At 34.6% G+C, this 57,671-nt stretch carries 41 protein-coding genes and 1 other RNA gene; 27 read left to right on the top strand and 15 right to left on the bottom strand.

Features of this window, described 5'->3' with window-relative positions; all coding sequences use genetic code 11:
- Positions 1–577 precede the first annotated feature (577 nt).
- The 4 genes from pfkA to ACHRV5_RS13470 all read left to right on the top strand — a co-directional run bounded on the left by pfkA (position 578) and on the right by ACHRV5_RS13470 (position 4,017).
- Positions 578–1,564, top strand: a complete 987-nt coding sequence (pfkA, locus tag ACHRV5_RS13485) for a 6-phosphofructokinase (protein WP_047773389.1) — start codon at positions 578–580, stop codon at positions 1,562–1,564.
- 83 nt (positions 1,565–1,647) lie between these two features.
- On the top strand, positions 1,648–2,652 hold the full coding sequence (gene gap, locus ACHRV5_RS13480) for a type I glyceraldehyde-3-phosphate dehydrogenase (RefSeq protein WP_395427094.1): 1,005 nt from the start codon (positions 1,648–1,650) through the stop codon (positions 2,650–2,652).
- 131 nt (positions 2,653–2,783) lie between these two features.
- Positions 2,784–3,635, top strand: coding sequence for an N-acetylglucosamine kinase (locus tag ACHRV5_RS13475; protein ID WP_230002462.1), 852 nt, complete (start codon positions 2,784–2,786; stop codon positions 3,633–3,635).
- A gap of 10 nt (positions 3,636–3,645) precedes the next feature.
- Positions 3,646–4,017: a methylglyoxal synthase gene (locus ACHRV5_RS13470; protein WP_047773384.1), complete on the top strand. Its 372-nt coding sequence runs from the start codon at positions 3,646–3,648 to the stop codon at positions 4,015–4,017.
- A gap of 449 nt (positions 4,018–4,466) precedes the next feature.
- Here ACHRV5_RS13470 and ACHRV5_RS13465 read toward each other — a convergent pair whose 3' ends face one another.
- Both ACHRV5_RS13465 and ACHRV5_RS13460 read right to left on the bottom strand, forming a co-directional pair.
- Entirely contained in the window at positions 4,467–4,847 is a 381-nt protein-coding gene (locus tag ACHRV5_RS13465; protein WP_047773382.1) for a RidA family protein, read from the bottom strand.
- Between the two features lie 86 nt (positions 4,848–4,933).
- A complete protein-coding gene (locus ACHRV5_RS13460; protein WP_395427093.1) occupies positions 4,934–7,651 on the bottom strand; it encodes a putative LPS assembly protein LptD in 2,718 nt (905 codons plus the stop codon).
- An 82-nt stretch (positions 7,652–7,733) separates the two neighbouring features.
- Between ACHRV5_RS13460 and ACHRV5_RS13455 the strand changes: the two genes are divergently transcribed.
- From ACHRV5_RS13455 to ACHRV5_RS13435, 5 genes are all read left to right on the top strand, one after another.
- On the top strand, positions 7,734–8,861 hold the full coding sequence (locus ACHRV5_RS13455; RefSeq protein WP_230002461.1) for an N-acetylmuramoyl-L-alanine amidase: 1,128 nt from the start codon (positions 7,734–7,736) through the stop codon (positions 8,859–8,861).
- A gap of 50 nt (positions 8,862–8,911) precedes the next feature.
- Positions 8,912–9,877 (top strand): MlaD family protein, encoded by a 966-nt coding sequence (locus ACHRV5_RS13450; RefSeq protein ID WP_395427092.1) that lies wholly within the window; start codon positions 8,912–8,914, stop codon positions 9,875–9,877.
- Positions 9,878–9,882: 5 nt separating this feature from the next.
- The gene (locus tag ACHRV5_RS13445; RefSeq protein ID WP_230002459.1) at positions 9,883–11,220 is read left to right on the top strand and encodes a (Fe-S)-binding protein; all 1,338 of its coding nucleotides are present in this window, start codon (positions 9,883–9,885) and stop codon (positions 11,218–11,220) included.
- Between the two features lie 98 nt (positions 11,221–11,318).
- Positions 11,319–12,110: a (Fe-S)-binding protein gene (locus ACHRV5_RS13440; RefSeq protein WP_395427091.1), complete on the top strand. Its 792-nt coding sequence runs from the start codon at positions 11,319–11,321 to the stop codon at positions 12,108–12,110.
- A 205-nt stretch (positions 12,111–12,315) separates the two neighbouring features.
- Complete coding sequence (locus ACHRV5_RS13435) at positions 12,316–12,798, top strand: hypothetical protein (RefSeq protein ID WP_047773374.1); 483 nt, start codon at positions 12,316–12,318, stop codon at positions 12,796–12,798.
- A gap of 59 nt (positions 12,799–12,857) precedes the next feature.
- Here the strand turns inward: ACHRV5_RS13435 and ACHRV5_RS13430 are convergent, their stop codons facing one another.
- Positions 12,858–15,239: a TonB-dependent siderophore receptor gene (locus tag ACHRV5_RS13430; protein ID WP_395427090.1), complete on the bottom strand. Its 2,382-nt coding sequence runs from the start codon at positions 15,237–15,239 to the stop codon at positions 12,858–12,860.
- Positions 15,240–15,315: 76 nt separating this feature from the next.
- Between ACHRV5_RS13430 and ACHRV5_RS13425 the strand changes: the two genes are divergently transcribed.
- The 3 genes from ACHRV5_RS13425 to ACHRV5_RS13415 all read left to right on the top strand — a co-directional run bounded on the left by ACHRV5_RS13425 (position 15,316) and on the right by ACHRV5_RS13415 (position 18,027).
- Positions 15,316–16,362, top strand: coding sequence for a helix-turn-helix domain-containing protein (locus tag ACHRV5_RS13425; RefSeq protein ID WP_395427089.1), 1,047 nt, complete (start codon positions 15,316–15,318; stop codon positions 16,360–16,362).
- 78 nt (positions 16,363–16,440) lie between these two features.
- The gene (gene bshA, locus ACHRV5_RS13420) at positions 16,441–17,577 is read left to right on the top strand and encodes an N-acetyl-alpha-D-glucosaminyl L-malate synthase BshA (protein WP_047773371.1); all 1,137 of its coding nucleotides are present in this window, start codon (positions 16,441–16,443) and stop codon (positions 17,575–17,577) included.
- A gap of 27 nt (positions 17,578–17,604) precedes the next feature.
- A complete protein-coding gene (locus ACHRV5_RS13415; protein ID WP_395427088.1) occupies positions 17,605–18,027 on the top strand; it encodes a protease complex subunit PrcB family protein in 423 nt (140 codons plus the stop codon).
- Positions 18,028–18,280: 253 nt separating this feature from the next.
- On the opposite strand, the gene ACHRV5_RS13410 is transcribed toward ACHRV5_RS13415, so the two are convergent.
- Both ACHRV5_RS13410 and ACHRV5_RS13405 read right to left on the bottom strand, forming a co-directional pair.
- Positions 18,281–18,778 (bottom strand): hypothetical protein, encoded by a 498-nt coding sequence (locus ACHRV5_RS13410; RefSeq protein ID WP_047773368.1) that lies wholly within the window; start codon positions 18,776–18,778, stop codon positions 18,281–18,283.
- A 342-nt stretch (positions 18,779–19,120) separates the two neighbouring features.
- Entirely contained in the window at positions 19,121–19,945 is an 825-nt protein-coding gene (locus ACHRV5_RS13405; RefSeq protein WP_047773365.1) for a UDP-2,3-diacylglucosamine diphosphatase, read from the bottom strand.
- 188 nt (positions 19,946–20,133) lie between these two features.
- On the opposite strand from ACHRV5_RS13405, the gene aroC reads away from it, so the two are divergent.
- On the top strand, positions 20,134–21,192 hold the full coding sequence (gene aroC, locus ACHRV5_RS13400; protein WP_395427087.1) for a chorismate synthase: 1,059 nt from the start codon (positions 20,134–20,136) through the stop codon (positions 21,190–21,192).
- A 55-nt stretch (positions 21,193–21,247) separates the two neighbouring features.
- Positions 21,248–22,528, top strand: coding sequence for a dicarboxylate/amino acid:cation symporter (locus tag ACHRV5_RS13395; RefSeq protein ID WP_047773362.1), 1,281 nt, complete (start codon positions 21,248–21,250; stop codon positions 22,526–22,528).
- 126 nt (positions 22,529–22,654) lie between these two features.
- Here the strand turns inward: ACHRV5_RS13395 and ACHRV5_RS13390 are convergent, their stop codons facing one another.
- Complete coding sequence (locus tag ACHRV5_RS13390; RefSeq protein WP_255663336.1) at positions 22,655–22,777, bottom strand: hypothetical protein; 123 nt, start codon at positions 22,775–22,777, stop codon at positions 22,655–22,657.
- A gap of 418 nt (positions 22,778–23,195) precedes the next feature.
- Here ACHRV5_RS13390 and ACHRV5_RS13385 point away from each other — a divergent pair, with 418 nt between their 5' ends.
- Positions 23,196–25,319, top strand: coding sequence for a response regulator (locus ACHRV5_RS13385; protein ID WP_395427086.1), 2,124 nt, complete (start codon positions 23,196–23,198; stop codon positions 25,317–25,319).
- Here the strand turns inward: ACHRV5_RS13385 and ACHRV5_RS13380 are convergent.
- Together ACHRV5_RS13380 and ACHRV5_RS13375 are read right to left on the bottom strand one after the other, a co-directional pair.
- On the bottom strand, positions 25,316–26,566 hold the full coding sequence (locus ACHRV5_RS13380; RefSeq protein ID WP_395427085.1) for a DEAD/DEAH box helicase: 1,251 nt from the start codon (positions 26,564–26,566) through the stop codon (positions 25,316–25,318). The genes ACHRV5_RS13385 and ACHRV5_RS13380 overlap by 4 nt on opposite strands.
- 133 nt (positions 26,567–26,699) lie before the next feature.
- Entirely contained in the window at positions 26,700–27,737 is a 1,038-nt protein-coding gene (locus ACHRV5_RS13375) for a formimidoylglutamase (RefSeq protein WP_047773355.1), read from the bottom strand.
- Positions 27,738–27,833: 96 nt separating this feature from the next.
- Between ACHRV5_RS13375 and ACHRV5_RS13370 the strand changes: the two genes are divergently transcribed.
- On the top strand, positions 27,834–28,712 hold the full coding sequence (locus tag ACHRV5_RS13370; protein ID WP_395427084.1) for a hypothetical protein: 879 nt from the start codon (positions 27,834–27,836) through the stop codon (positions 28,710–28,712).
- Between the two features lie 71 nt (positions 28,713–28,783).
- Here the strand turns inward: ACHRV5_RS13370 and hutI are convergent, their stop codons facing one another.
- Together hutI and ACHRV5_RS13360 are read right to left on the bottom strand one after the other, a co-directional pair.
- Positions 28,784–30,022, bottom strand: coding sequence for an imidazolonepropionase (gene hutI / locus ACHRV5_RS13365; protein ID WP_047773351.1), 1,239 nt, complete (start codon positions 30,020–30,022; stop codon positions 28,784–28,786).
- A gap of 6 nt (positions 30,023–30,028) precedes the next feature.
- Positions 30,029–31,078 carry a glutaminyl-peptide cyclotransferase gene (locus tag ACHRV5_RS13360; protein ID WP_395427083.1) on the bottom strand — a complete coding sequence of 350 codons (1,050 nt, stop codon included), beginning with the start codon at positions 31,076–31,078 and terminating at the stop codon, positions 30,029–30,031.
- 88 nt (positions 31,079–31,166) lie between these two features.
- On the opposite strand from ACHRV5_RS13360, the gene ffs reads away from it, so the two are divergent.
- Positions 31,167–31,264: signal recognition particle sRNA small type (gene ffs, locus ACHRV5_RS13355), an RNA gene on the top strand.
- A gap of 276 nt (positions 31,265–31,540) precedes the next feature.
- The gene (locus tag ACHRV5_RS13350; protein ID WP_395427082.1) at positions 31,541–32,344 is read left to right on the top strand and encodes an SDR family oxidoreductase; all 804 of its coding nucleotides are present in this window, start codon (positions 31,541–31,543) and stop codon (positions 32,342–32,344) included.
- 319 nt (positions 32,345–32,663) lie between these two features.
- Here the strand turns inward: ACHRV5_RS13350 and ACHRV5_RS13345 are convergent, their stop codons facing one another.
- Positions 32,664–33,173 carry a hypothetical protein gene (locus ACHRV5_RS13345; RefSeq protein WP_395427081.1) on the bottom strand — a complete coding sequence of 170 codons (510 nt, stop codon included), beginning with the start codon at positions 33,171–33,173 and terminating at the stop codon, positions 32,664–32,666.
- Between the two features lie 43 nt (positions 33,174–33,216).
- Positions 33,217–33,732 carry a hypothetical protein gene (locus tag ACHRV5_RS13340; protein WP_395427080.1) on the bottom strand — a complete coding sequence of 172 codons (516 nt, stop codon included), beginning with the start codon at positions 33,730–33,732 and terminating at the stop codon, positions 33,217–33,219.
- Positions 33,733–34,083: 351 nt separating this feature from the next.
- Between ACHRV5_RS13340 and fsa the strand changes: the two genes are divergently transcribed.
- On the top strand, positions 34,084–34,740 hold the full coding sequence (gene fsa, locus ACHRV5_RS13335; RefSeq protein ID WP_047773337.1) for a fructose-6-phosphate aldolase: 657 nt from the start codon (positions 34,084–34,086) through the stop codon (positions 34,738–34,740).
- An 89-nt stretch (positions 34,741–34,829) separates the two neighbouring features.
- Positions 34,830–35,324 carry a hypothetical protein gene (locus tag ACHRV5_RS13330; protein WP_395427079.1) on the top strand — a complete coding sequence of 165 codons (495 nt, stop codon included), beginning with the start codon at positions 34,830–34,832 and terminating at the stop codon, positions 35,322–35,324.
- 76 nt (positions 35,325–35,400) lie between these two features.
- Here the strand turns inward: ACHRV5_RS13330 and ACHRV5_RS13325 are convergent, their stop codons facing one another.
- The 3 genes from ACHRV5_RS13325 to ACHRV5_RS13315 all read right to left on the bottom strand — a co-directional run bounded on the left by ACHRV5_RS13325 (position 35,401) and on the right by ACHRV5_RS13315 (position 38,799).
- Positions 35,401–36,876, bottom strand: coding sequence for an MFS transporter (locus ACHRV5_RS13325; RefSeq protein WP_047773332.1), 1,476 nt, complete (start codon positions 36,874–36,876; stop codon positions 35,401–35,403).
- Between the two features lie 179 nt (positions 36,877–37,055).
- The gene (locus ACHRV5_RS13320; protein WP_047773330.1) at positions 37,056–37,757 is read right to left on the bottom strand and encodes a LytTR family DNA-binding domain-containing protein; all 702 of its coding nucleotides are present in this window, start codon (positions 37,755–37,757) and stop codon (positions 37,056–37,058) included.
- On the bottom strand, positions 37,747–38,799 hold the full coding sequence (locus ACHRV5_RS13315) for a sensor histidine kinase (RefSeq protein WP_395427078.1): 1,053 nt from the start codon (positions 38,797–38,799) through the stop codon (positions 37,747–37,749). The genes ACHRV5_RS13320 and ACHRV5_RS13315 overlap by 11 nt, the downstream gene beginning before the upstream one ends.
- Positions 38,800–39,757: 958 nt before the next feature.
- Here ACHRV5_RS13315 and ACHRV5_RS13310 point away from each other — a divergent pair.
- The 7 genes from ACHRV5_RS13310 to ACHRV5_RS13280 form a co-directional block, all read left to right on the top strand.
- The gene (locus ACHRV5_RS13310; protein ID WP_395427077.1) at positions 39,758–42,790 is read left to right on the top strand and encodes a SusC/RagA family TonB-linked outer membrane protein; all 3,033 of its coding nucleotides are present in this window, start codon (positions 39,758–39,760) and stop codon (positions 42,788–42,790) included.
- A 12-nt stretch (positions 42,791–42,802) separates the two neighbouring features.
- The gene (locus ACHRV5_RS13305) at positions 42,803–44,383 is read left to right on the top strand and encodes a RagB/SusD family nutrient uptake outer membrane protein (RefSeq protein ID WP_395427076.1); all 1,581 of its coding nucleotides are present in this window, start codon (positions 42,803–42,805) and stop codon (positions 44,381–44,383) included.
- Between the two features lie 113 nt (positions 44,384–44,496).
- On the top strand, positions 44,497–46,434 hold the full coding sequence (nagB, locus tag ACHRV5_RS13300) for a glucosamine-6-phosphate deaminase (protein WP_395427199.1): 1,938 nt from the start codon (positions 44,497–44,499) through the stop codon (positions 46,432–46,434).
- 157 nt (positions 46,435–46,591) lie between these two features.
- The gene (locus ACHRV5_RS13295) at positions 46,592–48,676 is read left to right on the top strand and encodes a beta-N-acetylhexosaminidase (RefSeq protein ID WP_395427075.1); all 2,085 of its coding nucleotides are present in this window, start codon (positions 46,592–46,594) and stop codon (positions 48,674–48,676) included.
- Positions 48,677–49,146: 470 nt separating this feature from the next.
- The gene (locus ACHRV5_RS13290) at positions 49,147–54,141 is read left to right on the top strand and encodes a glycosyl hydrolase family 18 protein (protein ID WP_395427074.1); all 4,995 of its coding nucleotides are present in this window, start codon (positions 49,147–49,149) and stop codon (positions 54,139–54,141) included.
- A gap of 301 nt (positions 54,142–54,442) precedes the next feature.
- Positions 54,443–54,802, top strand: a complete 360-nt coding sequence (locus ACHRV5_RS13285; RefSeq protein ID WP_395427073.1) for a helix-turn-helix domain-containing protein — start codon at positions 54,443–54,445, stop codon at positions 54,800–54,802.
- 430 nt (positions 54,803–55,232) lie between these two features.
- A partial coding sequence (locus ACHRV5_RS13280) for a glycosyl hydrolase family 18 protein (RefSeq protein ID WP_395427072.1) occupies positions 55,233–57,671 on the top strand: 2,439 nt, incomplete at its 3' end.

Genomic DNA, 57,671 nt, shown 5'->3' with positions numbered 1-57,671 from the left:
TTATTTCTCGCAAAGACGCAAGGTCGCCAAGTTTCTATTCTGATTTTTTAACTTTGCGACTCTGCGTCTTTGCGAGATTTTTTTAAAGGGAAGTTGCAAAGGTGCAGAGGGACAAAGGAACAAAGGTTGGAAAAAGGGAGCAAAACAACTTTGCGGTTTTGTGGTTAGTATATTTAGCTAAATACCGATTTTCTATTATATGAAATTTCTATTTTGTACGGCTGTCATCCTGAGCGAAGTCGAAGGCTGGTCAAGTTAATAAGGGCTTCGACTTCGCTCAGCCAGACAAATGGAAAACCATCATGTCATTTAATGGTTTTTTTATGCTTAAAATTAGAGATAAAACCTTTTTTGAAGCTATTTCTTAAAATCGACAGTTTTGTAACAGTTCATTATTGTATTGTTAATTTTAGAGATTTAATTAAAAAAAGAGACTTTTATTATTTTTAATGAATTTTTTCATATCAAAAAACTTATTAACGAAAACGTTTGAATTTAACATATTTTATTAATTTATTACAATCATAACCCGAAAAGTGGTGAATGTTTGCTAATTTTACACTTTAATACTTAAATAATGCCAAAAACAATAAAAAAAGTAGGTGTTCTAACCTCAGGAGGTGACTCACCAGGAATGAATGCCGCAATACGATCAGTTGTTCGAACATGTGCTTATCATAATATAGAATGCATAGGAATTTATAGAGGGTATCAAGGAATGATCGAAGGAGATTTCAAAGAAATGGGCCCTCGAAGTGTAAATAATATTGTAAACAAGGGAGGAACGATCTTAAAATCGGCTCGTTCTGTGGATTTTAGAACGCCGGAAGGCAGAAAAAAAGCACACGAAAATCTTGTAAAATCCGGAGTTGATGCTTTGGTTGTCATAGGTGGCGATGGAAGTTTTACCGGAGCATTACTTTTTAATACAGAATTTGGTTTTCCTGTAATGGGAATTCCGGGTACAATTGATAACGATATTTTTGGAACCAGTTTTACTTTAGGGTACGACACGGCTTTAAATACAGTTGTGGATTGTATTGATAAAATTAGAGATACTGCCAGTTCACATAACCGATTGTTTTTTGTAGAGGTTATGGGTAGAGATGCAGGTCATATTGCTCTTAATGCCGGAATTGGAGCCGGTGCAGAAGAAATTCTTATTCCTGAAGAAGATTTAGGTCTAGAGCGACTACTTGATTCTCTTCAAAAAAGTAAAGCTTCAGGAAAATCATCCAGTATAGTAGTTATTGCGGAAGGCGATAAAATTGGTAAAAACGTATTCGAATTAAAAGATTACGTTGAAGCTAATTTACCTGAATATGATGTAAGAGTATCCGTTTTAGGGCATATGCAACGTGGTGGTTCTCCATCTTGTTTTGACAGGGTTTTAGCAAGCCGCTTGGGAGTAAAAGCGGTGGAGTCTTTAATCGAAGGAAAATCAAATTACATGGTTGGATTGCAACATGACAAGGTTACTTTGACACCTCTGGAACAAGCAATTAAAGGGAAATCTGAAATTGATAGAGAGTTACTGAGAGTGTCTGATATCATGTCGACATAAAAAAATAAGTGAGAAAGAAATGAAGTTTATTGTGAGGAAATTAGACTTTAAATTAGCGTAATAAAAAACAAAAATTAAGTAAAATGTCAAAAGTAAAATTAGGAATAAACGGATTTGGACGTATTGGAAGAATCGTTTTCAGAGAATCTTTCAACAGAGATAATGTAGAAGTAGTTGCAATCAATGACTTATTAGATGTAGATCATTTAGCTTATTTATTGAAATATGATTCAGTTCACGGTCGTTTCAACGGAACTGTAGAAGTAAAAGAAGGAAAACTATACGTAAACGGAAGAAATATCCGTATTACTGCCGAAAGAGAACCAGCAAACCTGAAATGGAATGAGGTTGATGTAGATGTAGTGGCAGAATGTACCGGTTTCTTTACAACTCTTGAAACAGCAAATGCACATATCACAGGTGGTGCTAAAAAAGTAATCATTTCTGCTCCGTCTGCAGATGCTCCGATGTTTGTAATGGGAGTAAATCACGAAACGGCAAAAGCATCTGATACAGTTGTTTCGAATGCATCTTGTACGACAAACTGTTTAGCTCCTTTAGCTAAAGTTATTCACGATAATTTCGAAATTGTTGAAGGTTTAATGACTACGGTTCACGCAACAACTTCAACTCAAATGACTGCAGATGGTCCGTCAAGAAAAGACTGGAGAGGTGGACGTGCAGCTTCAATAAATATCATCCCTTCTTCTACCGGTGCAGCAAAAGCAGTAGGAAAAGTAATTCCTGCTTTGAACGGAAAATTAACTGGTATGTCTTTCCGTGTTCCAACGGCTGACGTTTCTGTAGTTGATTTAACGGTAAAAGTAGCTAAAGAAACTACTTACGAAGAAATTATGGCTGTTTTGAAAAAAGCATCTGAAACTACTATGAAAGGTATTTTAGGTTATACAGAAGATGCAGTTGTGTCTCAGGATTTTATTTCTGATTCAAGAACATCTATCGTTGATGCTACTGCCGGAATTGGTTTGAATTCAAGCTTCTTCAAATTGGTATCTTGGTACGATAATGAGTACGGATATTCTAGTAAATTAATTGATTTATCTGTGCATATTGCAGGTTTAAAATAATAAATCCTATTTTTGCAAAATCCCGTTATGTCAAAGTAACGGGATTTTGTTATATTGTTATTTCTTTAATTAATGTAGAAAGCACACTTTTTTAATTGTTTGAAGAAAAACTAATCCAAAAACTAAATAAAATGAAATTAATAGTTGATAGTGGATCTACTAAAGCCGATTGGATTGCAATTGATGATAATGGAAAAGTATTATTCACAACACAAACCCTGGGGTTAAACCCTGAAATTCTTGACGGTCCGGAAGTTATTGCCAGAATAAGCGATCGTTTTGATATTTTGCAAAACAAAAAAAATGCTACACATTTGTTCTTCTATGGAGCAGGTTGTGGAACGGAAAGAATGCAATCAGAATTATCGCGAATTTTTCGTGAGTTTTTTGAAAATGCAATTGTTGAAGTTCACGAAGATACCTATGCAGCGGTTTATGCAACTACTCCAAAAGGAGAATCTGCTATTGTAAGTATTCTGGGAACAGGTTCTAACTGCAGCTATTTTGATGGAAAAGTATTGCATCAGAAAGTACAATCTCTAGGGTATATTGCTATGGATGATTGTAGTGGAAATGTTTTCGGAAAAGAACTGATCAGGAAATATTATTTTAATAAAATGCCTAAAGATTTGGCGATTGAATTTGAAAAAGAATATAATTTGGAACCTGATTTTATCAAAAATAAATTATACAAAGAACCTAATCCAAACGCGTATTTAGCGACTTTTGCTAAGTTCTTAATCAAACATAAAGACACTGAGTTTTGCAGAAAAATCATTTTTAAAGGAATGAAATCGTTTGTTAAAAACTATATTAAACAATTCGATAACTGTAAAGAAGTGCCGGTACACTTTGTTGGTTCAATAGCTTTTTACTTAAAAGACGAATTGCAGGAAACATTTAATAAATATGAACTTCAGCTAGGTAACGTATTAAGAAGACCAATCGACGGATTGATTGCGTATCACGTTGCTAACCAATAGTTCTGTATTTATGGAGATCGCAATAATTGCACACGATGGAAAAAAAGCAGACATGGTTCAGTTTTTAAATAAAAATAAGAATCTTTTGCTTCGGGAAAATATAAAACTAATTGCAACCGGAACAACGGGAGGCAAAGCAGAAAAGGCTGGATTTAAAGTCCGAAAAATGCTTTCAGGTCCAATGGGAGGTGATGCCCAGATCGCAGCGAGAGTTGCCGAGGGTAAAACGCAGCTTGTTTTCTTTTTTAAAGACCCATTAGCAAGTCATGCACATGAAGTGGATATTAATATGTTGATTCGGGTTTGTGATGTACATAACGTGCCATTGGCGACAAATGAAGCTACAGCGCAATTGTTGTTAAATGCGGTTACATTGCTATAGTTTCTCTAACATAAAAGAATAGTGCAAAATTTATTTGCCATAGGAACCGTTTCATTTGTGAGGCGGTTTTTTTATGCTTTGACTTGTAATAAATCAAGTCCAAAAGATGCGGGGATGTAAATTTCGCAGAGTCGCAAAATCGCAAATTTTTAAGGAAAAAGCAGCAAAAAAGGCTTTGATACTGCGTTCCATTTAGAGTAACCCAAAGTAATAAAGCAGAAAAGACAAGGATAAAGCTTAAAAGTAACAAGAAAAAACTTTGCGGCTTGGCGTCTTTGCGAGATTATCAAAGCGAGGAGCTGGAAAATAGGAACTTAAAAAGCTGTGATAAAAAAGTATAAGACCTGCTACTTCTGAAAAAAGAGAATAGAAAAAACAACTATTTCTGGTTGGAGTATACCATGTGCCGCTGGTTATAAATAAAGCAACGGCACAATTGTTATTGATTGTTATTGCACAGCAATTATAGAAATTTCTACATTAACATTTTTTGGCAAACAAGCTACCTGAACTGTTTCACGAGCCGGAGCGGTTTTTTCGTTGAAATAAGAACCGTAAACCGTATTTATTGCAGCAAAATTATTCATGTCCATAATAAAGATAGTAGCTTTCACTACGTTCTCGAAAGTCATGTCAGCTGCTTCTAAAATAGCGGCAATGTTTTGCATAACCTGCTCAGTCTCGTCATTGATATTCGCAGTAATCAGTTCTCCTGAAGCAGGATTGATTGCGATCTGACCAGAAGCATAAAGAGTGTTTCCTGATAATACGGCCTGATTGTAAGGACCGATTGGAGCTGGTGCTTTTTCAGTAAAAATTATTTTTTTCATAGTAGTTGATTTTAAATGCTGAAAAGAGATTTTTTGAGAAAGCTATTCCTGAGTAATAGTCTTGCAGCGTCTCTTTAAATATGATTTTATCGGGTCGAAACGCTTCGTTTGTTCCATTTGATATCACTAAGAACACCTGATTTAATTCCGATGAAGAAATTCCAGTTTGCATTATCTCCAAGTGGATTCCAGTTGAATGCCATTCTCCAGCTTAATAAATCTCTTTCAAAACGGAATTGAGTAAACGTAACTCCTTTTTGTACAAAATCGTAACCCGTAGAAACTCCACCTTTCCATTTAGGGGTAATGTCCATATTGGCAGAAATCATGATAGAGTTTCCGCTAATTTTGTTTTCACGATTGGCATTCGTATAGGTTAAGGAGTACGCTAGTGTCATGTCCCACGGAATTTTCGACTTAAAAAATTCGGTAATTACATTTTCTCCATCGTCTTTTTCGTTTGCAAATTGGCTGTTTCTACTATCATTTAGATCCGTATTGGTACCAAATAAATTATCTTTACGACCACCATTCCGTTCACTTTGCTGGTTTTCTTCTTTTCCACCCTTGTTACTGAACGAATAATTCATCGTTACATTTGCACTGGTCATTCTGAATAAGCTTCCGCCATTGTCAATATTAAAAGTGTTTATTTTGGTTCCGGAGTTGTCTATAGCATAAGGATCAAGAGTAGCTCCAAAATTGACATTCATTTTATTATCAAAAAATTGTGTTCCACCACTTACAAGTACTGGTTGCCAAGCCAAAACCTGTTTTCCGTCGGCATTAAAGTTGTAACTGGTGCTGAAGTTTAAGTTGTTTAACAGCATGATTTTTTTAGCTTCTGTCTTCGTGCTGTCTTTGTCTCTTACTTTGGCTTCAAAAGTATTGCTTAAAGAGAATCCTACTATATTAGAATTGTCTTTAGATGGCGCACCGTAAACACCATTGTCAAATCGGCTGTATTGAGTGGTAATAAGACCGGAAGCATCAACAGCATAACTGTCATAGTATTTTTCGAAACTTGGGGTGTAAGCGTAAGTTATCGAAGGACGCATGACGTGACGAATCGATTGAATTTTTTTATCTGCACCAAAGTTAAATGTTCCGTAAATGGTTGTTCCTAAGTTTGTACTGAAATTATAAGTTCTGAATGAGTCAAAACCATTAACGGTTTTATCTACAACTTTACTTTGGCTTGTATCGTAACTTTTATCAATTGTTTTGGTTACCCAAGTTTCCTGATAGTTGGTAGAGGCACCGGCACTAAAATATTTAAATAACTTAAAGTTAGTGCTTAAAGGGATGCTATGTTGCATACCGATCTTGGCATCTCTGAACATTTGCGGTTTAAAAAACAAAGAATCCGTTGTTACGATTTCATTTTTACCACTTAAGTTGTATTGTAAATTGATGTTTTTAATGAATCCTTTTTTCACGCCATCTTTTCCAACAAAAGGATATACACGATCCACACTTGCCTGTAAAGTAGGTAATGTCATGTTGATTTGTTCCGTTTGAGTATTCTGAGAGTGTGTAGCTGTCAACGAAAGACGAGCTTGCGGAATCGTATTAAAGGTTTTGTTGTAGGAGATCGATGAACTTAAGGTATTGTTCAGATTCGATCCAACGTTGGCCTGATTTATCGATTGTTTGAAGTATTTACTACTTCCCATGTTTACAGAAGCAGAAAATGTTGAATTTGGGTTTGATTTAGTGTCTTTTGAATGGGACCACTGAATGTTGTAAATGTTTTGTTTCGAATAATCAGGGTAACCTCTCTCGCTGTTTATTAAATTTTCAAAACGTACATTTATATTTCCTCTGTACTTGTATCTTGTGGCATATGCCGATTCGAAACGCATAGCATAACTCCCGTTGGTGTAATAATCTCCTAAAACCGTTAAGTCGTAATTATCGCTTAAAGCAAAATAATACCCCATGTTTTGGAGCGAAAATCCACGAGTATTGGAATCATTGTAACTTGGTATAATAATCCCCGAAACACTTTTTTCCTGACTCATCGGGAAATAGGCAAAAGGTAAGGCCAATGGAGTAGGTACGTCAGCAATAACCATATTGGTTAAACCTGTAATTACTTTTTTACCCGGAATAAACTTTACTTTACTGGTTTGGAAATAATACTCTGGGTTATCGATGTCTTTAGAAGTTGTAAAACGAGCTTTTTTCAAGAAATAAACAGAATCATTTTCTTTTTTGGTAATGGCCGCTTTTACTTTAAACTCTCCTTGTTCTGTTCTGGAATTGAAGATTAAAGCCTTTTTAGTTTTAAAATTAAATCGGATTGAATCGGGCTGTACTTCACTTGCGCCTTGTTTGAAGTTCGGATATTGTGTCAAAACTCCCGCAGAATCTTTTATTCTTCCGGCATATACTTCATCCTTATCGTAATTCAGTACAATTATACCGGCTTTCAGTTCAACATCTTTGTAGTATAATTCGGCTTCGTTAAAAAGCGTAATGGTTTTCTTTTTTTGGTCAATCTTGGCATAATCCTTAGCAACATACCTTACTTTGCCATCTAAAAAAGCCTTTTTAGGTTTTACAGTATCTAATTTAATAGTGTCTGTAACGACTGCATTAGGTTTTTCTGTTTTTTTCTCGGTTTTAGTTGCTTGTTTTACAGCTGGTAACGAGTTTTTTTTTGATTTTATCTCTTGGGAATATAGATTACCACATCCTAATGTTAGGAAAAATGATATTAAAACGATATTAAATAAGTTTGTATGCAAAGGTTTAAATGCTATTTTTGTAAAAGTATGGCTTGTTTTTTGACGTGTCAAACTTACATATAATTTTTTGTCAAAAATAATCAATTATAAAAATTATAGCAGTTGCATTTTATTAAAATTAACTTTTAGATTTATGAATATATTTAACAAAACTAGACTAATATTTAGTTTTTTTCTAACGATAATTACTTTTTGTTCTTACAGTCAGTCGAATGTGTTTAAAGTAACACTGGATGCCGGACATGGAGATCACGATTTTGGGGCGGTTTATAGCGGGAGAATAGAAAAAAATATTGCTTTGGCGATTGTGTTAAAAGTTGGAAAAATATTAGAACTTAATCCAAATGTTAATGTTATCTACACCCGTAAAACCGATGTTTTCATAGATCTTGTCGAAAGAGCCAATATCGCGAACCGTGCAAATTCCAATATTTTTGTTTCTATACATTGTAATGCAAACAAAAATACAGCAGCAGACGGAACAGAAACGTATGTAATGGGTTTGAGTAAAGTAGCATCAAATCTGGAAGCGGCGAAGAAAGAGAACTCGGTAATTACGCTGGAGAAAGACTATAAACGTAAATACGAAGGTTTTGATCCGAATTCTCCGGAATCAATGATCGGAATGACATTAATGCAGGAAGAATACTTGGACAACAGTATCTCATTGGCCAGTAAAATCGAAGATAATTTTGATAAACTTGGAAAAAAACTGCGTCAGGGAGGTGTAAAACAAGCGCCTTTTATGGTACTTCATAAAGCATATATGCCAAGAGTATTAGTAGAAACCGGTTTCGTGTCTAATCCGACAGAAGGGAATATTTTAAATTCGGAGGAAGGACAAAATGATATCGCCAGAGCTATTGCGGAAGCTATTTTAAGTTATAAAAGAGAATATTTTGGTTCAGGAGTACCTGAAATGTCAGATGTAAGACCTGCAAAAGATACGTCCAGCGCAACAAAACAAAAGGCAGTTGAAACTCCGGTTGCGAAAAAAAACGCACCAAAAGGGACTTTCTTTAAGGTACAACTTATAGCAAGTATCAAAAATACACCGTTGGAGCCTAAAAACTTTAAAGGACTGAAAAATGTAACAATGTTATTTGAAAACAATATATATAAGTACTACTATCAAGAGACTTTAAGTTATGACGCAGCGCAAAAATATCTGCAAGAAGCTAAAGATAAAGGATATGGAGCTGCTTTTTTGATTGCATATAAGGACGGAGAAAAAATCAGTATCCAGGACGCAATTAAATAATAGTCGCAAGTTCGAATATTTATATTAATTTTGTACAAACACTTAGAATTTTGAAACTAACAAGAGAAATTAAAACGGCTATTTTAGTCATCGCGTCAATTTTATTATTTATTTGGGGCTACAGTTTTTTAAAAGGTAAAGATCTTTTTACGAATTATAAAACACTATACGCAGAATACGATAATGTTGAAGATTTATCAGCTTCGGCACCTGTTACTTTAAACGGGCTTATAATTGGTAAAGTAAGTAAGATTACAATTAATGAAACCACAGGTAAATTATTAGTTGAACTTCAGTTAAAAACAGATTTTCCTATTTCTAAAACCAGTAAAATATTTTTATATTCTCCAAGTTTAATTGGAGGAAAACAGATTAAAATTGTACCCAATTTTGCTGATAAAGAACTTGCTGAAGACGGTCAGACCTTATCTTCATCTGTTGAATTAGGATTAACAGATTCTTTAGGAGGTAAAATAGAGCCAATTCAGCAAAAGCTGGAAAAAATGTTGGTCAATATTGATGTTTTAGTTTCAGGACTAAACAATGTATTGGATAAAAAAGGACAAGAAGACATCAAGAAAACGTTGGCAGAATTAAGCCAAACTATGGAGCAGTTTCATAAAGCGGCCGGAAGTATGAATTCTATTTTAGATACCAATAAAGGACAAATTAATGGAGTTGTAACTAACTTTAATAAAATGTCAAGCAACTTTGTTAAGATATCAGATTCTTTAAATAAAGCAGATTTAGGAAAAACGGTTAAAAATCTGAACCAGACTTTAGCTAAAGTTGATGGTTTAATGAGTAATCTGAATTCCGGTAAAGGGACAGCAGGTAAATTATTAAATGACGATGCGTTATACAATAATCTGGCTAAAACTTCAAAGGAATTAGAACTATTACTTCAGGATGTACGTCTTTATCCAACTCGTTATGTAAATGTTTCTCTTTTTGGAAAGAAAAACAAACCTTATGTAGCGCCTACAGAGGAGACTAATTCAACCACTAAAAAATAATAAGAATGAGTTATTTAGATAATATTTTATTCGCCATACTTCTTATAGTTGGTTTCGGTTTTTTTGCAAGGAGTGTAAAAAAGATCATCCGAAATATTAATTTGGGAGTAGATGTAGATCGAAAAGATAATTCTAAAGCACGCTGGAAAAACATGGCTATGATTGCTCTTGGGCAATCAAAAATGGTGAGACGCCCTGTTGCCGGAATACTTCATATTTTTGTATATGTAGGTTTTATAATTATTAATATCGAGTTACTCGAAATCATTATAGACGGATTATTTGGAACACATAGAATTTTTGCTCCTTATTTAGGGGTGGTTTATGATGTTTTGATTGCTTCTTTTGAAATACTGGCACTTTTGGTTTTAGTAGCCGTAATCGTATTCTGGATCAGAAGAAATATAGTAAGACTGAAACGTTTTATCAATCCGGATTTAAAAGGATTTCCTAAAAGTGATGCCAATTACATCTTGTATTTTGAGATGGTATTAATGACCTTATTTTTATTGATGAATGCGACTGATTTGCATTTGCAAAATGTTCCGGGAGGATTTTCGCACTTTCATAAAGCAGGAAGTTTTCCGGTAAGTCAGTTTATCGCGCCGATTTTCAACGGTATGTCGAATGAATTGGTGATGTTATTGTGTGAAGCTTTTTGGTGGTTGCACATTGTAGGGATTTTGATTTTTATGAACTATTTGTATTTCTCAAAACATTTACACATTCTTTTAGCATTCCCAAATACGTATTTTGCGAACCTGAACCCTGAAGGGCAATTTGATAATTTAGAGTCGGTTACCAAAGAAGTAAAGTTAATGATGGATCCCAATGCAGATCCGTTTGCTGCTGCTCCTGTGGATGAAAATGCTGCTCCGGCTAAGTTTGGTGCAAGTGATGTTCAGGACTTAAACTGGGTGCAATTGTTAAACGCCTACACTTGTACAGAATGTGGTCGTTGTACTTCTTCATGTCCGGCAAATCAAACCGGTAAAAAATTGTCTCCTCGTAAAATTATGATGGATACAAGAGACCGTTTGCAGGAAGTAGGAAACAATATTGATGCAAATAAAGGTGTTTTTGTACCGGATAATAAAACATTGTTAAACGATTATATTACAGCAGAGGAATTATGGGCCTGTACTTCTTGTAATGCCTGTGTAGAAGAATGTCCTGTAAATATTAGTCCGTTATCTATTATTATGGACATGCGTCGTTATTTGGTGATGGAACAAAGTGCTGCTCCAATGTCGTTAAACGCGATGATGACCAATATTGAAAATAACGGAGCACCTTGGCAATACAGCCAACAAGACAGATTGAATTGGAAGAATGAGAATTAATTTAGGAAACTAAAAAGACTCAGGAATAAATTAAGAATTCAGATTTCAGAGTAATAAATGAAACTTTGAACTTTAAACTTTAAACAAAAGAGAGAGAAATGTCAGAAAGTTTAGTAGTGCCAACAATGGCAGAAATGCTAGCCGAAGGAAAACAGCCGGAAGTGTTGTTTTGGGTAGGTTGTGCAGGAAGTTTTGATGATAGAGCAAAGAAAATAACAAAAGCATTTGTACGTATTTTAAACCGTACCAATGTGTCTTTTGCAGTACTGGGTACAGAAGAGAGTTGTACCGGAGATCCTGCGAAGCGTGCCGGTAATGAATTTTTGTTTCAGATGCAGGCCATGATGAATATTGAGGTTTTAAATGCCTATGAAGCTAAGAAAATAGTTACCGCTTGTCCGCATTGTTTTAATACGTTGAAAAATGAATATCCTGAATTGGGTGGTCAATACGATGTAATTCATCATACGGAATTCTTAAAAGGGTTAATTGACGATGGAAGATTGACCGTTGAAGGAGGGCAATTTAAAGGAAAACGTATTACTTTTCACGATCCTTGTTATTTAGGAAGAGCCAATAAAGTATACGAAGCTCCAAGAGAGTTAATTCAGAAGTTAGACGTTGAATTGGTCGAAATGAAACGTTCTAAAGCCAATGGATTATGTTGTGGAGCAGGTGGAGCGCAAATGTTTAAAGATGCCGAACCGGGAGACAAAGAAATCAACGTAGAAAGAACAGAAGATGCTTTGGAAGTTAAGCCTGATATCATTGCAGCCGGTTGTCCGTTTTGTAATACGATGTTGACTGACGGTATCAAACATCAGGAAAAAGAAGCTTCTGTAAAAGTAATGGATATTGCAGAGCTAATTGCTAATGCACAGGATCTGTAGGATAAGATTCTAAGTTTCTGAGGTACTGAGGGGCTAAGTTTTTTGAACTTGGAGCTTTTTTCTTAAGGAACAAAGGTTTGACGTTACAGAAGTTCAAAGGTTTTGGAAACGGGGATTGAAAGTTGAAATTTTAAAAAATCTAAAATCAGCAATCTAAAATCAGTAATCTAAAATCTACAGTCTAAAATCTAAAATAATAATAAAAATGTATATCCCTTTTGAAAATTTACCTGGTGAGTCCAGAATTTGGATTTATCAATCAAACAGAAAATTTTCTGATGAGGAATTTTCTGAAATAGAGTCTGATCTGAAAACGTTTGTTGAAGGTTGGGCCGCACACGGAACAAGCTTGGAAGCTTCGTATGAGATGAAATACAACCGATTTATAATCTTGGCTGTAAATCAGGACGTACAAGCAGCAACTGGATGTTCTATTGATAGCTCAGTTGAGTTTATCCAAAGTTTAGAGAAAAAGTACAATGTTGATTTGTTAGATAAAATGAACGTTACTTTTAAATTGGGTGAGCATATTGCGCACAAACCATTAATTGATTTTAAGAAGATGGTTAAAGATAAATCGGTATCAGAGAATACGATTGTGTTTAATAATCTTGTAAATAATATAGAAGAATACAACGAGTCCTGGGAAGTTCCGGCAGCAGACAGCTGGCACAGTCGTTTTTTCTAAAAGTATTTTAAATAAGAAACAAACCCGACAGGTTTTTAAAACCTGTCGGGTTTATTTTTTTATAAATTGTAAACAAGATTCAATCTAAACCCTTGAGGATTTACAACTCTCCATCCATAATGTTTGTACCCCCAAGCTCCTGGGTAGTAACCAACATAATTGTATCTGTTTGTTACGTTGTTTACCAATAGAGATATTTGGTATTTACTTCTCTTATAAGATATTCCGGAGTCTAGTGAAAACAAATTATCCGGTAAGTACTTTTCTTTGGTTACCGGCCATGCAGCTCTTTTGGCTTGGTATTCGTACCCTAAAGTAAAACCTAAACCTTCTAACGATCCTTTTGTAATCGTGTATTTAATCCAAGCATTGCTGATGTGTTTAGCTGTACCGTACAACATCATTCCTACTTTACTACGATCATTGTCTTCAGTTACTTTTGCATCAGTAAAAGCATAGTTAAACATCACGTTCCAGTTGTTACCGATTGTTCCATTCAAATCAAACTCAATACCTTTTGATAAACTCTCACCTGTTTGTTCAGATAATCCCGGATTTTCAGGACCGGCAGAAGTCAACATATTGGTTTTTGTTAAATGATAGAATGTTAACCCTGTCATTAATTTGCTGTTGAACCATGTTTTTTTGGTTCCGATTTCAGTGTTTTTTCCATAAGAAGGATCAGCGTTTCCACCACCCACTAGCATTCCGGTTTGTTCCTGAAAACTTTCGTCGTATAAGGCATAAGCTGTCCAACTCGGAGATAGTACTCCCGTTACACTGAATCGTGGTGTAATGGCATCATTTTTTACACGTTTGCCATTGTCAGCACCACTCGTTTTGACCGTATTGGTGTATCTTAAACCTCCAGCAATTCGTAATTTATCATCCAAGAAACGTGCTTCGTCCTGAATGTGAAGTGACGTATAGCTGTAATTGGTAAGGTAGTTTGCGCCACGCTCACGTAATGATCTTGATCGGTCATAACTAGGCAAGTCAGACTTTCTTAATTTACCATAAACAGGATTGTAAATATTAAATACCGGACCAACGGGGTGATTTATAACAGTCCAATCGGCAACGTAGAATTTTTCTCCCATATCCAATCCTCCTAAAACAGCATGATTGACACTTCCGGTAGTGAATTTACCTCTCGTAAAAACCTGTCCTACTGTTGAAGTATTTAAGGCATCATTTACACTGATTCCTCTTTGCACATCCCCTTTTTTCTTGTTGTTGGCAAGATCATCCACCAAAACAATGTTATTATACATTCCGTACAAAGATTCCCCTTCCATTTCCGATTTTACATAACCAAATTGCCCGACAAGTAACCAATCTTCGTTGAAGTTATGGTTGATTGTTCCGAAAATATTCGTTTCTGCAGACTTTGTAGGGTCTACAATAGGATCAGCAAAGTTAAATTCTTTTGGAACATCTTTAAATCCGTCTATTCCGTAAGAGTATTTTGCAAACCCACCAACAAATGAATTTTGAGATAAAATATACTCTAAAGTAACATTTGTGTTTTCAGAGAGATCATATTTTAAACTAGGATTAAAAACATATTGTTCATGCTCAACATATTGTTGAAAGGATTGTTTTTTGGTTCCCATTACGTTTAGCCTTCCGGTTAATTTCCCGTCTTTGCTTAGTATTTCATCAATATCTGCTGAAGCTCTGTACAAATTGTAACTGCCTAAAGTCATTTGGAATACTTTTTTCTGAGTACCCATTGGTTTTTTTGTTACAATATTGTAAAAACCTCCGGGTTGTGTATTTCCCATCATGAATCCTGCAGGGCCTTTTACAAACTCGATACGCTCAACAAAAGAAATGTCTTCGCGAAGTGGTCCGAAGCTTCCGCTTACGTCCATTCCGTTTCTTAAATTAGAAGCTGCAAATCCGCGAACGGCAAGTCCAACGCTACCTTCTTCCTGATGTGTAATGGTTCTTACACCACTGATATTTCGGCTAATACCGTCGGCTGTGGTTAGAATTTGTTGGTCGCTTAAAACTTGTCGGTCAATTACCTGTATGTTTTGCGGTGTAAGCAATAAATTTTCACCGATTCGCAAAGTAGAGGATGGAATGGTCCTGCGGTTTGCCGACACATTCACAGTTTCTAATTCATATAAATAGGAGGACTGTGATAGGTTATAGACTAAATGTTGGTCGGTTTCTATAGTAACCGTATATGTTTTTACAAAAACCGGATTTTCTACTTGTATTTCGTATTTCCCCTTTGGTAAATTGTCAAAAATGTAGATTCCTTGTGGGTTAGTGTATGTGGTTTGTTGGCCCTGATTCAGAATTACTTTTAAGGCATCTAGTGGTTTTTCGTCAAAATCTGTGATTTTACCTTTTATTTGTCCGGAATTTTGTGCCCAAGTCATCATTGGAAAGATGATTAGGCTAAATAAAAATATTTTAACACGCATGTTTTCTTATTTAGAATTAGTATAATTAAATTTGTTCGGCAAAAGTAGCCTTTGACTTCATTAATTAATTTTGCAATTGGCACAAAAACTATTGAATTTGGGAGTAAATAAAACAGTAGAAGTATTAGAAAAAGAGATTGTAGCTTTCTTTAAAAAAGAATCTGATGTCACCAAAAAAGACTTTTTAGAGAATGCTTTGGGGCGTTTCAAAATCAATAATATTTATGATAGCAAGGAATTTATTATCAAGGAATATTCCTGTACTTATTTTAGAGACTACGATTTAAAATTCAAAACAGAAGCATCTAATTTTATCCAGATTGCATTTTTCCTCAATGACAAAGTGTTGAAAGACAGGATTAATAATCAGATTAATGAATATTTGCCGTATCATAACTATATCTATTATACGGAGGAGGATGCTGATGTTGACATTTATTTTAAAAAAGATGTAGAATATCGGAACCTTGATATCTATGTAGCCGAAGATTATTTTCATCACCTCGTTAATACTTCAAACGAGTTTGTTAAAAAGTTTATTCTTTTAATCAATCAGAAAAAATCCTGTAGTTTATTTGAAAATGGTATCCCGGTAAATTCGCAAATGATGAGTGCTTTAGCAGAAATAAAAAGATACCCTAAAAAAGGTATTGCTAAAGATTATTATGTAAAAAGCCGTATCATGACACTTTTGCAACTAATTTTTGAGGAAGAAGAAAACAGAAAAAGCATTATTGGCGACAAAAAACACCAAACAGTAAAGGAGCAGGAAATTGAAAAAATACATGATATCAAGGATTTTATAAATAAAAATCTGCATGAGTTTTATACTATTGAAAACCTGTCAACTCTTTTTGAAATTAACGATTTTAAAATTAAAAAGGGATTTAAAGAACTTTTTAATATGGGCGTTTTTGAGTACAGTACTAAAATGAGGATGAAGTATGCTCAGAATATATTAAAGACCACTAAGTTGTCTATTAAAGAAATAGCTTATAAAATTGGGTACGGATCTCCTTCTTCGTTTTCGGCAGCCTTTAAAAAAGAGTGCTTTGTAAGCCCAAATGTTTATCGGGAAAAAAGGAACTTAGCTTCTACAGACATAGTGACTGCTCCAGTTTAAGTTTAGTTGCTTTTTAACTTAATTTTCACTTCTACTAAAGGCTATTTTTGAGTACTTTCGTAATACTAAATTTAATACATGAAAATAGCTATAGTTTGTTATCCGACCTTTGGCGGTAGTGGTGTAGTAGCCACTGAGTTAGGTCTTGAATTAGCCAGACGCGGACACGAAATACATTTTATCACTTATAGTCAGCCCGTTAGACTGGCACTTTTGAACCCAAATGTGCATTATCACGAAGTGAACGTTCCGGAGTATCCTCTTTTTCACTATCAGCCTTATGAATTGGCTTTATCAAGCAAATTGGTTGATATGGTGAAATTATACAAGATTGAAGTACTGCACGTGCATTACGCCATTCCACATGCTTATGCGGGCTATATGGCGAAACAAATGCTGAAAAACGAAGGGATTAATCTTCCAATGATTACGACGCTTCACGGTACCGATATTACCTTAGTTGGAAATCATCCGTTTTACAAGCCGGCCGTGACTTTTAGTATCGATAAATCCGATTATGTGACTTCGGTTTCCCAAAGTTTGAAAGACGATACCTTAAAATTATTCAAAATCAAGAATAAAATAAAGGTGATTCCGAATTTTATTGAGTTGGATAAAATGATAAAAGATCCTCAAGCGCCTTGTCATCGTTATGTTATGGCGAAGGAAGACGAACGAATCATTACCCATATCAGTAACTTCAGAAAGGTAAAACGCATTCCGGATATCATTAAGATTTTCTATAACATTCAGAAAGAAATCCCTGCTAAACTAATGATGGTTGGTGATGGACCGGAAAAAGAAAAAGCCGAAATTTTGTGTCAGGAATTAGGAATTCTGGACAAAGTAATCTTCTTTGGAAACAGTAATGAAATTGATAAGATTTTGTGCATGACCGATTTGTTTTTGCTTCCATCTGAAACAGAAAGTTTCGGTTTGGCAGCGCTAGAAGCAATGTCTTGCGGAGTTCCTGTAATTTCAAGTAATTCAGGAGGTTTGCCGGAGGTGAATTTTGATGGCGTTTCAGGTTATTTGAGCAATGTAGGTAATGTAGAAGAAATGGCTGCCAATGCGCTGAAAATTCTAAAAGATGATGCAACTTTGAATCAGTTTAAAGCAAATGCTTTAGAGGTGGCAAAAAAGTTTGATATCAAAAATATATTACCAGTATATGAAGCGTTGTATCAAAAAGCGATAAACGATTATAAAAATTAGAGACACTAATCTTAAAAGTAACCTTAGATGAAAAAAGTAATTTCAATTGTAACCGTTTTTGTTCTGATTTCGTGTGGAACAACAAAAACAACAGATTCGAAAGCGCTATTTGAAATTTTGACAGCGCAATCTGACGGTGGTGGAAATATTAAATTCTTTGAAATTTTGACGGAGCCCAACGAAATCAAAATGCTTGAAAATGATCCGCTTTTGAAAGATAAAATGAAACAGGATGATATTAATACTTCTAATTATATTATTTTGAATATGGGTGAAAAAAATACAGGAGGTTACTCTATTGGAGTTGAAAAAGTAGAAGAAACCGATAAAAATATTATTATAACTGTAAAAGAAAATAGCCCGGCTCCGGATGCTATGACCACGCAAGTGATTACGTATCCGTATACAGTGGTTAAAATTCATTCGAAGAAAGAAATTATCATCAAATAAATTCCTTTTTTGATTGCCATAAAAAAACCTGTCCTTTTGAAGAGACAGGTTTTGTTTTTTACAATTTTTTTTAGGGGCTCAAATAAAAGTTTGAGCGATGTTTTTAGGGGATTTTATTGTACCCTCTAAAAATATTTTTGCCACAGATTAAAGGATTAAAAGGATTGGATAATCTGTGAAAATCAATTTAATCTGTGGCGTTTTTTTTAAATTAGGCCTCATAGCCTTTTAGTCTGGAAAAATTTCGTTTTTATTAAAACTTAAATTTAACTGCTAAACCTACGTCAAAACCAAAGTTATCATCGTCATAATATCCTGAACCAATTTCCGGTCTTACATCTAAAGACAGTAAAATAGGCACTTTATCAAAACCATATTCTATACCAACATCTCCGGCTGCAAAAACATAAGTACCACTATCGTTGTATCTAGAATTGTAATAACGGTAATCATATTCCCAGGCAGCTAAACCACCACCAACACCAGCATACCAGTTAAAACCACCCTCAATGTTCCAAACCCATTGATAAAGAGCTACGGCCTTAACAGCATCTACGTTGTCGCTGTTTCTCCAACCTAAATCAAATTCTAATCTGTTGTTTTTAAATAAACCGCGTTGGTAAGATACTTCTCCTCCAAATCCGTTGTTATCTCCTAAACGAACACCAATTGCATTTTTGGCGATTTCCTGAGATTGAGCCGTAAATGCTAAGCCTAATAGCATAATGGCTGATAAAATAATTTTTTTCATAAAAAGGTTATTAATTTTTTCAAACTTACAAGTATTGTTTAGCTGAAGAAGTATAAGATTATTGCGAATTGTTATATAATTCACATTTGGGATGTTTTTTTGAGGTTCAGAGATACAGAGGGGTAGAGGGATAAAAGTTTGAAAAGCTGGAAAAAAGTTGCAAAACTTTTTTCTAGCTAAATAGTAGACTTTGGTAAGTGTTCGTGCTGTCTTTATAGATTTTCTATTTTGTACTATTGTCACCCTGAGCGAAGTCGAAGGGAGGGCTTCGACTTCGCTCAGCCTGACATTATGGTGGGGCTTTGCACCTTATAGTAGGAAAAAATATTTCCAGAGGGCTGTTTATTTGGTTTTTAGAATTGAAGTAATCAAATGATTACTTAAGTTATCTTCCATTTCAAAAAGGTTTTCCTCTTCTGCAAAATTGCTTTCGGAGTAGGAGAATAATTTCCAGCGTTTTTTATGGTATTCTAAAGCCGTTAAATTTTCGACCCAGTCCCCGGAATTCAGGTATAAAGTAGAGCCGTGTTTGTTTTCTTTTTCAATTATTTTGGGCTCGTGAATATGCCCGCAGATGACATAATCGTATTTTTTTTCGATGGCCAAATCAGTGGCTGTTGTTTCGAAATCCGAAATAAATTTTACCGCTTTTTTGACACTGGCTTTTATTTTTTTAGAAAAAGAATAAGGTTCTTTTCCGAGTTTAGATAAAAACCAATTGACAAAACGGTTCATGAGAATGAGGTAATCATATCCTAAACCACCTAGTTTTGCGATCCATTTAGAGTGTTGTACAGAAGCATCAAAAACATCTCCATGGAAAATCCAGGCCTTTTTACCGTCAAGTTCTAAAATTAATTTATCGACCAAGGCAAAATTCCCCATGTTCATGTCGCTGAATTTTCTGAGAATTTCATCGTGGTTTCCGGTAATGTAATACACCTTAGTACCTTTAGAAGCCATTCCGATTATTCTTTGGATAACCCTTAAATGATTTTTTGGAAAATAAGATTTTCTAAATTGCCAAGCGTCTATAATGTCACCATTTAAGACTAATATTTTGGGCTTTATGCTTGATAAATAGTTGTTTAGTTCTTTGGCGTGGCTACCGTATGTTCCTAAGTGGACATCTGAAATAATGACCAATTCAACATTTCTTTTTTTCAATTTTTCTTGATTTGAAGTTTTACAAATGAAGCAAACTCAAACCGATTTTGTTTTATGGAAAGGTTATCAATTCGACCTCAATTTTAACAAATTGTGATTTTTAAACAACTTAGTCTTTATTTAATATTACCAATTTTAAATTTTTTAATTTAATTCTTAAAACTTACATTTGCTCAAAACTAATTACAATGGCAGGAAATAGCTACGGCACCTTATATAAAGTTACCACTTTTGGGGAATCCCATGGTGAAGCTTTAGGTGGAATTATCGACGGTTGTCCATCTGGAATAGAACTTGATCTGGAAGCAATTGAAGTTGAAATGTCCCGCAGAAAACCAGGACAGTCCGCAATCGTAACACAAAGAAAAGAACCGGATAGCGTTCAGTTTTTATCCGGAATATTTGAAGGTAAAACAACCGGGACTCCGATTGGTTTTATTATTCCGAACACCAACCAAAAATCAGACGATTACTCTCATATAAAAGACAACTACAGACCGAGCCATGCTGATTACGTATACGATCAGAAGTATGGTTTTCGCGATTATCGCGGAGGAGGAAGAAGTTCTGCTCGTGAAACAGCTAGCAGGGTAGTAGCCGGAGCAATTGCAAAACAAATGTTGCCGGAAATTAAAATTAATGCTTACGTTTCTTCTGTAGGACCAATTCACTTAGATACTCCTTATCAGGAATTGGATTTTTCGAAAACAGAAAGTAATCCCGTACGTTGTCCTGATGAAAAAGCAGCGGCAATTATGGAAGAATACATTCGTGATATTCGCAAGCAAGGAGATACCGTAGGAGGTATTGTTTCCTGCGTAATTCAGAATGTACCGGTTGGTCTGGGAGAACCTGTTTTTGATAAACTACACGCAGAATTAGGGAAAGCAATGCTTTCTATCAATGCTGTAAAAGGTTTTGAATATGGAAGTGGTTTTTCAGGATCAGAAATGAAAGGTAGTGCACATAATGATTTATACAATCCCGACGGAACTACCCAGACAAATCGTTCAGGTGGTATTCAGGGTGGGATCAGTAACGGAATGGATATTTACTTCAGAGTAGCTTTCAAACCTGTTGCGACTATCATGCAGACTCAGGACTCATTAGATAATAAAGGAAACATTACACCAATGAACGGAAAAGGACGTCATGATCCGTGTGTAGTACCTCGCGCAGTGCCAATTGTGGAAGCAATGGCGGCGATTGTTTTGGCTGATTTTTATTTAATCAACAAAACATATTAATAAATTGTAAGGCAGTGAGGGCCTTATGTTTTAATTATAAACAAAAAATAAATTAATGCAAAGTACAGAAACCAAAAAAAAATCATTTCTTTCAGGATTAACAGGGCAGATTTTAATTGCAATGATTCTTGGAGCAGTTTTAGGGATTATTTTACACAATTATATTTCGCCTGAGGCCGCGAAATCATTTAGTGTGAAAATAAATATGCTTGCAACCATTTTTATCCGTTTGGTGCAAATGATTATTTCTCCTTTAGTTTTTACAACACTTGTGGTTGGAATTGCTAAATTGGGTGATATAAAAGCAGTTGGAAGAATTGGAGGAAAAGCTTTAGGCTGGTTTTTTACAGCTTCTTTTATTTCTCTGTTAATTGGATTGTTTTATGTGAATCTTTTAGAGCCTGGATTGGGTTTGAATTTGGGACATGTTGATTTAGCAACTGCTCACGAGGTAACAGATAAAACGCAATCGATTACTTTTGAGAATTTTATCGTACATATCGTTCCTAAAAGTGTTGTGGAAGCAATGGCAACCAATGAAATTTTACAGATTGTGATCTTTTCTATTTTCTTCGGTTTGGCTGCTGCATCATTAGGAGATACGGTAAAGCCGGTTGTAAACGCTTTGGATAAGATTTCTCATATTGTTTTAAAAATGGTTAACTATGTAATGAACTTTGCACCAATAGGAGTTTTTGGAGCTATTGCGGGAGTTTTTGCTGTGAAAGATTTTCAGGAATTAGCCGTTTTCTATTTCAAATTCTTCGGATCATTTCTAATTGGAATCAGCACCTTATGGGTTGTATTGATTGTTGTGGGGTATATTTTCTTAAAAGGAAGAATGAACGAGTTGTTAAAACGCATTATTGGGCCATTAGTAATTGCTTTTGGAACAACTAGTAGTGAAGCAGTTTTTCCTAAGTTAACAGAAGAATTAGAGAATTTTGGAGTAAAAGATAAAGTAGTATCGTTTATGTTGCCGCTTGGTTATTCGTTTAACCTTGACGGAAGTATGATGTATATGACATTTGCGAGTATTTTTATCGCACAAGCTTATGGTATACCTTTAGATTTAGGGACTCAGATGGTAATGCTTTTGGTTTTAATGTTAACCAGTAAAGGTATTGCAGGTGTTCCAAGAGCAAGTTTGGTTGTTGTGGCAGCTACTTGTGGAATGTTTGATATTCCTGCTGCAGGTATCGCGTTAATATTGCCAATTGATCACTTCTGTGATATGTTTAGAAGTGCTACTAATGTTTTAGGGAATGCTTTGGCAACATCAGTGGTTGGAAAATGGGAAAATGATAAAGAAGCTGAAACTCCGTTAGAGAATTAAAAAATAAACGAAAATAGTTATAATTTAAAAAGCCGTAATAAGTGATTATTACGGCTTTTTTGTATGTTTTAGTTTTCTCCGGTTTTCTTTGAAGTTGGTATATCGTAAAGTAAACCTTAGAAGAACTTATGCAGCAACTTTTCCTTTTCTGCCTTCTTCGGGATCTGGGACATCTCCGCCTAGAATTGTTTTTTGTTCTGCTTTACTTAGTTTTTCAATCTCGCTCAGTTTTAAAAAATTTTCTATCATGTTTTTTTTGGTTTTAAATGCCCCAATCTTATAAAAACACTTGGGGCTTGTGTTTGTAAGGTTTGTTAAAGATAAAATTATTTTTCATTTATTATCTTAAATTACTGATTATTTTTTAATAAAATGTGTTTTTGCTAGCTAAAATATCGTAAAGCCTTGGTTTTGTTCGTGTGACCTTTATTTGTTTTTGATTTTACGAAGATGGAAAAAAAAGAGGCCTTAAACTGAAAAAAACTATTGCAGATAGTTTAAAAAGTGAAAGAAATAAGATCATTCCGGATCAAATTAATGTTGTAAAAATCAAGATATTATTTTCTGTTTTAATAATGTATATTTGAATAAATATTTTCAAATTATGTTTCGATTTCGAATCTTTTTATCATGTTTTTTGGTGTTTATTTTTTTTTCATTCAATGCATTGGGACAAAGCGATTTGTCATCAGTTCAGATTGATAAACTTATACTGGAAGCACTGTCTGATTTAAGAGAATCTAATTTTGAAAAATCATTAATTCATTCAAGAGTTGCGCTGGATCATTCCACGAAAACCAAAAATGATTATTTTATTGCCCGTTCTTATAATATTATAGCGGCCAATTACAATGAATTGGGAGAACTCGATAAAGCGATTTTCTTTTATAAAAAAAGCCTGTTGTATGCGTACAAAGCTAAAAATGACAGCTTTAAGAATATGTTGTATAATAATCTGGGCAATATCTATTGTTTTGAAAAGAAAGAATATAGCCGTGGTGTTGAATTTTACAAAAAATCAATTGAACTTAGTTTAAAAATTAAGGATTCAACGCAGATTTATTTTACTTATGTGAATATTGCGTGGTCGTATTTTGATGTGGGTCAGTTTAAGAATGGATATCCTTATTTGCAGTTTATCAATGCGAATCAGAAGAAGTTTCAGTTTGATGATACCATTGTTATTACAAATATGTTAAACGGAATGTACTGCAGTCATCAGGGAGACATTCAAAAAGCAGATGACTATTTTAATAATGCGATACGATTAGGAAGAAATTATATAGAAAAAACAGATTTGTCAAATGCACATCTGGAATACTCGAAATTTTTGAGTGCAAATGGCAGGTATAAAGAAGCCTATGTTAATTTAGATGCATACAATAAAATAACAGAGCAGATTTACAATGATGAAAAGATTAAAAGCGCTTCTATAGCAGGTTTTAACTTGGAATTAGACGAGTATAAAAGGCAAATAGATAAAATTGAGATTGAAAAAGATTCCCAATATCAAAGTCTTAAAAAATCAAGAATTATTGTGGTTTTGTTTGTGATGACTTCCTTTGTTCTTTTGTTGTTAATTATTACACTGGTTAAAAATATCAGATTTAAAAAGAAACACAATCTAGAGCTCTTAGAGGCAAAAGAAATAGCCGAGGAGGCCTCGCTACTTAAAACGCAATTTATTTCGACTATAAGCCACGAATTGCGTACTCCGCTCTATGGTGTTGTGGGGATAACCAATATGTTACTTGAGGAACATAAAGAATTGTCAAATAGCCAGCATTTGAGTTCGTTAAAATTTTCTGCCAGATATTTGTTGTCATTGGTAAATGATATTCTTCAGATTAATAAAATTGAAGAAAATAAAGTGGTATTGGAAAGTTTAACATTCAATATCTCAGATGAAATTGCGATGATCAAAAATTCGCTTTCTTTTTTATCACAAAAGAACAACAATAAAATTTCTACAATTATTGATGATGCTATTCCGGAATATTTAATTGGTGATAAATTAAGGCTGGCACAAATTCTGATGAATTTGGTGAGTAACGCACTGAAGTTTACCAAAGAAGGGGAGGTTGAAATTATAATCAATCTGGTAAAGGTAGAAGGAAAAATGCACTTCTTAGAATTCCGAATAAAGGATAACGGAGTAGGAATTGCGGCAATAGATCAGACGAAAATTTTCGAAAAGTTTGTTCAGGTCGGAAGAAAGGATGAAGATTATCAAGGTACAGGGCTTGGTTTGAGTATTGTAAAAAGACTGTTAGGGCTCTTTAATACTACGATCGATTTGAAAAGCAAGATAGGTGAAGGGACCTTGTTTACCTTTACAATCCCTTTTGAATACGATCCCGAGAAAACGAAACGTATTATAGATGAAATCCAGGTTGACCTGACCTCTAATGAAGTTTTTAAAATTTTAGTTGTTGAGGATAATGCGATAAATCAACTTGTTACAAAGAAAATTATTGAGAAGAATAATTACATCTGTAAAGTAGTTGATGATGGTTTTGGGGCTCTTCAAATACTGGACAACGAATATTTTGACCTTATTTTGATGGATATTAACATGCCGTTAATGAACGGTTTTGAAACCACGAAAAGAATTCGTCAGTTGGGGATCAAAACACCTATTGTGGCACTGACTGCTTTTGATAAAGATGAAATAACAGATGAAGCAATTTCTTCGGGAATGAATGATATTATTATTAAGCCGTTTGAACCCGTTAAATTGTTCAAAATAATCAATTACTTAGTTAGTGAAACAAAAAGCGTTGGTTGTTAATACCAACGCTTTTTATTTTGTTTAGAAGCATTTGACTTTCTTGATTTATGAGCACCACCGCTTCGGTTTGAATTTTTAGGTTTCTCTGCCGTTGCGTCCGGAGTTCCTGAATGCCAAGGGTACGGATGATCGGTAACAATGTTTACCTCTACTTTTATCAGTTTTTTGATGTCTTTCCAATAAGGCTCTTCATCTTTACTGCAAAAAGAGATGGCAATTCCGCCGTTTCCTGCACGTCCTGTACGACCAATTCGGTGTACGTAGGTTTCCGGAATGTTTGGTAAATCAAAGTTAATTACGAATGGTAATTGATCAATGTCAATTCCTCTTGCAGCAATATCAGTTGCAACAAGAACACCCACTTCTTTGTTTTTAAAAGCATCCAAAACACGTTGTCTGGCATTCTGCGATTTATCTCCGTGAATGGCTTCTGCAGGGATTTCTTTTTTGCGTAATGCTTTTACGACATTATCAGCACCGTGTTTGGTTCTTGAAAAAACCAATACGTTTGATAAATTTTCGTTTTTTATTAAATGATAAAGTAAATTTCTTTTCTCTGTTTTCTCCACAAAATAAATACGTTGTTCTACATTTTCAGCAGTTGATGAAACTGGTGAAACTTCAACCTTTGCAGGATCTTGTAAAAACATTTCGGCCAATTCGCGAATAGCAATCGGCATCGTAGCAGAAAACAATAAGGTTTGACGGTTTTTAGGTGTAAGTTTTACGATCTTTTTTACATCGTTTATAAAACCCATATCCAACATCTGATCCGCTTCATCCAAAACCAAAGTGTGCAAATGGTCTAAGTCAAGAAAACCTTGTTTTTGTAAATCCAATAATCTTCCCGGAGTAGCAACCAATATATCGATTCCTTTTTTTAAGGCATCCACTTGTGGATTTTGTGAAACTCCACCAAAAATCGTTAATTGTGTCAGATTGGTATATTTTGCATAAGTGTCAAAACTTTGTCCAATCTGAACCGCAAGTTCACGGGTAGGAGTAACTATAAGCGCACGGATTTGTTTGGCTTTTTTAGAAGAACCAACAATTCGGTGTAACTGATGTATGATAGGAATAGCAAATGCAGCTGTTTTTCCGGTACCGGTTTGGGCGCAACCAATCAAATCTCTTCCAGCCAAAACAATCGGAATAGATTGTTCCTGGATAGGAGTAGGATTTAGGTAGCCTTCTTCAAATACGGCTTTTTGTATACTTTTTGAAAGTGATAAATCTTCGAATAACATATCTTAGGTATTAAGATTTTAGTTTTAAGTACTAAAATTCTGTGCAAAGATAGCTTTATTCAGTCAATCGTTTATTTGAATCGGGTTTTATTTGGTAAATGGTTTAATTTTCAGCTGCTCGGGTCTTTTTAAATTAAATATTCTCGTTGTTGGCTTTGATGAAATCAGTGATCAGGTACCCGATTAATTTTCCAATTAAATGATTGTTTGGAGATTGATCTAAGTCCGGTGCTCCTTCGCAGATATGCAAATAAGTAGCGTTTTTATGTTCTCCGAAAAAGGAAATAAATTGACGCAATTCTTCTATCGAAAATCCGCTGATAGTCATAGCGCTGCTGGCAATGTTAGGGATGGCGTCGAGATCAATTTCAATTCCAAAAGGATCCGATTTTACAAAATCCAAAGCATAAATCATCTCTTTGTAGAACTCTTTTTCTTTTCGGATGTTAACACTGTCATAGGTGTTATAACGCACACGGTCTTCTATCTTTTTGATGATATCCAAGACACTTTTGGAAGTGTAATTCTCGTGTAATCCAAAAATAAAATACTTTTTCAGGAAACCTTCTTCATAAGCATAAGAGAATCCATTTCCGCTGTGACGCCCTTCCAGGATTCTAAAATCAGAGTGCGCATCAAAATTAATCGCGTTTACCGGTTTTCCTTTGGCCAGAGCAGAACCTTTTATATTTCCGTAGGCATTATTGTGGCCTCCGCCAATGATAATAGGGATTTTTCCGGCTTTAACAATATTAAAGATGATGTGAGAAACTTCTTTGTCAATTTTTTCTACCAACTGGCTTAATTTCGAACGATCGTCAATATCATTAAAATCCAGATGTTCTACGTCACGCATTTCCTCCGTAACATTGATTTGGCCCAAAACAATAATCTGACTGCCTTTTGCGAAACGATTGTGCTGAATGTTGGCGATGCTTTTTATCGCACTTTCCCAAGCCGATGCTGCACCGGGTCTGCCATAATTAGCACGGATGCCGATATCTTCGGGGATTCCCAGAAGGACATACTTAGCCTCGCTCTCTTTTAGGAAATTAATTTTATCAGCTCCCTTAGGAATGATAATCATTTTTTCTCCAAATTTGATTTCGCCACTTCTATGATTGGTGACTTTAGCTAAATCGTTTATTGTAAATGGTATTAATTTCTCCATAAAAAAAAATATTGTTCAAAAATAATATAATTGTATTAACTTACGTTATTACGATATATTAATTCTTAAATTTGTTTTTAAAGAAAATTATTAAATATGGAAAACCCAAAGAACAACAACTCAAGTCTAAAGGCGGTAATCGCAGTTTTAGCAGTCCTACTAATAGGTAGCTTAGTGTATATTTTTAAATTATCTTCTGATACAGAGGTGGTTAAAACGGAGCTTACAAGCACTTTAACAGAGAAAGAATCTGTTATGAAAGATTTACAGGAATTGAAAGCAACCTATGATGCTGCAATTGCAGAAAATACTTCAATGTCTGATGAATTAATTCAGGAAAGAGATAAAGTAGTAGCTTTGATGGATGATTTGAATAAATCTAAAGGAGATGTATCTAAATACAGAAATCAAGTACAGGGGATGCAGACTAAAATGAAGACTTTAGTTGCTGAAAACGACGAATTGAAAAAACAAAATGGTGTTTTGACAGTTCAGAGAGACAGTACTATTGTAGTTTTAGGTGAATCAAAAAAATTCAATGAAGTATTAGTTGGTCAGAACGAAGAACTGTCTAAAACAGTTGAAAAAGGTTCTAAATTATCAATTTTGAATACAAAAACGGCAGCTTACAAATTGAGAAGCTCAGGTAAACAAATTGAAACTGATAAAGCAAGTCGTGCAGATGTTTTGAAAGTAAGTTTTACTATTGCTGAGAATCAAATTGCTAAATCTGGAGATAAAACGTATTATGTACAGGTTATTGACAGTAAAAACAATGTTTTAGGAGATAAAAAAACAGAAAGTTTTGGTGATAAATCATTGACTTACAGTTTTAAAACAACAGTTCAATACGAAAACAAATCGGTAAATGTTGTTGAAGATTTACCAGGTAAGAATTTTGAAAAAGGAACTTACTTTATCAATGTTTTTGATAATGACGAATTGGTTTCTAAAACAAGTTTTAGCTTGAGATAAAACAATTCAGTTTTTGAATAAAAAAAGGTCTGTGAAATTTCACAGACCTTTTTTTATGGATAAGATTTTTTTTAAACTAGAATTTTACCATCCAGAAATACACTTTCGATCAAATTACTTCCAAAAGCGTAAGGAATCTGGTAGTAAGATGAAATAGGCTTTGTGAGGATTAAATTGGCTTTCTTGCCTTTTGTGATACTTCCGTGGCTTTCTGAAAGTCCCATCGCATAAGCACCGTTTATTGTAGCGGCATTGATGGCTTCTTCAGGAGTCATTTTCATTTTGATGCAGGCTGTGGCTACAACAAAATTCATGTTTCCGGATGGAGTAGAGCCCGGGTTGAAATCGGTAGCTAAAGCCAACGGCAAACCTGCTTTTATCATTTCACGTGCCGGCGTGTAGGGGATGCTAAGGAAATAAGAACAAGATGGCAAAGCTACAGGCATTGTTTCGGTGTCTTTTAAAGCTTCAATGTCTTCCGGGTTCATAATTTCAAGATGATCAACTGAAAGGGCCTTAAATTTGATTCCGGCCTGAATTCCGCCTATCGAATTAAATTGATTCACATGGATCTTCGGAATTAAACCATGTTGTATTCCTGCTTCCATGATTTTTTCGGTTTCTTCAACAGAAAAATATCCCGTTTCGCAAAAAACATCGACATAATCGGCCAGTTTGTTTTGTGCAATTTGGGGTAGCATCTTCGTTATGATCTCCTCAATATAACCCGCTTTGTTTTCTTTGTAATGTAATGGAAATGCATGAGCACCTAAAAAAGTCGATTTTATCGTGATAGGATAATTTTCTGCCAGTTTTTTAATAACGCGAAGCATTTTTAATTCGCCTTCAATAGTTAGCCCGTAACCCGATTTGATTTCTACGGCTCCGGTTCCTAAATGCATTACTTCTTCTAAGCGAACTTTAGATTGATTGTAGATTTCGTCTTCAGAAGTTTCGTTGAGTTTTTTAGCTGAATTTAAAATTCCGCCACCACGATTTGCGATTTCTTCGTAAGAAAACCCATTGATACGATCTACGAACTCTTGTTCGCGGTTACCTGCATATACAATATGGGTGTGGCTGTCACACCAGGAAGGTAAAACGATGCGTCCCGTTGCGTCAATAATTTTGTCAGCTTTGATTTTAGGAAGTAATTCCATTTCTCCAAAATCGGTGATTAAACCGTATTCTAAAATCAAAAAGGCATTTTTGATTGTGGGAAGAACAGCCATCTCCGCTCCGGATACTTTAGTAATTGAAGTTTCACGAACCTGAAGCAGCTCTTTTATGTTGGTAATTAATGTTATCATCTGTTTTTATTCTGTAACGGTTATTTCGAACATTTTGTTCCAATTTTTACCCGTTACAAAAATAGTTTTTGTTGCAGGGTTGTAGGCAATACCATTTAAAACATCATCTGTTTTAACGTTCACTAATTTACGAAGACCAGACATGTTCAGGATTCCTTCAACTGCACCAGTTGCGGGGTCTACAACAGCAATAGCATCTTTTAGGAAGATATTTGCATATAATTTTCCGTTGATTAATTCCAATTCATTAATAGCTTTGATTTTTGAAGTTCCGGAGTATACATTAATATAGTCGATCATTTTTTGAGTAGTAGGATCCATCTTCCAGATTTTTTCCGTTCCATCTGATTGATAAATGTATTTTCCGTCATTTGTCATTCCCCAGCCTTCAATTTCTTTGTCGAATTCAAAAGTTTTCTCCAGTTTTAAAGTTTTAGCATCATAAATGAAACCGGTTTTTTCCTGCCAGGTCAATTGAAACAATTTCCCGTTAATGAAAGTAATTCCTTCTCCAAAATACTCACTAGGAAGAGCAATTTGTTTGATTACTTTTCCGGTTTTATAATCCAGCGCTCTAAAATAAGAGTCTCCTTTTTGTCCGGTGCTTTCGTATAAAGTACCATCATGAAACTCTAGGCCTTCAGTAAAGGCAGCAGTATCGTGCGGATAGGTGTTTATGATTTTATAGTTTAGTGCTTTTGGTTCAACATTAGAAACTATTTCAATTCTTTTAGTAGCATCTGAAGAATCTCCGCCAAAATAAATGGTAGCTTTTAAGTATTGGTACCCTAATTTTTGATCTTTTAATTCAAATTTGAATTTTTCAGCACTTTTAGTGTTACCCACTTTTTTGTCGTTTACAAAGTAAACAATGCTATCGATTTTTTTTAAATTGGGGTTTAAAATAGCAATCGAAACGGCTTCTTTTGAGGTAAAATGGGCTGGAAAAGCAGCATCATCAATAGTAAATAAAGAATTTTCATCTTTTTTTATGCCGTTACATCCAATTAATGTAATTCCTAATAAAATGACAGCTAGGAAGTTATGTTTTTTCATAGTTTAAAATTTGAATAAGCCAATATACAACGATAATTTTATAGCAACAAAGCTCTTGCAAAAATATAAAAAGATTGTATATTTGCACCGGCAAGTCCTACACGACCAGCTCCTGCAGACTCCCCCAGGATGGGAACATAGCAAGGGTACGTGGTTGAGCGGTGCGATGTAGGTCGCTTGCCATTTTTTATTTTATCGCATTTCTTTTTTTAGAATTAATACAAAAGTAGTCTTCCTTATGGAGGATTTTTTTATTTTTGGACCTTAGGGAACTGGGAAATGTAATATGTGATAAGTAAAATGTGTTCACAAGTTGCAGAAGGATTAATGAATATCATTTGACTTGTAAGGCCTACAATATTTTACGATTAACATATTACAATTAACATTTCACATCTCACAGTTAGCATTTTACAACCAACATCTCACATTTCATAAATAAACATTTCACAAAAAAAAGCAATGAGTAAAGTCGTTTTAATTACCGGAGGATCATCAGGAATTGGAAAATCTATTGGTGAATTTTTACACCACAAAGGTTTTATAGTGTATGGAACAAGTCGAAATCCTGAAAAAGTAGTAAATTCTGTTTTTCCACTTGTAGCTTTAGATGTTCGAGATGTGACGTCGATAAAGAATGCGGTAAGCAGTATTATTGCGACAACCGGCCGTTTGGATGTTGTGATTAATAATGCAGGAGTTGGAATTACAGGACCTTTGGAAGAAATTCCGATGGAAGAAATTAAGAACAATTTCGAAACTAATTTTTTTGGACCTATTGAGGTTATGAAAGCTGCTTTACCCCAAATGAGGGAACAGAAGTCAGGTTTGATAATTAATATTACTTCGATTGCCGGTTATATGGGTTTACCTTACAGAAGCGTTTATTCGGCCTCAAAAGGGGCGTTGGAACTTATCACGGAAGCCTTGCGTATGGAAGTGAAATCGTTTGGTATCAACATCACAAATGTGGCACCGGGTGATTTTGCCACGAATATTGCTGCCGGTCGTTATCATGCACCTGTAATTAAGGGATCAGCATATGAAAAAGTCTATGGTGAAACGCTTTCAACGATGAATGAACATGTTGATGCAGGAAGTAATCCTAACGAAATGGCGGAAGCTATTTACAAAATCATACTAACTAAAAAGCCTAATGTTCATTACAAAGTGGGGGTTTTTATGCAGAAATTTTCAATTGTATTAAAACGAATTCTTCCCGATACGGTTTATGAGAAGATGTTGATGAATCATTATAAGTTGTAGGGATGTAAAAATCTCGTGAATTAAAGCTGACAGGTTTCAAAAACCTGTCAGCTTTGGTTTTTAGGGTATTTAGTTCTTGTAGGTATCTTAATTTTTGGATTAAATGTTTTTAAGTATCAACTAGGTATTCTTTTGATCTTCATAGATAGTAATCTTGTTGTTTTTGTCTTCGAAGACTTTTAATATTCCCTCAATGATTATCTCATCGTTTGTATCTGATAGGATTTTGATTAGTTGCCTAATTCTTAAATCGCCAATTTGAGATAGTTTGTTAACCGAACTATATATTTCGTTTTCGAGATCTTCGGGAGTTTTTGGTTTATGCATTTACTTTGTTTTTGCAAAGTATAATCAATTCTTCAATTTGTTGTAGTGGCATTTTAACAGCACATTCTATTTGATTTTTTTGATTGTCTATAAGTAACACTCCTTCGTTGTCTTCTTCGTAACCAATGGGAAAAATGACGTAATTGATATTTTTATTTTCAATTATTGTTCGGGCATCTTTAAACCAGCCATAATTTGCTTCGTAAATGATTTCTTCTTTAGAGAATAGTATAAGTTCTTCTCCATAAGTATTCCATAGTGCAATTCGTAGTAGATAAAATCCTAAAAGAGAAAATATTCCGATTCCTATTAGAAAACCAAAATGTAAGCCGTGGCCGGAGGTAATTGAAATCACCATGCCTGTTGTTGGAAAAATGAATGAGGCAAAAGCAACTATAAATAATATTGCTCTAATGACGAATGGCGATTTTTTAACTTTGAGTCTTAATAGGTTGTTTTCGAATGTAAAGGAAGGCATTTGGAGTGTATTAGTTTGTTTCATAAATCTATGTATTGTCTTTTCAAATTTTTACTATGACAACGAATTATTTTTTATTCACTTTGAAAATCATACGATCATTGGCCTCCCAAATATAATCTTCTGAACAAATGTATCCCCTTAGCCAAAGTGTACCATTGGTGTTTTTTATGTAAAAACCTTTTGGAAAATCGTCCTCTTCACTTAATGGTTTTGAGAAAAAGGTTATAGATCCGGGTGGGGTTTTGTTGGATTTTTTTTCGTCAGATTCTAATTGATCCTTGAATTTTAGTCTAACATAAATGGCTATTTCTAAGGGGCAATGCGATAAGTTGAGTGCTTTTAGGTGTTTTTTTATGTCTTCAAAATCCCCTCCGTTTTTAAGACCGATCTCAGACATTGATAATTCTATTAAATTGACTTCAGAACTCAAAAGTGATGGCTGAAATAAGTCACTATTAAATAGCGTATGGGCATATTCGTTAAGTCCGATTTGTGCTTCTTTTAATTTTTGAAGTAATTGCGCTTTGTTTAGCCCTTCATTTTTAATAAGAGAGATGTCTTTTTTTTCAGTTCTGTCCATATGCTGTTTCTTCCGGCAGTAGTTTTTAGTTGTAAAGATAGAATTATTAAGATTAGTTGTATTCTGTTGTCTTGTGAAGTCTTTACAAAGCTGCTTTTATTTTGAATTAAAAATATAAACCTTTACTTTTACCAAGCAATTATCAGAATTGTCAAATGTTGTTTTCTGATAGTTATAATCTGCAATTTTATGTTGTAGTTTTATGAAAATTTGCAGGAAGGAAAGAAGCTGTCGAAAAGAGGCTTTGATTAGCTGATTCAATTTTTATAAGTTGCCAATCGAGGATTTCCCGAATGTATTTTTTTAATGGGACTGTACCCGCATAACGAACACAATTAAATTTAAATAAATATGAAATTTTTTATCGATACAGCTAATTTAGCTCAGATTAAAGAAGCACAAGCTTTAGGAGTTTTAGATGGTGTAACTACAAATCCGTCATTGATGGCGAAAGAAGGTATTACCGGAAAAAACAATATTTTGAAACATTACGTTGATATCTGTAACCTTGTTGAAGGGGATGTAAGTGCTGAAGTAAACGCACTTGATTTTGACGGAATGGTTAAAGAAGGTGAGGAGTTGGCTGAATTACACGATCAGATCGTAGTAAAATTGCCAATGACAAAAGAAGGTGTTATGGCTGCCAAATATTTCTCTGATAAAGGAATTAAAACAAATGTTACTTTGGTGTTTTCTGCTGGTCAGGCTTTATTGGCTGCAAAAGCGGGAGCAACTTATGTATCTCCGTTTATTGGTCGTTTAGATGATGTTTCTACAGATGGTTTGAATCTTATCGAAGAGATTAGAGAAATCTATGATAACTACGGGTATGAGACTCAGATTTTAGCGGCTTCGGTACGTCACACAATGCATATTGTAAACTGTGCTAAAATCGGTGCAGACGTTATGACAGGACCACTTTCTGCAATTTACGGTTTATTAAAACACCCATTAACTGACATTGGATTGGCACAGTTTGTTGCTGATTTTGAGAAAGGTAATAAATAGTTTTTTACTAAATAATAGTTATAAATCGCTGTTTTTCATTAGAAAGACAGCGATTTTTTTTATATTTAGCTACCTTAAAATATCTATTTATGAAAAAATTAATGATAGTTTTAGTGTTTTTAATAGCAAGTTCGCAAATAAATGCGCAGGCTAAAGTATTGACAAGTGTAAACGATGCGGGTGATGTAGCAACGTTTGAACTGGATTGTTCTGAAAAGTTTCAGATGCTGGCAAAAGGGCTGCGCTACAACATTACACGCCATGAATTTAAAGGCCCGGAAATGAAAAATTCCTATCGCCTGATGTTGGTGATGGATGGCTTTTATTCGAAAACATTAAATAAGGAAATGACTATTTCTGCAGTATTAAGTGACGGAACTGTAATGCAGGCAAAAAAAGTGATCGAAGATGATGGTTTTTTTGATGGTGCTTGCACACTAAAGATAAAAGATCCTAAAGGGCTTTTAGCGCTTGATATTGTCAAAGTTATTGTTCATGCGGACAAAGATGTGGTTTATACTTTGTCGGATAAAAGCAAGGCAGTTTTTAAAAAGAATCTGAGTAATATTATAGCGGCGAAATAGTGTAGCTGTTTCATAAAAAAAGTCCCGTTTTACATTTTGTAAAACGGGACTTTTTTTATATGATTTTCAGAAGATTTTAATGACCTCCTCCTTCACTTGCCACATGACTAACACCTTGTCTTTTTAGTATTTTAGGGCAATAGAAACCATAAAACGCTAAGTAAGCAAAACCTAGTAGTGGTACGATATAAGAGAAGTGTGTGTATGTAATTCCGAATATTCCGTTTGGATTGGTTAAATCTAAATCACAGATGCTTCCTTGTATCAATGGAATTACCCCACCACCCAAAATCATCATGATTAAGAAAGAAGATGCTTTTCCTGTGTTTTTTCCTAAACCTGCAATCGCCAAATCGAAAATAGACGGCCACATGATAGATAAGAATAATCCACCCGAGATAAAGAAAAATTTAGCAATATCAGTATCCGGACAAACTAATCCCGCAAACATCATTGCGATACCTGACAGTCCAAAAAGCATTAATGTTTTACCTGCGTTTTTACCACCTACAAAACTTACGGCGATGAATAATAAAATCCAAAGAGGGTAGATGTAGAAAGAAGAAACATCATGTGCAGCAAATACATTCGCTCCGATAATTACACCAAAAGCCAAAGCTGGAACGATAAATTTAAGAGCGGTGTTTATCAGATTTGAGGTATTGAAAACATTAACTCCACCATTCCAACGACCGATCATTAAACTTCCCCAATAAAGTGCGATAAAAGGAGAAATGGCATCTTCCAGTATGTTACCAAACTCATGGGTGTGTAAAAGTGCCGGAAGATTACTAATGATCGTAACTTCAGTTCCAACGTAAATAAAGATACCCAACATTCCTAAATACAATTGAGGGTAGTCTAAAATGCTGAATGAGGCATGTTTATGTTCGATTTTAGCCTCTTCTTCATTTGCTTTTGCGGGATCTTCGATTTTAGAGAAATACATGAAAATTGCCACTATAATAAAAGCAAGTCCTAATATGATAAAAGGTAATTTGATGTCTTCTAGAGAAAGGTTTGTTTTTTTGTTATCTCCCATTCCAAAAAGAGCAATTCCTAATAGAATCGCGCCAATAGTGGTTCCAAAAGAGTTTACACCTCCAGCCAGAGTCAAACGGTGTGCTCCGGTTGTCGGGCTTCCCATTTTAATTGCCAATGGGTTTGCTACAATTTGTTGAATAGAAAATCCTAAACCTACCGTAAACAAAGCAGTCAAGAAGAAAGGGAAACTTTCCATTGTAGCCGCCGGAACGAATAAAAAAGAACCCACTGCTGAAAGAATTAATCCTGCAGAAAGAGTTTTTTTATAGCCGAATTTTTGCAAAACATCTGATTTTAAAGATATTAAGAAGAAAATCATTGATCCTACAAAATAGGCAGCATAAAATGCCCAAGCCACTAATTGTGATTGAACTTGTGATAAGGTAAATACTTTTTTGAATACTGGGATGAGGATGTCATTTGCTGATCCGACAAAACCCCAAAAAAAGAAGACGATTATCAGAGAGATAAATTGCCCCCATTTGGTTTGTACATTTTCTGAACTCATAATAGTAGTAAAGGTTAATTTTTTTATTTATGTTTTTTGAAGACCGTAAATATATTTGTTAAGTAAATCAAAAAAAAATAAAATGACACAAATAATGTTAAATTTAAACCAACAACACTATTTTTTCAACAAAGTGTTAATTTTTATGTTTTTGAAAAATGACCTTTCTAAGGCTATTTTTATTCTAAAATCTTGTTTTTAACCTCTTTACTGTAGTTTCGGCCAATTGGAATTGTATAGGATTGGATCTGAATGCGATTGCCTTCAATAGATTTTACTTTATTTAAAGCAATAACATACGATTTATGAATGCGTAGAAAGCGATCCGAAGGTAATTCTTCAGATAAAGAAGTCAAAGATTTATGTGTGATATAGGTTTTATCGGGAGTTACTACCTTGATGTATTCTTTCATGCCTTCAACAAACAGAATTTCCTCAATATTAATTTTCATCATTTTTTTATCAACTTTAATAAAAATATGAGAGTCCCCTTTGGTGGTTTCTACTTTAATATTGTTTTTTAAATTGTATTCGGTTGTGATTTTGTTAATGCATTTTATAAACCGGGGTAATGGAATCGGTTTTACTAAATAATCTAACACATCAAGATCATAACTTTCGGCAGCAAATTCTCTAAAGGCGGTGGTAATAATGACCTTGGTTTTATTTTCAAGCAGGCTGATTAATTCAAAACCGGTCATCATTGGCATGTTGATATCCAAAAAGATAGCGTCAACAGAAGTGCTGTTTATAAAATCCAGTGCTTCCAAAGAGTTAGTGAATGTACCGATAACTTCAAAGTCTGTAAAATTAGCGAAATAATTTTGCAGCACTTTGATTGCTAATGGTTCATCATCAATCAACACGCATTTAATTTTCATTATGAATAGGTATTTGCAAACGGATTATATAGTAATTCAGTTTAGTTGCATGTGTTAGACTAAAATCGTTTTTATAAATTAATTTTAATCTCTTTTTGGTATTTGTTAATCCAATTCCACCTTTTGAATTTAGATTTTGTGAAATTACAAAATTATTTAAGATTTCAAAATCTAACTTTTTGCCATCAATAACTTTGCAGTTGATCTTTATTTTTAAGTTGCGATTGTTTAAACCACCATGTTTAAAGGCGTTTTCTACCAACGAAATAAATATTAACGGCGGAACTACAATATCTTCTATGTTAGATTCCAGATTTATGGTGACTTCTACATTCTCAAAACGTAGCTTTTCGATTTCAATATAATTTTGAATATAGTCTATTTCCTTTATTAGTGGAACAGATTTGGTTCCTTTTACATCATACAATACATATTCCATCAAATGAGACAATTTGATAATCACATCCGGAACTTTGTCGGAGGATTCTAAGGATAAGGCGTATAAATTATTTAAGGTGTTAAAGAAAAAGTGAGGCTGGATCTGGTTTTCAAGGTATTTTAACTTGATTTTGAATTGATTTTCTCTCAATGAACGGTTTCTTTCCCGCTCTCGCAACCAGGTCAAAGTAAGATAGACAGAAGAGGCCATGGCGACAACATATAATTCGCCAATACAAACTGCCAGGATGTGATTGATGTCAAAAGGATGGTACTCGCGGTTGGCTTCCGGCCAGATGTTTTCAGATATAATATAATAGGTAAGGGCGGTTTTTATTAAATAAATTCCGAGGAGACTCACTATTAAGGATAAGGTAAATTGAATGTATTTCTGTTTTAATACCAATTTTGGCACTAAAACAAACAAATTAAAATAAACCAGTGGAATGTGTAAGGAGAACTCAATAAGATTCGATTTGAATGAATAAGGATAATCATTGAAATAAGCACCCCATCTTAAAAAATTAAGAGTAAAATAGCTTCCCCAAAACCAAACATGATTTTGAAGTTTAATATCGAATTTTAATTTTCGGATTTCGTTCAACTTTATTTTTAAAAGGTTAATGGTATTTATCCTTTGGAATAAATATTCTGCAACTTTAAACAATTAGTTGTTAAAACACAATTCTTTTAAATAAAATTTTCAAAAAAAAGAAAAGTAGCGCTTTGTTTTTGATGAAGAACGTTTTCGTAAAACAAAATGTGTAATATTTTTTAATGTTTGTTTTTGAGTGAAAGTATAGGAGTGAGATATTAAAAGTAAAATGATATTAGTGAAATGTTAAGAGTGAGATTTTAAAAGTAAAATGCAAAAAATCAAGAATCAACAATAAAATCTTTTTTCATACAAACTAAATCATTTTACAACTGTCATACTGAGCGAGGTCGAAGGGGCATCCTGAGCGAAGTTGAAGGCTTATGAAACGAATAAGGAGTGTAAGCTTCTTTAATATATAATCAAAGAGAATGAAATATTTTGTACGAAAGGTTTTGGGAGAAAAATTGAATACGCATTTCTTAATACCGAAGGTATAACGATTTGAGAGTTGGTAATGGATTCTTTTGATGTTACATTAATATAGGTATAATGGATTGAAAGAAGGTATATAGTTTTAAAAGTTGCGACTACAGGATTATTTAGCAGTTAAAATCCTTGTGAATGAGTTGCACAATTGTTTAGATAAATTTATGATAAATATGGTTGTCTTGTTTTATTGAATTTGAGTTGAATTTAGTGTAAGATGCTTATTATGAGTATGTTGAATTGTTTTATTGGGTTTTGTTTGAAATGTTATTATGTGTAATAAATAAGCTAAATAATTAGATATTATATAATTATATCTTAAAATTGATATACTATAGTGATAGGAAAACGTTTTCGAGAAGCACATTATTGAATGTTTAATGTCGTTTGTTTAAAATTTTGTACCGTTTGTATAATTTATTTTTTTTAACAATACGTTAAGAATAAATTTACATCATAACTAACAAAATAAATAAACATGAAAAAAATTTTCTTAATCTTTATGATGGCTTTTACCGCGCAAGTTTCACTTGCTCAGGTAAAAAGTGTCAAAGGTGTGATTACAGATTCTGACGGGATGCCATTACCAGGGGCATCTGTTGCGGTACAAGGAAGTCAAAAAGGTGCTACAACCGATTTTGACGGATTGTATGCAATTGAAGTACAAAAAGGACAAACATTGCTTTTTACTTATGTTGGTCTGGAAACACAAGCAATAGTTGTAGGGGATGCTACTACAATTAATGTAAAAATGCAACTAGCAGCATCGAATGCGCTTACCGAAGTTGTTGTAACTTCATTAGGTATCAAGAAAACTAGAAAATCTTTAACTTATGCAGCTCAGGAGCTTAAAGGCGAAGAGTTAACTCGTGTAAGAGATGCTAACGTTATTAATACAATTGCAGGTAAAATTGCCGGTGTAGCTGTAACAAAAAGTTCTGGCGGTACAGGTGGTTCTACAAAAGTAGTTATCCGTGGAAATTCATCTGTTGTGAATAGCCAGCCATTATATGTTATTGATGGTATTCCGATATTAAATGCTGGTTCTGGACAGCCAACTGAGTCATTTGGTAGTTTGTCAGGAGGTAATCGTGACGGTGGTGATGTTGTTTCTTTAGTTAATCCTGACGATTATGATGGGATGACTGTACTTAAAGGTGCTGCGGCTTCTGTATTGTACGGTAGTCAAGGGGCAAATGGAGTAATTTTACTTTCTTCTAAAAAAGCTAAAGCAGGGAAAGCAAATATTACCGCTTCTTCAGTAACTACTTTTGAAACAGCAGCTTATTTACCTAAGTTTCAATCAGATTACGTTGCATCTAAGGGAGCAGCAGATACATGGGGGGCAAAACAAAAAACGAATGATTATGTTGAGGATTTCTTTAATACAGGAGTTACTCAAATTACGTCATTAGGTTACTCGAATGCTAATGAAAATTCGTCTACTGCATTTTCTTATGCTAACACATCTTCTTCGGGAATTACACCGGGTAATAGTTTAAAGAAAAATAATTTTGGAATTCGTCAAACAGCTAAGTTTTTCGGAGATAAATTGACTTTTGCAGCAAATGCAAATTATACTTCTCAGTCAATTGCAAATAAACCAGTAAATGGTCTTTATTTCAATGCGCTTACTGGTGTTTATTTAATGCCAAGAGGAAATGACTTTAATTTTTATAAAGACAATTATGAAGTTTTTGATCCATCAAGAAATTTAATGGCTCAAAATTGGGTATCAAATGTAGATTTTATGCAAAATCCATTTTGGGTAATAAACAGAAATCAATCAGAAGATAAGAATGATTTTTTTAATGGATCTTTAGCTTTAACTTATAAAGCAAATAATTGGTTAAGTATTGCCGGTAGATATAGTTATAACAGAGTATCAAGTAAGTTTGATAAATTTATCTATGCAACTACTCAGGGAGCCTTATCTCATATCAATGGTAGATATTATAATGAAGAGACTTTAAGTACACAACGTTATGCCGATTTAATAGCAACCATAAATACAAAAATCGGTTCAGATTTCTCATTCAATGCAAATATTGGAACCAGTGTAAGAAATACATTGATCAATCAAAGAACGATCCTGGATTCTGGAGTTGGTGGAGGTTTAAAATATGCAAACTGGTTTACATTGCATAATTTTAATAACAATGCCGAAAATTATCAGACAATTGATTCTAATAAAGAAATTCAATCCATATTTGCAGCTACTACGTTTGGTTATAAAGATATGTTATACTTAGATCTTACTGGTAGAAAAGACTGGTCTTCAACATTAGTAAATACAGAAGAAGGCGGATATTTTTATCCATCAGTTGGTTTGACTGCTTTAATTAGTGAGATGGTAGCTTTACCTGAATTCATTAACTATGGTAAAGTTCGTGCAGCTTACGCTAATGCAGGTAACGATGTTGCTCCTTTTATAACATCTCCTACAAATTATTACCCACAAGGGAGCGGAACAAAATACAATCCAATAGTTGCGCCTAAAACAGGGACAAGTTTGAAACCTGAATTAAAAACAGAATACGAACTAGGTACAGAATGGAGAATGTTTAATAACAGATTAGGATTTGAGTTCTCTTATTATCATTCAGAAACTAAGAATCAATACCTACAAGTTGTAGCGCCAATTGGAAATGTACAAGGGGTAGATTTTTATGCAATCAACGCAGGAAGTATAGAGAATAAAGGTTTTGAAGTTGTATTAAACGCAGGTATTGTTAAGGGAGATAAATTCTCTTGGGATGCATCGGTGAATTATTCTCAAAATAAAAATTTAGTAAAGGAAATTCCTGCTGAATTAGGAGGTCGTATTAATTTAACAAATGCTGGTGTAAATAGCTATAGATATGCTTTAATTGAAGGAAGACCATTTGGAGTTATTGAAGGAATTAATTTCAAGAAAGATGCGCAAGGTAGAGCTATATTAAATAATGATGGTACTTTTCAAAAAACTGGTTTTGAAGAAGTTGGAAATTCTAATCCTGATTTTATGTTAGGTCTTTCTAATTCATTCAAATATGGATCTTTCTTTGCAAGTGTATTAATTGATGGTCGTTTCGGAGGAGATGTAATGAGTTTAACTGAAGCAATAAATGATATTAATGGAGTTTCAAGAGCGTCAGGAGATGCTAGAAATGCTGGAGGAGTTGCTATAAATGCAGTAAAAGTTGATGGTACTCCTGTGACTAGTATGAGTGCAGAGTCCTACTACAAACAAGTTGGAGGTAGACAAGGGATTAGTGGAGAATATATTTATGACGCAACAAATGTGAGTGTTAGAGAGGTTTCAATCGGATATACTTTTAATCCTAAAACATTGCCTTTCCTTCAATCAGCTAGTGTTTCATTAATTGCGAGAAACTTATTCTTTATATACAAAGACGCTCCTTTTGATCCAAACATTGCATTAAGTACAGGTCAGGGTTTACAAGGTGTTGATATTTATGGTCTGCCTTCTACCAGAAGTGTAGGTCTTAACTTAAATGTAACTTTCTAAAATTTTAAAAAGATGAAACTAAATAAAATAATAAAAACAACAACTATATGTGCTTCTTTGCTTACTGTAGTTGCTTGTACAGATAATTTTGAGGAAATAAACACTAATCCAAATGGTATTACACCAGGGCTTTTTGAGCAGGATTTTAATCATATTAAAGGAGGATTTTCTCCGATGTTTAATAATATCCAGATTTTAACCCCACCAGATCTATATCAATTACAACAAGGATTAAATAGTGATGTATGGTCAGGTTATATGGCAACTCCTCATCCTTTTGGGAATTTAAATAATACAACTTACTATCTTCTTGATAACTGGAATGGTACTTGTTGGGAAACTGCCTATAAAAATATAATGTACAACGCCAATGATATTGGGAATAAAGCTAAAGGCAAATACGATCAGTTTTATGCTTTATCATTGATACTAAAAGTAGAAGGTATGCACAGGCTTACAGATATTTTTGGACCTATCATTTATTCTAAATTTGGTACTCTGGATACTACTATTGGTTATGATTCACAAGAAGAAGTTTACACTCAAATGTTTAGTGAGTTAGATATTGCAGTTGCAGAATTAACTAAAAGAGTTGATGCTGGTGAAGTTAGTGTTTTTGTATCGACTGATGAATCGGGTTATAAAGGTGATTATAAAGCTTGGGTAAAATTTGCTAACACTTTGCGTTTGAGATTAGCCATGCGTGTGGTAAAAGTAAAACCTGCTTTAGCAAAGGTTCAGGCTGAAAAAGCTGTGGCACATAAATTTGGAGTGATGACAGTAAATGCAGATTTGTTCAAAATTGTATCTCCTGTTTATACTAATCCAATTCAAACTATAAGTGTTGGATGGGGAGATATTGCTATGTCTGCTGATATGGAATCTATTTTAAAGGGATATAATGATCCTAGGTTGCCTGTTTATTTTGATACTTCAACGGAATTCCCAGGTCAATATAAAGGTATTCGTACAGGTATAGCTATGGCTTCAAAAAGTGATCATGAGAATTTTTCTCGAGTTGGATCAGTTATTAAGACGAAAGAAATAACTCTGATGACTACAGCAGAAGCTTATTTTCTAAGAGCTGAAGGAGCTTTGAGAGGATGGAACATGGGCGGAGACGCAAAATCATTATATGAATTAGGAATTGCAGCTTCATTTGACCAAAGAGGAGTTTCTGGTGCGGCGGCCTATAGTTCAAATAATACAGATACAGCTATAGACTATGTTGATCCTAAGTTTCCGGTGAATAATGCAACAGCATTAAATAATGTTACTGTTGCCTGGGACGCGGCGGCCACTAATGAGGTAAAATTGCAAAAAATTATTACTCAAAAATGGATTTCCGGTTTCCCGGAAGGTCAGGAAGCATGGTCTGATTACAGAAGAACGGGATATCCTAAACTTTTCAAAGTACTTAAAAATTACAGTGGAGGTACAATTTCTACAGAACTTGGTGTAAGAAGAATCAACTTTGTTGTGGCAGAGAAAGCTGGAAATAGTGGAGGTGTAGCAACTGGTGTAGCTAAATTAGGCGGACCAGATAATGGAGGAACCAGACTTTGGTGGGATGTTGATGCACCTAACTTCTAATAAAAGCTAAAAAAAAAGAGAATATTAAGTTTGGTTAGTAAATGGTATGGGTAATGAAAGTTGCTCATACCATTTCAAAAACCAAAATGATAAATAGTATAAAAGATAAAGAAATGAAAAGTGCTTTAGAAATAAAACCTGATATCAGCTATAAAAGCGCAGGGAAATTTGAAGAGACAAGATTTGAAAAAATTCACAACGAAATCTTCAAAAATTCTACCGAAGCTTCCTTAATTGTAGCGCAGGAAATCGCTCAATTAATCCGATCTAAACAAGAGAAAGATAAATCTTGTGTTTTAGGTTTAGCGACAGGTTCTTCTCCTATAAAAGTATATGAGGAATTAGTAAGAATGCACAGAGAAGAGGGGCTAAGTTTTAGCAATGTAATCACTTTTAATTTGGATGAATATTATCCGATGACTAAAGAGAACAATCAGAGCTATCATCATTTTATGCATCAGCATCTTTTTAATCATATTGATATCAATCCTGATAATGTTAATATTCCTGATGGTACAATCGCTATTGATGAATTAAATCAATATTGTATTGACTACGAAATGAATATTAAAAATGCAGGAGGTCTTGATTTTCAATTATTAGGTATCGGTCGTACAGGTCACGTAGGTTTCAACGAACCGGGATCCCATATCAACTCCGGTACTCGTATTATTACACTGGATCACATTACAAGAGTAGATGCTTCGTCCGATTTTAATGGTATAGATAATGTTCCTAAAAGAGCTATTACCATGGGAGTTTCTACCATTATGAGATCTAAAAGAATTGTATTAATGGCGTGGGGTCAGAACAAAGCTGACATCATAAAAAGAACAGTTCAAGGAGATATTTCTTCAGAAGTTCCGGCAACCTTTTTACAAAATCACCCTAATGCGACTTTCGTATTAGACCAATCTGCAGCTTCAGAGCTGACACGTTTCAAAACACCTTGGTTAGTAGGAGAATGTATTTGGACACAAGAATTAAAAAGTAAAGCGATTGTTTGGTTGTGCCAAAAAACAAAACAATCCATATTAAAATTAACAGACCGTGATTACAACAATAACGGTATGTCAGATCTTTTGGCGCAAGAAGGTTCTGCTTATGATTTGAACATCAATATGTTTAATGTTTTGCAGCATACCATTACAGGATGGCCAGGTGGAAAACCCAATACAGATGATTCGCACCGTCCGGAAAGAGCCAATCCGGCTAAAAAAAGAGTCATTCTTTTTAGTCCGCACCCTGATGATGATGTCATTTCAATGGGAGGGACTTTTTCAAAATTGATAAAACAAGGACATGATGTACATGTTGTATATCAAACCTCAGGAAATATTGCAGTTACAGATGATGAAGCTTTAAAATTTGCAGAAGTTGGCAGTGACTTTATTGGTACCGGAGCAGCGGATATCAATTTCAAATCCGTAATTGAATTTTTGAACAACAAATCAGAAAATCAAATTGATTCATTAGAAGTTCGAAAATTAAAAGGACTTATCAGAAGAAGAGAGTCTTATGCTGCCACAAGATACATCGGTTTAAAAGATGAAAATACCCATTTCTTAGACCTTCCTTTTTACGAAACAGGACAAGTTAAGAAAAATCCATTGGGACCTGATGATATTGCGATCGTAAAGGATATCATCGCCAAGATAAAACCACACCAGGTTTTTGCAGCAGGTGACCTAGCGGACCCGCATGGGACACATGAAGTTTGTCTGAATGCTATTTTTGCTGCAATGGCAGCCTTAAAACCACAAGCTTATATGGATGATTGTTGGTTATGGCTGTACAGGGGAGCATGGCACGAATGGGACATTCACGAAATTGACATGGCCGTTCCGTTGAGTCCATCAGAAGTATTATTAAAACGTCATGCGATTTTATACCATCAATCACAAAAAGACAGAGTTATGTTTCAAGGAAATGACTCTAGAGAATTTTGGGTTAGGGCAGAAGATCGCAACAAAAATACAGCTGTCCTTTATGACGATTTAGGTTTGGCTGAATACGAAGCAATCGAAGCCTTTAAACGTTTTGATTATTAGTGTTGTTTTTTTAAGATTCGGTTAGAGCGAATCAAATGACAAAATTCAGATTGATTTTATTGCAATTAGTGAGGTTCAATTGAAGTCCTTCTGAGTTTTGTCTCTTTTATCTATTTATTAATGTTATCTCAGGATAACATCTTTCAAAAACATTCAAATGAAATATTTATTTGTCCTACTATTAGCGGGTTTAACTTCTAGTGCTCAAGTTCAAAAAGAGCAACTAAATCTTATGCCGTGGCCTCAAAGTATCGTATTAAACGATGGAAATTTTACTTTAACTAAAAATTTTAAAGTAAACATTACCGGAAATCCAAATCCAAGAATTTTTGGTGGTGTCACTCGTTTTCTGCGTCGCTTAGATGGTAGAACAGGTATTTTTTTTGAACAAGGTTTTATTACAAAACTAAATGAATTTCCTACTGCTGAATTACAGATCAATTGTGATAAAAGTGGTAAAATTGGTTTGTACGAAGATGAAAGTTATCATTTAGATATTAAAAAAGGCAAAATTACAATTAATTCAACCAGCGATTTAGGGGCTTTACATGGCCTTGAAACGTTATTGCAAATCATGCAGAATAATAACACTTCGTTCTTTTTTCCAAATGCTCAAATTTCAGATTTTCCAAGATTTACCTGGAGAGGTTTAATGTTGGACGTTTCAAGACATTTCCAACCGGTAGATGTTGTGAAAAGAAATTTAGATGGATTGGCCGCTATGAAAATGAATGTTTTTCACTGGCATTTAGTAGACGATCAGGGATGGAGAATTGAAATGAAAAAACACCCAAAGTTAATAGAATTAGCTTCGGATGGGATGTATTACACACAAGAGGAAATAAAAAATATCGTTAAATATGCTGATGAGCGCGGTATATTAATAGTTCCGGAAATCGATGTTCCGGGCCACGGATCAGCCATTTTAACTGCTTACCCCGAAATTGGCAGTAAATTGATAACGCTGACTGGCGGAACTACAGAAAAAAATATTCAGGGAACTGCTATTGCAACCTATGGAATTGAGAGAAATGCGGGTATTTTTTCACCAACATTAGACCCTACAAATCCTAAAACCTATCAATTACTAAGTGAATTGTTTGACGAAGTATGTCCCCTATTTCCCGGGTCTTATTTTCATATCGGGGGAGATGAAAACGAAGGGAAAGACTGGGACTCAAATCCTAAAATTCAAGAATTTAAAAAGAAAAATAACTTAGCAACCAACCACGAGTTACAAACTTATTTTACCATGAAATTGATACCGATGCTTAAAAAACACGGTAAGCAATTAATGGGTTGGGAAGAGATTTTGACTAAAAACATGTCAAAAGAAGCTATTATACATGCCTGGAGAGGTCCTAATGAAGGAGTTGTGGCAGGTCAGTCTTTAATAGACGCAGTAAAAAAAGGGTATAAATCAGTTATGTCAAATGGTTTTTATATCGATTTGATGTACCCAATCGAAAGTCATTATTTGAATGATCCGATGCCAAAGGGAGCCAATTTATCAGCAGAAGAAAAAGCAAGAGTGTTAGGAGGCGAAGCTACAATGTGGTCCGAACTTGCAACACCAACAACTATAGATTCAAGAGTTTGGCCTAGAACAGCTGCAATTGCAGAAAGACTTTGGTCATCAGAGAATATTACAGACGTAGCCAATATGCGCAAGCGTCTTGAAGTGGTTTCATTCAGACTGGAAGAACTTGGATTGACACACATTCGCAATAAAGATGTTATTTTAAGAAATATAGCTAACAATCAGAATGTAGAAGCATTGAATGATTTTAGTAATGTTTGTGAACCATTAAAAGGATATAAAAGAAATAAAGGCGGAACAGAATATCAGATGTATTCTCCGTTTACACTTTTTGCAGATGCTTGTACTCCGGATGCCAAAGATGCTTTAGCTTTTGATGCTACAGTAGATCAGTATTTGGGAAATAAATCACTGGAAAATAAAATAAAAGTAACTGCATTTTTAAATAAATGGATTGCAGTGAATAAAGCATTAAATGAATTGAGTGCAAATGCACCTTTAGTTCAACCCATTTTGCCTTTAGCTAAGAAATTGAGCGATGCATCAGAACAATTAGTACTTGTTTTAGATAACAAATCAACTTTAAAAGCAGAAGAATTGAAAAATCTGATCGAACAATGTGATGCAAAAGATCATGCCGATGTTGAATTGGCAGTTTTTAAAAGTTTGAAAAAATTAATGCAAAATTTTGATTTGAATTAGGAGTTAGTAAGTTTAGTTTAAGTTACCAAGATTGTTCCTGTCTCTGCCAGAAGTTTTCTGGTGGAGATGATTTTGGTAAACTGCTGAGCTAATCCGTTAAAGAATTAATAAGAGTAACCAAATAAGTATTTACATTTAAAACCAAATAAGAGAATATAACAAAACATGACAAAAAGTAGAATTTTAGATTGATGAATTACCCCCCAAATTTATCCATTTTATTTATTACAATTTTTTTAAAAAAGAAGTTATACATAAATATCAATCAATGCTATTCGCTAATGATTATGGTCGAAATCAGTAATAGTAATATTTATTTATAGAAATGAATCGAATTAAAGTACAACGATTGCAATGTTTTCTATTTGCAGTTGATTGAACCCCGGTTGTTGTTTGTCAGATGCTGATTTTCAGTAGCTGATGTATTGCGATTGGAATATTTACTTTCTATTAACCAATATTTATTAATTATGAAACATTATTACAGATTACTGTTTTTGTTCTTGTTGTTTCCCTTACTTGCGTTAGCCCAACCAGCTCACGGTAAAAAAGTAGTAGGGTACTATGCACAATGGGCCATTTATGCCCGGGATTATAACGTTCCCAAGATAGACGGGAGCAAGTTAACCCATTTAAATTATTCTTTTTACGGGACCACTTTTGATCCTGCCCGTCCGGAGAATACAAAGTTAAAATGTTTGGATACCTATGCTGACTTTGAGCATACGGAAGGCGGAATTCCATGGGATGCTCCTGTAAAAGGGAATTTTTATGACTTGAAAAAGTTAAAAGAAAAGTATCCACATTTGAAAATATTAATTTCTGTTGGAGGATGGACTAAAGGTCAGGATCTTTCTCCAATTGCCGCAAGTCCGGTGGCAAGAGCTGCTTTAGCTGCAGATATGGCAAACTTCATTGTAACGTATCCATTTATTGATGGATTTGATATTGACTGGGAGTATCCGGTTATAGGAGGGACAGACGGAACTGAAGTAATTAACGGAGCTCCTATTCCTCCACAAAAACACAGTCCGGACGACAATAAAAACTTAGTTTATTTATTGAAAGCAATGCGCCAGGCAATGCCAAATAAATTAGTTACTATCGCAGCAGGAAATAACGTTAGAAATGTTGTTTCTCAGTATTTAGGACCTTTGAACAGAGGGCAATACGGAATGACTGAAGATATTTCGACTTATTGTGATTACATTACTTATTTTGGATATGATTTTGGTGGAAACTGGTACGATAAAACGTGTTACAACGCTCCTTTGTATGCAAGTGGAAATCCAAACGATCCTTTGTACGGTGCAAGCCAATCTGAATCATTAGATGAGTTAACCAATCAGTATTTGAATGTGATCGGTTTCCCTGCGAACAAATTGATCATGGGATTACCTTATTACGGTAAGATTTTTAAAAATGTTGCTAATAATGGAACTACACCTAATTTTCCGGGTTTATTTGTTGCAGCACCAAGAGATGCTACTTCCGGATGTGCTAATCCACAACCACCAGCAGGAACTTGGGATGGTCCTGCAGCCTGTGAAAAATCAGGAAGTATAGAGATTTGTGATTTAGTTGGAAATCCGGTTACAAACTCACACCCTTATCTGGATCCTACTACCATGATGGTTACACCAACTGCAGCAGCTGCAGGGTGGGTTAGATATTTTGATAATACTACCAAAGTTCCTTATTTATACAATGCTGCTTTAAAACAGTTTATCACCTATGAAGATAAACAATCGATGGACTTAAAAGTGCAGTATATTAAATCGAGAAACCTTGCCGGTGGTATGGTTTGGGAACTATCTCAAGATACCAGAGGTGCAATACCTAACTCTTTACTGACTCAGGTAGATACTTCATTTGGAAGCATTGTTCCGGGAACAGTAAGCATAGCGGGTTCTGTAAAAAGCGGAACGGCTTTAGTACCTAATGTTGCCATAGAAGTAAAAAATTCAAGTAATGTGGTGGTAGATAATGTAGTTTCCGTAACAGGTAATTTTACATTCAATAATTTAGTTTCGGGTCAAAATTATACGCTTACTGCTACAAAAGCGGCCTATAACTTTACACCTGTAGTTTTAACAAATGTAACGGTTAATCAAACGGGAGTAGTTATTCAGGGAACACAACCTTTATATACGGTAAGTGGAACTGTAGTAGTAGGAACTACCACAACACCGGTTTCCGGAGTTACAGTTACAGCAACTTCTGGCACAACAGTTTTAACAGCGGTTTCCAGTGCAACGGGTACTTATAGCGTTACAGGTTTAACAGCAGGACTTAACTTTACAGTTACAGCAGCTAAAACGGGTTTTCCTTATACTCCGGCTTCAACGGTTTATAATGCAATAAGTGCTAATCAAACATTGAATTTCTCACAAGGTTCGGCAATCGTATATTACACAGTAAGTGGTACTATTTTAAATGGAACTACACCGGCTGCGGGAGTTACGGTTACAGCAACTTCTGCAGGAGCTCCTGTTTCAGCAGTTTCTAATGCAAGTGGAGCTTACAGTATTTCTCTGCCATCTGGTTCAGATTATACAGTAACGGCTGCTTTAGCAGGAAAAACATATACTCCAGCTTCAACAGTTTATACGAATTTGATAGCCAACAAAACTTTGAATTTTACAGAGTATAACGTTGGAACCAATAAAATTAGCGGTACAGTTAAAAATGGTACAGTTCCGGTTTCGGGAGCGAAAATAGAATTGATCGTACCTTGGACCGATAATGCACACGGATGGAAAAGTGTTCTTGCCACAACAGATGCGCAAGGAAATTACAGCTTTGCTAATTCAGTAATAGACGGATATGCAATTATCTCAAGTTTGAAATTGAATTCATGGCAAAATAATGAAGTTACTTATTTACCAAGTAATTTAGCAAATTTTGCAGTTCCGACTACGCCACAGGTATATAATTTTAATACAAGTGCGACGGCTAAAGTTGCTTCTTATGCGATAAATGGAAGAGTTTTAAACGGATCTACTCCGGTTTCCGGTGCTGTAATTTCGGCAGTTTCGGGTACTAAAACGTTAACTGCGACGACAGATTCTAAAGGAGCTTATACTTTTTCAGATTTAGCTTTAGGATCAGATTATAAAGTGACAGCTGTAAAAACAGGTTTGACATTCGTTCCGACTTCAACAGCTTTGACAACTACATCAGGTAACAAAACAGTAGATTTTACACAAAGTTTGGCTAGTACAAATTTGATTAGTGGTACTGTAAAAAATGGTTCTACTCCGGTATCAGGTGCTAAAGTAGAATTGGTTGTGCCTTGGACTGACAATACACACGGATGGAAAAGTGTTCTTGCTACAACAGATGCGCAAGGAAACTTCAGCTATGATAATACAGTTGTAGCTGGTTATGCGCAGGTTTTAAGTTTAAAATTGAACTCTTGGCAGAATGGGGAAGTAGCTTATTTTCCAAACAATCTGGCGAATTTCGCAATGCCAACTACGCCACAAGTTTATAATTTCAATACACAAGCGGTGGTTGTGACTAAACCAGTGGTTGCTATTACAGCGCCAACAGCTTCGGCGATTGCTATAAATTTAGGAGCAGCGATTAATTTTGTTGCTAGTGTTGGATTAAGTGCTGCTGATGCTACTACAATTTCATCTGTTGTATTTAGTTTAGATGGACAAAGCTTGAATGCTACCAATTCTTCTGGAACTTATACAGCGATTTGGACACCAGTAGCAAATCAGTTTTCGCTTAGTCATACCTTAACTGTTACGGCTACTGCGTCAAACGGAACAACAGATTCAAAAACATATAGTTTTACATTAACTTGTTCTGGTGCAAACTGCCCAAATCAATTACCTGTAATTACTTGGAGTTCACCATCGAATACTACTGTATACCAAAGTACTTTCCAAGTTGTGCCAATTTCGGTTACAGCGGTTGATAGTGACGGATCGGTTTCAGGTGTTACTATTACCATCAATGGTGGTACGTTCAACATGACAGCAAGTGCAAATAATACTTATACGTATAATTTTACACCTACTGCTTATCAGGATTATCCGGTTGTAATCAAAGCAACTGATAATAGATCTGCCGTAACTACATTAAACAATACGGTTAAAATTGCTCCAATAGGCACCAACAGATTTATTCCGCTTCCTCCAAAAGTTATTTTAGGATATGCGCATTCTTGGGAAAATGCCGGTGCTCCATTTTTATATTTTTCTCAAATGGTGGGAAGTAAGTTTAACGTAGTTGATTATGCTTTCGTAGAAACCGTTAATCGTGATGGTTATACACCAGTATTAACTACAAATGATACTAGATATTTGACCAATAACGTTTTCAATAAGCAATTGTTGAAAAACGATATAAAATCCTTAAGAGATAGTGGCGTTCCTGTTATTGTTTCTATTGGAGGTCAAAATGGTCATGTTGTTTTGGACAATGTAACGCAAAAAAATATTTTTGTTAATGGTCTAAAAGCAATTATTGATGAGTATCAATTTGATGGAGTTGATATTGATTTTGAAGGCGGATCGATGAATTTTAATGCAGGAGGTTTAAGAGATATTTCTTATGCGGGTATTTCTGCTTATCCAAGATTGAAAAACGTAGTAGATGCTTGCAAAGAATTAAAAGCACACTATGGCCCTGGATTCTTATTAACTGCAGCTCCGGAAACACAATACGTACAAGGAGGATATTCTACCTATAATGATACTTTTGGTTCCTTCCTGCCAATCATTCAAAACTTGCGTAATGAATTGGATTTGTTAGCTGTACAATTGTATAATACAGGTGGTGAAAATGGATTAGATGGCCAATATTATGGTTCAGCTAAAAGAGCAAACATGGTAACTGCCCTAACAGATATGATAATAAAAGGCTATAACATTGCTGGAACCGGAATGCGTTTTGATGGTTTACCGGCTTCAAAAGTTCTTATTGCATTACCCGCTTGTCCAAGTGCAGCAGGTAGCGGTTTTATAACGCCGGCAGAAGGAATTAATGCAATGCATTATTTAAGAACCGGAACGACTTTTACAGGAAGAACATACACGATGCAGCCAGGTGGACCTTATCCTTCTTTAAGAGGTTTAATGACTTGGTCTGTAAACTGGGATGCTTCTTCTTGTGGTAATTCATCTGAATTATCTAAAGCTTACGCAGCATATTTTGCCTCACAAGCAGCGGCAAAAACGTTATCTCTGGATAAAATTGAAGCGAAGAGCAGTACAGTAGCTTATTTTAAAAATGATGCTTTGTCAGTTTCAAATGAAACAGAAGATATTGCTCAGGTGGATGTATTTAATACTATCGGACAACCTTTAGTAAGTCATAAAAACATTCAAAATAATAAAGAAATCCTGATTCAGAACAGAAACTTCACGACTAAACAATTGTTTGTCGTTATAGTGACGGACAGAGCAGGAAATAAAAAATCATTCAAAGTGATGAACTTTTTAAACTAAGGTTTAGAACTAAAGAATGGAAAATTTAGAAATAAAAAAATTGGGACGGTTAAAATTGAGTTTGGTTATTTATTTTTTAATCTGGTTTTTATATTTCGAATAAATGTTGCGAATTGAGGTGATTTGTTATTTGGTTTTCGCCTGAAGGAATGCATTATGAACCCGACAATTGTATTGTCGGGTTTTTTTTTGCCGTTTTTCGAGATTATATTTTATAAGTTTTATCGATTATTTAAAATTCCTACAAACATATTTCTTTTGTTATATTTGTAAATAATTTCCTATTTTTAAAAATAAAAAAATGGTCGGGGAGAATGTAAGAAAGATTAGGGTAATCAAAGGATATTCTCAGCAATACATGGCTGTTTTGTTAGAGATTTCACAAGCGGCGTATTCAGATATTGAGACTGGTAAAACAAGGATCAGCTTAGATAAATTACAGAAAATAGTTTTAATCTTAAACCTTGAGTTGAGCTATGTGGTTAATTTTCATGAGAATTCAATATTATGCCCCAATCCGAATAATTTGATGAGAAATGAAGGAGAAATGAAGGAGGTTAAAACTCATTTTGATAAAGAGAGAGCACTTTACAAAGAACAAATAAATACTTTAAAAGATGAAATTGTTTACTTGAGAAATAAACTTGATGGAAAGGAGTAGGAATGATAGAATGGCTACTTTTTTAAGATAGAATAAAACCAAATTATTATTACAGTATAACTTAAAATAAAAACCTTAGAATTTGATTTTGGCTCTCTTTGTTAAGTTTCATGGCGAGATTGTTTATTAATTCATATGGTCTAGCAAAACTATGCTGGCTTTTATGGTATTCTCACTTGAAAAACATAAAAAATAATTATAAAAAGAAACATTGAGGTTGAAAATCAAATAATTAAGTACAAATCATAGATTACCAAAAGCAAAGTATTTAGATTGATGAAATTCATTTTTTTGTGCTTGAATATTCATTTTAACAGTGTTACGAATTCAATCTTTTCCTTAGATTCCTAATTTTTTTACTGATGTGTCAAATTTTGGCAGTAACGGTAATGTGATTTGGAATATTTATTTATTAACTAATTTTTTTATTATGAAACACTGTTACAGATTACTGTTTTTGTTGCTGTTTCCCTTACTTGCGTTTGCGCAGCCAGCTCATGGCAAAAAAGTAGTAGGGTATTATGCACAATGGGCTATTTATGCCCGAGATTTTAATGTTCCCAAGATAGATGGGAGTAAGTTAACGCATTTGAATTATTCTTTTTATGGGACAACTTTTGATCCTGCTCATCCGGAGAATACAAAGTTAAAATGTTTGGATACCTATGCTGACTTTGAGCATACAGAAGGTGGAATTCCATGGGATGCTCCTGTAAAAGGGAATTTTTATGACTTGAAAAAGTTAAAAGAAAAGTATCCGCATTTGAAAATATTAATTTCTGTTGGAGGATGGACCAAAGGTCAGGATCTTTCTCCAATTGCCGCAAGTCCGGTGGCAAGAGCTGCTCTGGCTGCAGATATGGCAAACTTTATTACAACTTATCCATTTATAGATGGATTTGATATCGACTGGGAGTATCCGATAATGGGGGGAACAGATGGTACTGAAATACTTAATGGTGCAATAGTTCCTGTACAAAAACACAGTCCGGATGATAACAAAAATTTAGTTTATTTATTAAAAGCAATGCGTCAGGCAATGCCAAACAAACTAATCACGATTGCTGCCGGAAACAATGTTAAGGATGTATCTAAACAATATTTAGGACCAAACAACAGATCACAATATGGAATGACTGAAGATATCACAACATATTGTGACCATATTACTTATTTTGGATATGATTTTGGCGGAAACTGGTACGATAAAACCTGCCATAATGCTCCGTTGTATGCAAGTGGAAATCCAAACGATCCGCTTTACGGTGCCGCACAGTCAGAATCACTTGATGAGTTAACCAATCAGTATTTAAATGTAATTGGTTTTCCAGCTGATAAACTAATTATGGGATTGCCTTTTTATGGGAAAAAGTTTGAGCACGTGGAAAATAATGGCACTGATCCAAATTTACCGGGATTGTTTGTTGCCGCACCAAGAGATGTAGTTTCGGGATGTACAAATCCACAATCTCCTGTCGGTACTTGGGACGGTCCAGCTGCATGTGAACGTTCCGGAAGTATTGAAATTTGTGATTTAGTAGGTAACCCAGTTACCAATTCACATGCTTATTTGGATGCGAGTACGATGTTAGTGACACCAACTGCAGCTACTGCAGGATGGGTGCGATATTTTGACAATACAACCAAAGTTCCATATTTATACAATGCTGCTTTAAAACAGTTTATCACCTATGAAGATAAACAGTCAATAGATTTAAAAGTACAGTATATTAAAGCTAAAAATTTAGCAGGTGGTATGATTTGGGAGGTCTCCCAAGATACGAGAGGTTCAATTCCGAATTCATTGTTAACTCAGATCGACGCTTCATTCGGTAGTATTGTTGCTGGCACAGTAAGTATTGGTGGTTCTATAAAAAGCGGTAATGCTTTATTAACCAATATAACTGTTGAATTACGTGATGCCAATAATGCTGTTTTACAAACGATTGTTTCTGCAACAGGAATTTTTGCATTTAACAATCTTGTTCCGGGTAAAAATTATGCTATTACTGCAGTAAAGACTTCTTATACTTTTGTACCAGTTAATTTAGCCAATGTCGCGGTTAATCAGACAGGAATAGTCATTCAAGGAACACAAACGTTTTATACGGTAAACGGGACTATTTTAAATAATGCTAAACCGGTTTCAGGAATTACAGTTACTGCCGCTTCTCAAGGAGTAACGTTTACAGGAGTTTCTAACGCAAGTGGAATTTATAATATCAGTCTGCCGTCCGGAGCTGATTATACAGTGACAGCAGCTTCATCAGGTTACAGCTATGCACCAGCATCGACCATTTTTGCTAATTTAATGACTAATAAAACAGTAGATTTTGAACAAAATGTAGTTCTTGCAATCATTAGCGGAACAGTTAAAAATGGAGCAAATCTAGTTTCTGGTGCTAAAGTTGAATTAACCTTGCCTTGGACAGATATTGCACATCCATATTTAAGCAAAATTGCTATTACAGATGCACAAGGAAAATATAGTTTTGATAATGCTATTTTGGCTGGATATACTACAATTTCAAGTTTAAAATTAAATAGTTGGGATAATGGTAACGTAACTTATTTACCATCAAATCTGGCAAACTTTGCTGTTCCGGCAAATGCTACAGTTTATGATTTTAGTACTAGTGTCGTTACACCAACGTATTATACTGTAAGCGGAACTGTTTTAAACGGAAGTACTCCGGTTTCTGGCGCTACAATTTCGGCTGTTTCTGGAAGTACAACTTTAATAGCTACTTCTGATGCTTCAGGAAATTATTCGGTTGCGAATTTAATTTCAGGATCAGATTATACGGTTACAATTGCAAAAACAGGATTAACATTTACTCCTGCATCAACAGTTTATACTGCTATTGCT

The sequence above is a fragment of the Flavobacterium sp. FlaQc-52 genome, assembly GCF_044007495.1.
In the GTDB taxonomy this organism is placed as follows: Bacteria; Bacteroidota; Bacteroidia; order Flavobacteriales; family Flavobacteriaceae; genus Flavobacterium; species Flavobacterium cupriresistens.
The sequence above is the reverse complement of the archived record's forward strand: the minus strand, read 5'-3'. Positions and strand labels throughout refer to the sequence as shown.

What these genes read in the sequence shown, in the direction of transcription:
- ACHRV5_RS13290 (WP_395427074.1), top strand. Translation starts at nt 49,147, where the DNA reads ATGAAACATTATTACAGATTACTGTTTTTGTTCTTGTTGTTTCCCTTA.
- ACHRV5_RS13390 (WP_255663336.1), bottom strand. Translation starts at nt 22,777, where the DNA reads ATGATAGAAAATTTTTTAAAACTGAGCGAGATTGAAAAACTAAGTAAA.
- ACHRV5_RS13345 (WP_395427081.1), bottom strand. Translation starts at nt 33,173, where the DNA reads ATGAAACAAACTAATACACTCCAAATGCCTTCCTTTACATTCGAAAAC.
- ACHRV5_RS13350 (WP_395427082.1), top strand. Translation starts at nt 31,541, where the DNA reads ATGAGTAAAGTCGTTTTAATTACCGGAGGATCATCAGGAATTGGAAAA.
- ACHRV5_RS13360 (WP_395427083.1), bottom strand. Translation starts at nt 31,078, where the DNA reads ATGAAAAAACATAACTTCCTAGCTGTCATTTTATTAGGAATTACATTA.
- ACHRV5_RS13285 (WP_395427073.1), top strand. Translation starts at nt 54,443, where the DNA reads ATGGTCGGGGAGAATGTAAGAAAGATTAGGGTAATCAAAGGATATTCT.
- ACHRV5_RS13445 (WP_230002459.1), top strand. Translation starts at nt 9,883, where the DNA reads ATGAGTTATTTAGATAATATTTTATTCGCCATACTTCTTATAGTTGGT.
- ACHRV5_RS13325 (WP_047773332.1), bottom strand. Translation starts at nt 36,876, where the DNA reads ATGAGTTCAGAAAATGTACAAACCAAATGGGGGCAATTTATCTCTCTG.
- ACHRV5_RS13430 (WP_395427090.1), bottom strand. Translation starts at nt 15,239, where the DNA reads ATGCGTGTTAAAATATTTTTATTTAGCCTAATCATCTTTCCAATGATG.
- ACHRV5_RS13415 (WP_395427088.1), top strand. Translation starts at nt 17,605, where the DNA reads ATGAAAAAAGTAATTTCAATTGTAACCGTTTTTGTTCTGATTTCGTGT.
- ACHRV5_RS13465 (WP_047773382.1), bottom strand. Translation starts at nt 4,847, where the DNA reads ATGAAAAAAATAATTTTTACTGAAAAAGCACCAGCTCCAATCGGTCCT.
- fsa (WP_047773337.1), top strand. Translation starts at nt 34,084, where the DNA reads ATGAAATTTTTTATCGATACAGCTAATTTAGCTCAGATTAAAGAAGCA.
- ACHRV5_RS13475 (WP_230002462.1), top strand. Translation starts at nt 2,784, where the DNA reads ATGAAATTAATAGTTGATAGTGGATCTACTAAAGCCGATTGGATTGCA.
- ACHRV5_RS13305 (WP_395427076.1), top strand. Translation starts at nt 42,803, where the DNA reads ATGAAACTAAATAAAATAATAAAAACAACAACTATATGTGCTTCTTTG.
- bshA (WP_047773371.1), top strand. Translation starts at nt 16,441, where the DNA reads ATGAAAATAGCTATAGTTTGTTATCCGACCTTTGGCGGTAGTGGTGTA.
- hutI (WP_047773351.1), bottom strand. Translation starts at nt 30,022, where the DNA reads ATGATAACATTAATTACCAACATAAAAGAGCTGCTTCAGGTTCGTGAA.
- ACHRV5_RS13320 (WP_047773330.1), bottom strand. Translation starts at nt 37,757, where the DNA reads ATGAAAATTAAATGCGTGTTGATTGATGATGAACCATTAGCAATCAAA.
- pfkA (WP_047773389.1), top strand. Translation starts at nt 578, where the DNA reads ATGCCAAAAACAATAAAAAAAGTAGGTGTTCTAACCTCAGGAGGTGAC.
- ACHRV5_RS13370 (WP_395427084.1), top strand. Translation starts at nt 27,834, where the DNA reads ATGGAAAACCCAAAGAACAACAACTCAAGTCTAAAGGCGGTAATCGCA.
- ACHRV5_RS13340 (WP_395427080.1), bottom strand. Translation starts at nt 33,732, where the DNA reads ATGGACAGAACTGAAAAAAAAGACATCTCTCTTATTAAAAATGAAGGG.
- nagB (WP_395427199.1), top strand. Translation starts at nt 44,497, where the DNA reads ATGAAAAGTGCTTTAGAAATAAAACCTGATATCAGCTATAAAAGCGCA.
- ACHRV5_RS13380 (WP_395427085.1), bottom strand. Translation starts at nt 26,566, where the DNA reads ATGTTATTCGAAGATTTATCACTTTCAAAAAGTATACAAAAAGCCGTA.
- ACHRV5_RS13410 (WP_047773368.1), bottom strand. Translation starts at nt 18,778, where the DNA reads ATGAAAAAAATTATTTTATCAGCCATTATGCTATTAGGCTTAGCATTT.
- ACHRV5_RS13330 (WP_395427079.1), top strand. Translation starts at nt 34,830, where the DNA reads ATGAAAAAATTAATGATAGTTTTAGTGTTTTTAATAGCAAGTTCGCAA.
- ACHRV5_RS13295 (WP_395427075.1), top strand. Translation starts at nt 46,592, where the DNA reads ATGAAATATTTATTTGTCCTACTATTAGCGGGTTTAACTTCTAGTGCT.
- ACHRV5_RS13375 (WP_047773355.1), bottom strand. Translation starts at nt 27,737, where the DNA reads ATGGAGAAATTAATACCATTTACAATAAACGATTTAGCTAAAGTCACC.
- ACHRV5_RS13395 (WP_047773362.1), top strand. Translation starts at nt 21,248, where the DNA reads ATGCAAAGTACAGAAACCAAAAAAAAATCATTTCTTTCAGGATTAACA.
- ACHRV5_RS13440 (WP_395427091.1), top strand. Translation starts at nt 11,319, where the DNA reads ATGTCAGAAAGTTTAGTAGTGCCAACAATGGCAGAAATGCTAGCCGAA.
- ACHRV5_RS13310 (WP_395427077.1), top strand. Translation starts at nt 39,758, where the DNA reads ATGAAAAAAATTTTCTTAATCTTTATGATGGCTTTTACCGCGCAAGTT.
- ACHRV5_RS13470 (WP_047773384.1), top strand. Translation starts at nt 3,646, where the DNA reads ATGGAGATCGCAATAATTGCACACGATGGAAAAAAAGCAGACATGGTT.
- aroC (WP_395427087.1), top strand. Translation starts at nt 20,134, where the DNA reads ATGGCAGGAAATAGCTACGGCACCTTATATAAAGTTACCACTTTTGGG.
- gap (WP_395427094.1), top strand. Translation starts at nt 1,648, where the DNA reads ATGTCAAAAGTAAAATTAGGAATAAACGGATTTGGACGTATTGGAAGA.
- ACHRV5_RS13435 (WP_047773374.1), top strand. Translation starts at nt 12,316, where the DNA reads ATGTATATCCCTTTTGAAAATTTACCTGGTGAGTCCAGAATTTGGATT.
- ACHRV5_RS13455 (WP_230002461.1), top strand. Translation starts at nt 7,734, where the DNA reads ATGAATATATTTAACAAAACTAGACTAATATTTAGTTTTTTTCTAACG.